At 36.6% G+C, this 57,671-nt stretch carries 55 protein-coding genes and 10 tRNA genes (1 of these 65 only partly in view); 13 read left to right on the top strand and 52 right to left on the bottom strand.

Annotation, left to right across the window (positions count from 1 at the left end; genetic code table 11):
* Positions 1–2 precede the first annotated feature (2 nt).
* A complete protein-coding gene (locus DRF59_RS09220) occupies positions 3–1,583 on the top strand; it encodes a GMC family oxidoreductase N-terminal domain-containing protein (RefSeq protein ID WP_115958966.1) in 1,581 nt (526 codons plus the stop codon).
* Here DRF59_RS09220 and DRF59_RS09215 read toward each other — a convergent pair whose 3' ends face one another.
* The 4 genes from DRF59_RS09215 to DRF59_RS09200 all read right to left on the bottom strand — a co-directional run bounded on the left by DRF59_RS09215 (position 1,584) and on the right by DRF59_RS09200 (position 5,717).
* On the bottom strand, positions 1,584–2,450 hold the full coding sequence (locus tag DRF59_RS09215; protein WP_115958964.1) for an AadS family aminoglycoside 6-adenylyltransferase: 867 nt from the start codon (positions 2,448–2,450) through the stop codon (positions 1,584–1,586).
* A gap of 1 nt (position 2,451) precedes the next feature.
* Positions 2,452–2,904 carry a hypothetical protein gene (locus DRF59_RS09210; RefSeq protein WP_241505513.1) on the bottom strand — a complete coding sequence of 151 codons (453 nt, stop codon included), beginning with the start codon at positions 2,902–2,904 and terminating at the stop codon, positions 2,452–2,454.
* Positions 2,905–2,914: 10 nt separating this feature from the next.
* Positions 2,915–4,420: a malate dehydrogenase (quinone) gene (gene mqo, locus DRF59_RS09205; RefSeq protein ID WP_115958962.1), complete on the bottom strand. Its 1,506-nt coding sequence runs from the start codon at positions 4,418–4,420 to the stop codon at positions 2,915–2,917.
* Positions 4,421–4,676: 256 nt separating this feature from the next.
* Positions 4,677–5,717: an NAD(P)H-dependent glycerol-3-phosphate dehydrogenase gene (locus DRF59_RS09200; protein ID WP_115959278.1), complete on the bottom strand. Its 1,041-nt coding sequence runs from the start codon at positions 5,715–5,717 to the stop codon at positions 4,677–4,679.
* 224 nt (positions 5,718–5,941) lie between these two features.
* Here DRF59_RS09200 and DRF59_RS09195 point away from each other — a divergent pair, with 224 nt between their 5' ends.
* Complete coding sequence (locus DRF59_RS09195; RefSeq protein WP_115958960.1) at positions 5,942–6,967, top strand: M23 family metallopeptidase; 1,026 nt, start codon at positions 5,942–5,944, stop codon at positions 6,965–6,967.
* A gap of 129 nt (positions 6,968–7,096) precedes the next feature.
* On the opposite strand, the gene DRF59_RS09190 is transcribed toward DRF59_RS09195, so the two are convergent.
* From DRF59_RS09190 to DRF59_RS09170, 5 genes are all read right to left on the bottom strand, one after another.
* Complete coding sequence (locus DRF59_RS09190) at positions 7,097–8,269, bottom strand: MBL fold metallo-hydrolase (protein ID WP_115958958.1); 1,173 nt, start codon at positions 8,267–8,269, stop codon at positions 7,097–7,099.
* A 17-nt stretch (positions 8,270–8,286) separates the two neighbouring features.
* On the bottom strand, positions 8,287–8,940 hold the full coding sequence (locus tag DRF59_RS09185) for an NAD(P)-dependent oxidoreductase (RefSeq protein WP_115958956.1): 654 nt from the start codon (positions 8,938–8,940) through the stop codon (positions 8,287–8,289).
* Between the two features lie 57 nt (positions 8,941–8,997).
* Positions 8,998–9,408 (bottom strand): Rrf2 family transcriptional regulator, encoded by a 411-nt coding sequence (locus DRF59_RS09180; protein WP_115958954.1) that lies wholly within the window; start codon positions 9,406–9,408, stop codon positions 8,998–9,000.
* A gap of 65 nt (positions 9,409–9,473) precedes the next feature.
* Positions 9,474–10,424: a hypothetical protein gene (locus DRF59_RS09175; protein WP_115958952.1), complete on the bottom strand. Its 951-nt coding sequence runs from the start codon at positions 10,422–10,424 to the stop codon at positions 9,474–9,476.
* A 138-nt stretch (positions 10,425–10,562) separates the two neighbouring features.
* Positions 10,563–10,997: an FKBP-type peptidyl-prolyl cis-trans isomerase gene (locus DRF59_RS09170; RefSeq protein ID WP_115958950.1), complete on the bottom strand. Its 435-nt coding sequence runs from the start codon at positions 10,995–10,997 to the stop codon at positions 10,563–10,565.
* 283 nt (positions 10,998–11,280) lie between these two features.
* Between DRF59_RS09170 and DRF59_RS09165 the strand changes: the two genes are divergently transcribed.
* Positions 11,281–12,300 carry a catalase family protein gene (locus DRF59_RS09165; protein ID WP_115958948.1) on the top strand — a complete coding sequence of 340 codons (1,020 nt, stop codon included), beginning with the start codon at positions 11,281–11,283 and terminating at the stop codon, positions 12,298–12,300.
* A 77-nt stretch (positions 12,301–12,377) separates the two neighbouring features.
* Here the strand turns inward: DRF59_RS09165 and DRF59_RS09160 are convergent, their stop codons facing one another.
* From DRF59_RS09160 to DRF59_RS09115, 10 genes are all read right to left on the bottom strand, one after another.
* Entirely contained in the window at positions 12,378–12,791 is a 414-nt protein-coding gene (locus DRF59_RS09160) for a nuclear transport factor 2 family protein (RefSeq protein ID WP_115958946.1), read from the bottom strand.
* 1 nt (position 12,792) lies between these two features.
* Entirely contained in the window at positions 12,793–13,320 is a 528-nt protein-coding gene (locus DRF59_RS09155; RefSeq protein WP_115958944.1) for a TetR/AcrR family transcriptional regulator, read from the bottom strand.
* A 181-nt stretch (positions 13,321–13,501) separates the two neighbouring features.
* Positions 13,502–14,542, bottom strand: a complete 1,041-nt coding sequence (locus DRF59_RS09150) for a TerC/Alx family metal homeostasis membrane protein (protein WP_115958942.1) — start codon at positions 14,540–14,542, stop codon at positions 13,502–13,504.
* A gap of 87 nt (positions 14,543–14,629) precedes the next feature.
* Positions 14,630–15,238 (bottom strand): TerD family protein, encoded by a 609-nt coding sequence (locus DRF59_RS09145; RefSeq protein WP_115958940.1) that lies wholly within the window; start codon positions 15,236–15,238, stop codon positions 14,630–14,632.
* Positions 15,239–15,339: 101 nt separating this feature from the next.
* Positions 15,340–16,287, bottom strand: coding sequence for a hypothetical protein (locus DRF59_RS09140; protein ID WP_115958938.1), 948 nt, complete (start codon positions 16,285–16,287; stop codon positions 15,340–15,342).
* Between the two features lie 17 nt (positions 16,288–16,304).
* The gene (locus DRF59_RS09135) at positions 16,305–17,474 is read right to left on the bottom strand and encodes a toxic anion resistance protein (RefSeq protein WP_185144911.1); all 1,170 of its coding nucleotides are present in this window, start codon (positions 17,472–17,474) and stop codon (positions 16,305–16,307) included.
* 2 nt (positions 17,475–17,476) lie between these two features.
* Positions 17,477–18,034 (bottom strand): TerD family protein, encoded by a 558-nt coding sequence (locus DRF59_RS09130; RefSeq protein WP_115958936.1) that lies wholly within the window; start codon positions 18,032–18,034, stop codon positions 17,477–17,479.
* A complete protein-coding gene (locus tag DRF59_RS09125; protein ID WP_115958934.1) occupies positions 18,024–18,848 on the bottom strand; it encodes a phosphoribosyltransferase family protein in 825 nt (274 codons plus the stop codon). Before DRF59_RS09125 ends, DRF59_RS09130 begins: the two co-directional genes overlap by 11 nt.
* Positions 18,849–18,855: 7 nt before the next feature.
* The gene (locus tag DRF59_RS09120) at positions 18,856–19,524 is read right to left on the bottom strand and encodes an HAD family hydrolase (protein ID WP_115958932.1); all 669 of its coding nucleotides are present in this window, start codon (positions 19,522–19,524) and stop codon (positions 18,856–18,858) included.
* A 263-nt stretch (positions 19,525–19,787) separates the two neighbouring features.
* Positions 19,788–21,326 carry a SulP family inorganic anion transporter gene (locus DRF59_RS09115; RefSeq protein WP_115958930.1) on the bottom strand — a complete coding sequence of 513 codons (1,539 nt, stop codon included), beginning with the start codon at positions 21,324–21,326 and terminating at the stop codon, positions 19,788–19,790.
* Between the two features lie 557 nt (positions 21,327–21,883).
* Between DRF59_RS09115 and DRF59_RS09110 the strand changes: the two genes are divergently transcribed.
* The 3 genes from DRF59_RS09110 (at position 21,884) to DRF59_RS09100 (ending at position 23,270) form a co-directional block, all read left to right on the top strand.
* Positions 21,884–22,312, top strand: a complete 429-nt coding sequence (locus DRF59_RS09110; protein ID WP_115958929.1) for a helix-turn-helix domain-containing protein — start codon at positions 21,884–21,886, stop codon at positions 22,310–22,312.
* Positions 22,313–22,323: 11 nt separating this feature from the next.
* Positions 22,324–22,662, top strand: coding sequence for a helix-turn-helix domain-containing protein (locus tag DRF59_RS09105; RefSeq protein ID WP_115958927.1), 339 nt, complete (start codon positions 22,324–22,326; stop codon positions 22,660–22,662).
* Between the two features lie 161 nt (positions 22,663–22,823).
* Positions 22,824–23,270 (top strand): VOC family protein, encoded by a 447-nt coding sequence (locus tag DRF59_RS09100; protein ID WP_115958925.1) that lies wholly within the window; start codon positions 22,824–22,826, stop codon positions 23,268–23,270.
* Between the two features lie 36 nt (positions 23,271–23,306).
* Here the strand turns inward: DRF59_RS09100 and DRF59_RS09095 are convergent, their stop codons facing one another.
* The 25 genes from DRF59_RS09095 to DRF59_RS08995 form a co-directional block, all read right to left on the bottom strand.
* The gene (locus DRF59_RS09095; RefSeq protein ID WP_115958923.1) at positions 23,307–24,653 is read right to left on the bottom strand and encodes an SWIM zinc finger family protein; all 1,347 of its coding nucleotides are present in this window, start codon (positions 24,651–24,653) and stop codon (positions 23,307–23,309) included.
* A 3-nt stretch (positions 24,654–24,656) separates the two neighbouring features.
* Entirely contained in the window at positions 24,657–27,353 is a 2,697-nt protein-coding gene (locus tag DRF59_RS09090) for a DUF6493 family protein (protein ID WP_115958921.1), read from the bottom strand.
* Positions 27,334–29,877: a DUF6493 family protein gene (locus DRF59_RS09085; RefSeq protein WP_115958919.1), complete on the bottom strand. Its 2,544-nt coding sequence runs from the start codon at positions 29,875–29,877 to the stop codon at positions 27,334–27,336. The genes DRF59_RS09090 and DRF59_RS09085 overlap by 20 nt, the downstream gene beginning before the upstream one ends.
* Before the next feature lie 225 nt (positions 29,878–30,102).
* The gene (locus tag DRF59_RS09080) at positions 30,103–30,657 is read right to left on the bottom strand and encodes a 3'-5' exonuclease (RefSeq protein WP_115958917.1); all 555 of its coding nucleotides are present in this window, start codon (positions 30,655–30,657) and stop codon (positions 30,103–30,105) included.
* Between the two features lie 102 nt (positions 30,658–30,759).
* A complete protein-coding gene (locus DRF59_RS09075) occupies positions 30,760–31,764 on the bottom strand; it encodes an RNA ligase, Rnl2 family (protein ID WP_115958915.1) in 1,005 nt (334 codons plus the stop codon).
* The gene (locus tag DRF59_RS09070; RefSeq protein WP_115958913.1) at positions 31,745–32,122 is read right to left on the bottom strand and encodes a cyclic-phosphate processing receiver domain-containing protein; all 378 of its coding nucleotides are present in this window, start codon (positions 32,120–32,122) and stop codon (positions 31,745–31,747) included. The genes DRF59_RS09075 and DRF59_RS09070 overlap by 20 nt, the downstream gene beginning before the upstream one ends.
* 38 nt (positions 32,123–32,160) lie before the next feature.
* Entirely contained in the window at positions 32,161–32,646 is a 486-nt protein-coding gene (locus tag DRF59_RS09065; protein ID WP_115958911.1) for a ribonuclease H-like YkuK family protein, read from the bottom strand.
* A gap of 262 nt (positions 32,647–32,908) precedes the next feature.
* Positions 32,909–33,015: transfer RNA gene (locus DRF59_RS20760), tRNA-Lys, on the bottom strand.
* 35 nt (positions 33,016–33,050) lie between these two features.
* Positions 33,051–33,137, bottom strand: a tRNA-Tyr gene (locus tag DRF59_RS09060).
* A 172-nt stretch (positions 33,138–33,309) separates the two neighbouring features.
* Positions 33,310–33,394 (bottom strand) — tRNA-Cys (locus tag DRF59_RS20755).
* Between the two features lie 217 nt (positions 33,395–33,611).
* Positions 33,612–33,683, bottom strand: a tRNA-Asn gene (locus DRF59_RS09055).
* A 4-nt stretch (positions 33,684–33,687) separates the two neighbouring features.
* A tRNA-Ile gene (locus tag DRF59_RS09050) sits at positions 33,688–33,762 on the bottom strand.
* A gap of 84 nt (positions 33,763–33,846) precedes the next feature.
* Positions 33,847–33,918, bottom strand: a tRNA-Pro gene (locus DRF59_RS20750).
* 62 nt (positions 33,919–33,980) lie between these two features.
* A tRNA-Arg gene (locus DRF59_RS09045) sits at positions 33,981–34,057 on the bottom strand.
* Between the two features lie 8 nt (positions 34,058–34,065).
* Positions 34,066–34,139 (bottom strand) — tRNA-Lys (locus tag DRF59_RS09040).
* A 9-nt stretch (positions 34,140–34,148) separates the two neighbouring features.
* Positions 34,149–34,221, bottom strand: a tRNA-His gene (locus DRF59_RS09035).
* Between the two features lie 56 nt (positions 34,222–34,277).
* Positions 34,278–34,403, bottom strand: coding sequence for a hypothetical protein (locus DRF59_RS21180; RefSeq protein ID WP_262510611.1), 126 nt, complete (start codon positions 34,401–34,403; stop codon positions 34,278–34,280).
* A 387-nt stretch (positions 34,404–34,790) separates the two neighbouring features.
* Complete coding sequence (locus tag DRF59_RS09030; RefSeq protein WP_115958909.1) at positions 34,791–34,919, bottom strand: penicillin-binding protein; 129 nt, start codon at positions 34,917–34,919, stop codon at positions 34,791–34,793.
* Between the two features lie 125 nt (positions 34,920–35,044).
* A complete protein-coding gene (locus tag DRF59_RS09025) occupies positions 35,045–36,070 on the bottom strand; it encodes a tetratricopeptide repeat protein (RefSeq protein ID WP_241505512.1) in 1,026 nt (341 codons plus the stop codon).
* Positions 36,057–37,757 (bottom strand): APC family permease, encoded by a 1,701-nt coding sequence (locus DRF59_RS09020; protein WP_115958907.1) that lies wholly within the window; start codon positions 37,755–37,757, stop codon positions 36,057–36,059. Before DRF59_RS09020 ends, DRF59_RS09025 begins: the two co-directional genes overlap by 14 nt.
* Positions 37,747–40,119, bottom strand: a complete 2,373-nt coding sequence (locus DRF59_RS09015; RefSeq protein ID WP_115958905.1) for a hypothetical protein — start codon at positions 40,117–40,119, stop codon at positions 37,747–37,749. The genes DRF59_RS09020 and DRF59_RS09015 overlap by 11 nt, the downstream gene beginning before the upstream one ends.
* A complete protein-coding gene (locus tag DRF59_RS09010; protein WP_115958903.1) occupies positions 40,110–40,853 on the bottom strand; it encodes a hypothetical protein in 744 nt (247 codons plus the stop codon). Before DRF59_RS09010 ends, DRF59_RS09015 begins: the two co-directional genes overlap by 10 nt.
* The gene (locus DRF59_RS09005; protein WP_115958902.1) at positions 40,826–41,959 is read right to left on the bottom strand and encodes an AAA family ATPase; all 1,134 of its coding nucleotides are present in this window, start codon (positions 41,957–41,959) and stop codon (positions 40,826–40,828) included. The genes DRF59_RS09010 and DRF59_RS09005 overlap by 28 nt, the downstream gene beginning before the upstream one ends.
* On the bottom strand, positions 41,956–42,606 hold the full coding sequence (locus DRF59_RS09000; RefSeq protein ID WP_241505511.1) for a hypothetical protein: 651 nt from the start codon (positions 42,604–42,606) through the stop codon (positions 41,956–41,958). Before DRF59_RS09000 ends, DRF59_RS09005 begins: the two co-directional genes overlap by 4 nt.
* Before the next feature lie 110 nt (positions 42,607–42,716).
* Entirely contained in the window at positions 42,717–43,106 is a 390-nt protein-coding gene (locus DRF59_RS08995; protein WP_115958900.1) for a VOC family protein, read from the bottom strand.
* A gap of 254 nt (positions 43,107–43,360) precedes the next feature.
* Here DRF59_RS08995 and deoD point away from each other — a divergent pair, with 254 nt between their 5' ends.
* Entirely contained in the window at positions 43,361–44,071 is a 711-nt protein-coding gene (deoD, locus tag DRF59_RS08990) for a purine-nucleoside phosphorylase (protein ID WP_115958898.1), read from the top strand.
* 110 nt (positions 44,072–44,181) lie between these two features.
* On the opposite strand, the gene DRF59_RS08985 is transcribed toward deoD, so the two are convergent.
* The 3 genes from DRF59_RS08985 to DRF59_RS08975 form a co-directional block, all read right to left on the bottom strand.
* On the bottom strand, positions 44,182–44,967 hold the full coding sequence (locus tag DRF59_RS08985; protein WP_115958896.1) for a TatD family hydrolase: 786 nt from the start codon (positions 44,965–44,967) through the stop codon (positions 44,182–44,184).
* 82 nt (positions 44,968–45,049) lie between these two features.
* Positions 45,050–45,700, bottom strand: coding sequence for a hypothetical protein (locus tag DRF59_RS08980; protein ID WP_115958894.1), 651 nt, complete (start codon positions 45,698–45,700; stop codon positions 45,050–45,052).
* A gap of 3 nt (positions 45,701–45,703) precedes the next feature.
* Complete coding sequence (locus DRF59_RS08975; RefSeq protein WP_115959270.1) at positions 45,704–46,417, bottom strand: DUF434 domain-containing protein; 714 nt, start codon at positions 46,415–46,417, stop codon at positions 45,704–45,706.
* A gap of 263 nt (positions 46,418–46,680) precedes the next feature.
* Here DRF59_RS08975 and DRF59_RS20995 point away from each other — a divergent pair, with 263 nt between their 5' ends.
* Positions 46,681–47,538 (top strand): DUF4822 domain-containing protein, encoded by an 858-nt coding sequence (locus DRF59_RS20995; protein WP_206606741.1) that lies wholly within the window; start codon positions 46,681–46,683, stop codon positions 47,536–47,538.
* A gap of 76 nt (positions 47,539–47,614) precedes the next feature.
* On the opposite strand, the gene DRF59_RS08965 is transcribed toward DRF59_RS20995, so the two are convergent.
* From DRF59_RS08965 to DRF59_RS08955, 3 genes are all read right to left on the bottom strand, one after another.
* Positions 47,615–48,661 (bottom strand): MBL fold metallo-hydrolase, encoded by a 1,047-nt coding sequence (locus DRF59_RS08965; RefSeq protein WP_115958892.1) that lies wholly within the window; start codon positions 48,659–48,661, stop codon positions 47,615–47,617.
* 10 nt (positions 48,662–48,671) lie between these two features.
* On the bottom strand, positions 48,672–50,252 hold the full coding sequence (locus DRF59_RS08960) for a Na+/H+ antiporter (protein ID WP_115958890.1): 1,581 nt from the start codon (positions 50,250–50,252) through the stop codon (positions 48,672–48,674).
* Between the two features lie 139 nt (positions 50,253–50,391).
* Positions 50,392–51,081 (bottom strand): hypothetical protein, encoded by a 690-nt coding sequence (locus tag DRF59_RS08955; protein WP_115958888.1) that lies wholly within the window; start codon positions 51,079–51,081, stop codon positions 50,392–50,394.
* A gap of 465 nt (positions 51,082–51,546) precedes the next feature.
* Here DRF59_RS08955 and DRF59_RS08950 point away from each other — a divergent pair, with 465 nt between their 5' ends.
* Positions 51,547–53,268, top strand: coding sequence for a helix-turn-helix domain-containing protein (locus tag DRF59_RS08950; protein ID WP_115958886.1), 1,722 nt, complete (start codon positions 51,547–51,549; stop codon positions 53,266–53,268).
* A gap of 131 nt (positions 53,269–53,399) precedes the next feature.
* Here DRF59_RS08950 and DRF59_RS08945 read toward each other — a convergent pair.
* A tRNA-Ile gene (locus tag DRF59_RS08945) sits at positions 53,400–53,473 on the bottom strand.
* Between the two features lie 62 nt (positions 53,474–53,535).
* The gene (gene mce, locus DRF59_RS08940) at positions 53,536–53,934 is read right to left on the bottom strand and encodes a methylmalonyl-CoA epimerase (RefSeq protein ID WP_115958884.1); all 399 of its coding nucleotides are present in this window, start codon (positions 53,932–53,934) and stop codon (positions 53,536–53,538) included.
* A 93-nt stretch (positions 53,935–54,027) separates the two neighbouring features.
* Between mce and rbfA the strand changes: the two genes are divergently transcribed.
* From rbfA to DRF59_RS08920, 4 genes are all read left to right on the top strand, one after another.
* Complete coding sequence (gene rbfA / locus DRF59_RS08935; RefSeq protein WP_115958882.1) at positions 54,028–54,387, top strand: 30S ribosome-binding factor RbfA; 360 nt, start codon at positions 54,028–54,030, stop codon at positions 54,385–54,387.
* Positions 54,388–54,390: 3 nt separating this feature from the next.
* The gene (locus DRF59_RS08930) at positions 54,391–55,596 is read left to right on the top strand and encodes an ABC transporter permease (RefSeq protein ID WP_115958880.1); all 1,206 of its coding nucleotides are present in this window, start codon (positions 54,391–54,393) and stop codon (positions 55,594–55,596) included.
* Positions 55,597–55,675: 79 nt separating this feature from the next.
* Positions 55,676–57,490: an endonuclease gene (locus DRF59_RS08925; protein WP_115958878.1), complete on the top strand. Its 1,815-nt coding sequence runs from the start codon at positions 55,676–55,678 to the stop codon at positions 57,488–57,490.
* Positions 57,491–57,551: 61 nt separating this feature from the next.
* A protein-coding gene (locus tag DRF59_RS08920) for a shikimate dehydrogenase family protein (RefSeq protein WP_115958877.1) crosses the window boundary here: on the top strand, positions 57,552–57,671 show its start. The gene runs 618 nt beyond the window's last position; 120 of the gene's 738 nt are visible here — the first part of the coding sequence; the start codon lies at positions 57,552–57,554; its stop codon lies off the right edge, out of view.

Raw genomic sequence — 57,671 nt, 5'->3', positions numbered from 1 at the left:
GCATGGACAGGAAAACATTTATTAAGACAAGTGCACTAGCTATTTCAGCAGTGTATTTTTTTCAGCCTGATTTCTTTATGGCGGCAGAAAAGAAAACTGCGTTTCCCGGGGAAGTGATTGACGCACCTGTTGTTATTATTGGCAGTGGATATGGCGGAGCTGTGTCAGCATTGCGTCTTTGTGAAGCAGGAAAAAAAGTGATTTTACTGGAAATGGGACTTAATTGGGAGAAAGCAGGAATTCCGTTTTCCAATCTTCTTAAACCCGGCAAAAGTTCTGCGTGGCTTAAGAAAAAAAGCATTGCTCCTTTTATGAATATTTTTTCTTTAACTCCTTTTACCGGAACTCTTGACCGACTGGATTTTGATCACATTAATATCTGGGTAGGAAGAGGTGTCGGCGGAGGATCACTTGTTAACGGAGGAATGGCGGTTACCCCGAAAGAAAGTTATTTTAAAGAAGTTTTTCCTGATCTTGATGCCGAAAAATTTTACAATTATTATTTTCCTCTGGTCCGCAAAGAATTAAAGGTAAATGTCATTGACGAACAATTTCTTAAAGAATGTCCTTATTATAAATTTACCCGTGTGGGAGAAGCTGAAGCACAAAATGCAGGTTTTAAAACCATGCGGGTTCCGAATGTTTATGATTTTAAATACATGGAAAGAGAATTCCGGAATGAAGTTCCCCGTTCAGCGCTCAATACTGAGGTCATTTACGGAAATAATTACGGTAAAAACAGCCTGGATAGGACATACCTGAAAAAAGCAATGGACACCGGAAATCTTGAGATTCTTGATCTTCACAGGGTTGACCATATAAAGCTTAATGATGATAAAGGCTATACATTAAATGTACAACAAACTGACACTTCGGGAAATAGAATCGCTGACAAAAGTTTCCGGTGCAAAAAGCTTATTCTTGCAGCAGGAACTATGGGAACCTTACAGCTGTTAATGCAGTCAAATGCCATTAATAATTTTCCTCTCAACGAACGAATCGGGAAAAATTGGGGAAACAACGGAAACTTTATGACCGGAAGAAACTGGGTCAGGCCTTTAACCGGGGGCACAGGTTCAAAACAATCAACAATTCCGGTAGGAGGAATTGATAACTGGGATGATGATGAGCATCCTTTTTTCACAGAAATTGCTCCATTACCTATGGGAATGGATGTTGCAACAGCTTTATATCTGCTGATTAACAGAGTTGATAAAAAAGGAGAAGTATCTTTTGACCACAATAGCCGGTCTCTGAAGGTAAACTGGGATGAAAGTAATACGGCAAATATGAAAGAAAATGCCAGGTTCTTTATTAGAAAAATGAATAAAGCAAATGGTGGTACCAGAAGCCACTTTCTGTTTCATAATGGTTTAGGAGCCGACATCTGTTATCATCCGCTCGGAGGCTGTGTATTGGGAGAAGCTACTAATGAATATGGTAAACTGAAAGGACACGATAATCTGTATGTTCTGGATGGATCATTAATTCCGGGAACAATTGGAGTAAACCCTTTTGTTACAATTACCGCTATTGCAGAATACTGCATGGAGAATCTGATCAGCCAGAATGAATTTACCTGATCAAGGCATTGATCTTACTTCAGAAAGATAATTCCGGATATCTTCCTCGAGCTTAAAAGGATAGGTAAAATCCAGTCTTTGAGCTACAGATGTCCCCAGTTTATGAACCAGATCTGCATAGGCAAACAAGGCAGACCAGTTTTCTTCAATATTACTCCCTGAAAATGTAGACTCCACTTCATTCCACATCCCTGCAGACAAATATTTTTTAAAAAGCCTTCCGTGCTTATTGGTCGTTATCATATTCCAGTCATGATTACCGGCAATATACCATTCAATCAGAGGAACCAGGTAATCTGTCCGCAATACATTTTCGGACATAAATTTAGCATAAAAAATATCTTCCCGTTTAAGGCATTTTGCCACATATGTCGTATCCCACCAGAAATCATTGATCAACTGCTGAAATTTTTGTTCTTCAGGAGGATGAATCATAACAGACTGATAAGTGGGAGGCTTCATATTTTCAGTCAGAGCGTCTTTATCAACCAACACCTGATATCCAAGATCCCAGTCTTCAGGAAGAACTTTTTCTTTCACATCTTCCAGGAACTCTGATACCTGATAAAGCTTAAAATCAACTTTTACATGATCTTTGTACAAAACCATTTTCATGGCATGTTTTCCTTCAAAGACCGTATCACTTTCCTCAATCATGGATATAGGATCTCCGAAAATACTGATCCAGCTATTGTTGACTTCGTAAGCTTTTCTGCTTTCTAAAACGAGTTCTACATCAAGATCACTGAAGTCATCTACCGGAGCATAGGGATTTACCAGTGAACTGGTTAATAAAACAGCCCGTATATCGGGATTGTTTTCAGCCCAGTCAATGATCTGGTTCAGTTTTTCCTCTCTTGCTCTCATACTAGTAGGATTCTGATATTTTCACACGGTAAACATCAGAAGAGTTTCTTTTGATAGCTTCTACAAAAAAACCACCTTCCTCAGGAATTACCTCTTTAAGATCGAAACTTTTACAATCTTTTGGCAGCCCCGAAAATACAAGGGTAAACCAAAAGTCCTGCATAAAAGGAACAGGGGTCCAATAGGGTGAAATTGAAATATTTTCAGCGTGAATAAGCTTGCTCCTGTGATCAGAATGGTTATCAAAAAGATAAGTTGAATGCCAGATTCTGATCAGATTCCCTAAAAACGGGGATGCAGGAAAACAGCAGTGGACAATAACCTGCTTCTCCTCTTCTATTTTAGTCTGAAGAGATTCCAGAAGTTCCTTTGCGATAACCGGTTTTACAATTATTTCTTCCACGCTTTTAATGATATTGAGAAGAAGCAATGAGTAATAAAATATATTACTCATTGCTTATATATTAATATTCTAATTCTAATTTTTCTTTTGTATAATTTCTGATCTCTTCAGTAAGTTCAGGGTGTTCTGCAAGCTTCTTACCGTAAGAAGGTACCATTTCCAGCAGTTTTTCTTTCCACTCTCCATGAAGTTTTTCAGGGAAGCATTTCTCAAGAACATTTAACATTGCATATACTGCTGTGGATGCTCCCGGCGAAGCTCCCAATAAAGAAGCAATGGTACCGCTTTTATTGACAACGACTTCTGTTCCAAATTCAAGCTTACCGCCTTCTTTCTCGTCTTTTTTAATGATCTGAACCCTTTGTCCTGCTACTTTTAATTCCCAGTCTTCTTCCTTCGCATCCTTAATAAATTCCCTTAGATGCTGCATTCTCTGAGACTTTGTCATTGCTACCTGCTGAATAAGGTACTTTGTAAGAGGGATGTTGTGCCACCAGGCTCCGAATAAAGATCTCAGGTTTTTAGTATTTACACTTTCCGGTAAATCAAGATAGCTTCCCTCTTTCAGGAATTTTGTTGAAAACCCGGCAAAAGGTCCGAAAAGCAGTGCTTTTTTACCGTCAATGATTCTAAGGTCAAGGTGAGGTACAGACATCGGCGGAGCATCTACTGTAGCCTGGGTATATACTTTTGCCTGATGTTTTTCGACCAGGTCCTGGTTATGACTTACAAGCCATTGTCCCGAAACAGGGAAGCCACCATATCCTTCACTTTCTTTGATATCGGAGCTATCCAGTAACGGAAGTGCATATCCTCCGGCCCCGATGAATACAAAATCAGCAGCTACCTGCTGTTTGTGATTATGGATTCTGTCTTTTACCTTCATTTCCCATTTTCCATTTTCTTTCGGGTCTATATCTTTTACTTCATGATACAGAAAAACCTCTACATTAGAGTCTTCAAGAAGATGTCTTCCCATCTTTCTTGTTAATGTTCCGAAGTTCACATCCGTTCCCATATCCATCTTCGTTGCTGCCATAACTTCAGACTTATTTCTCTTACTCATTACCAATGGAATCCATTCCCTTAGTTTATCATGATCGGTAGAAAACTCCATTCCTGAAAAAAGAGAGGATTCTGTCATTTTATCATGACGTTTCTTCAGATATTCAGCGTCTTTTTCACCGAATACCAGGCTCATATGCGGACAGGAATTAATAAAATCTTTCGGTTCCTGGATATATCCTTTTGTAACCAGATACGCCCAGAATTGTTTCGAGATCTCAAACTGCTCAGCAATACTTTCAGCTTTTGTAATATCAATGGTTCCGTCTGGCTTTTCAGGGGTGTAGTTTAGCTCACAAAAAGCGGAGTGCCCTGTTCCGGCATTGTTCCATGCTGCTGTACTTTCTTTGGCAAATCTCCCAAGTCTTTCAAAGATGGCAATTTCAAGATTTGGATCAAATTCATGCAGCAGCGTTGCTAAAGTGGCGCTCATGATTCCGCCACCTATCAGTACAACGTCGTATTTAGGTTTCGGTGTTCTGCTTGTAAGCGATTGTGACATAATTTTAAATTTTACTTCAAATTTCGGGAAAAGTTTTAAAAAGAAAAACGCGTTTTAGGATTTTAACACGTTATTTTTTATTGAAAAAACAGATATGAATTACACAATATATAATGATGGAAAGTATCAATTTATTTTGTTCATTTGATTTATCAAAACCATCATATCAGGTTAAAGAAAAATGGTATACCGGTCTTTAAAAAAAGACCGTCCGGCCTTTGTGGCCAGACGGAGCAATATATTGTACTTCTTATTTTTAATTCAATTTTGCAGTAAGCTTTTTAAATTGTTTTTCTGCATTCTTACCTTCATACAGAATCGCATATACAGTATCTATAATCGGCAGTTTAAGATTCTTCTGTTTTGCAGTTTTGTAAATAGAATCCGCAGCATAATATCCTTCTGCTACCATGTTCATTGACTGAATGGCTGATTTTACGGTATACCCTTTTCCGATAAGATTTCCTAAGTTCCTGTTTCTTGAGAAAAGGGAATAGGCCGTTACCAGAAGGTCCCCAAGATATGCACTTTCGTTTACATCTCTCGGTGCTTCATAGATAGCTTCCAGGAAAGTTTCCATTTCACGGATGGCATTTGATACAAAAACTGCTGTAAAGTTATCTCCGTACCCCAGCCCGCTTGCAATTCCCGCCCCGATCGCAAAAATATTTTTAAGAATGGCACTATACTCATTTCCTAATATATCTTTGCTGGAATGTACTTTGATAAAATCTGAACTGAAAATTTCCTCCAGCTTTTCAGAGGTTTCATCTTCGACAGCTGCAATTGTAAGATAAGAAAGTCTTTCCATCGCTACTTCTTCCGCATGACAAGGGCCGGCAATGACTGCCTGATTTCTGAAACCTATTTTAAATTCATCACGCAGATAGTGAGCAACTACATCATTCACTTTGGGAATAATCCCTTTAATTGCTGAAATAAAAATCTTATCCGAATAATCACAGGTCATTTTATCCAGGGTATCGGACAGGTAGATGGACGGTGTTGCCAGAACAACAATGTCACAGGCTGAGACCAGTTCATTAATATCGGTTGTCAGTTTTAAGCTCTTGAGGTTAAAATGAGCTGCTGTCAGATAAGTAGGATTATGCCCGCGTAATTCAATTGCTCCTTTTACAAATTCACTTCTTACGCACCAGTGTACAACTTTACAGTTTTCAACAAGCATTTTTACAATAGCGGTTGCAAAGCTTCCGCTTCCTACAACTCCTACAGAAATATCCTTTTTATTCTTTTTTGGATTCGAAGATTCTGAAATAATTTTCTTTTTAGCCATAATTGGAATGTGAAATGCAAAGATATTAAACATAGGCGTAACAAAGGCTTTGAAACCATGATAAAAGCCATTTTCTGAAAAAATTAACACTTCAACACAATTAAACAGGTAATTAACCGTTAAATACAGAAAATTCTGCATTTTAATTAAAAATAATCTCCAAAACTTATTTTTAATTAAATTTGCAACTTCAAACCGTTTTAATTTTACCAAGAGAAGAAATTATGAAGAAATTTCTAAACAGCAGGAAGAACGTAAACATTCTCCTAGGAGGACTTTTATTAGTAGTTTTTGCACAAGGAGTATTTATTGCCAAGTTATTCTCTGAAAGGGATGACAAAACTTATGAAGTAAACCTTGTAAAAATCAATACTGAAAAAGACAGTGTAGATTATTTGAAAATGAAAACAGATCTTAATCTTGTAGATCAGACTGTAGCCCAGCTTAACTCTTTCCTTAAATCCAAAGATATTTCAAACGAAAAGCTGATGGTCCTTAGCCAGGACAGTATTTCAAATTCTGTATATCTGGCAAAGCAGGCCAACCGGTACAGCCAGTATTTAATGGATCTGCAGAAAAAATTAATGCAGGTTCCTTTAGGGATGCCAACAGACGGATATATTTCTTCAAATTTTGGGATCAGGAAAAACCCAATTCCTTTTAAAACTGTTTTTGCTTCTGTAAAAACAAATGTCACTCCTGAATCCAAACCTGTTGCTGCTGCCCCAAAATCTGAGGTGAAAGCTGAACCTGTTGAAAAGATTATTGAAGTGACGGACAGTTATGGAATTAAAAGAGAAATCAAAGTCATGGTAACCCCTAAGGCTACACCCGAAGCTACTGTTTCAACACCGGCTGCAGTAAAATCTGTTGCTGCCAATACGACCGCTAAATCTTCTCCTGCAGAAAAAAACAACCCTCCTGCAGAAGCTGATCAAATGCAATTTCACAAAGGGCTGGACATTGCTGTTGCCTATGGTTCTGATGTAAGAGCTGCCGCAGCCGGGACCGTAATTTTCTCTGGACAGAAAGGGGGATATGGAAACTGTGTTATTGTTTCCCACGGAAATGGCTTAGCTACCCTTTATGGGCATTTATCACAATTGATTTCAAAAGTAAATGATAAAGTAAAAGTAGGTCAGGTGATCGCCAAATCAGGAAATTCAGGCCGTTCTACAGGACCACATCTTCATTATGAAGTACACAAAAACAATACACCGGTAAATCCGAAACTGTTTATGAATCTATAAAAGAAAGGCTATCGTAATGGATAGCCTTTTTAGTTTCAATCTTTTGAATCTAACCTATGGAGATCTGTCCAGATGGTCAATATTTCAAATATGCTTAAAAATCAACACAGATCTCCTATGGATAAATTTTTATTTTAAAACCTTTAGAGTTCCTTTCAGATGGGTAAAGGTTCCATCAGGACCTGCAATATTTGAGTACACTATATTTTTATTATAATCCTGGATATGAGTTACATTGAAACCTAAATGAGGTTCATGCCAGTATACCATGAAAACATTTTTAGCGACTTCCACCGCAGTATATTCTACTGTATCTGTACTGTTCTTTGAAGTGCCTGACATTCCGGTAAAAGTCATCGCCCTGTTATCTTTAAAGTCTAAAAGGAATTTAATGGCTCCAAAATCTACCTCTACTTTATGGCCGATCGCAGGATAAGGTGATTTTAAATCCCAATCCATTTCCCCAAGAAAAACTTTCGCTCCCATTTCCAGTTCATTTTTCCCTGGAAGATCAGGATATTTTTTAACCATAAAATCTACAATTGCAGGAGTAGTTTTACTTTCAGTTACTGCCTGTTTATAGTTTTCCAGGTAACTTTTCACAAAATCAAGGGATTTTGGTGATGTAGAAGGTTTTGCAAAATGAGAAGGAACCACCTGTTCCGGTTTCAGTGCTTTCATCGCCTCAATCTGTCCTATCCATTGATCAATTGCATGTACATTCTTAGTATCTGCCATCCAGAGATGTGAATCTACAGAAACTGAAATTCCACCTAGAATAGTTTTAATAGATGGAATCCAGAGAAAACTATGCGCAGGATCTTCTGGATTTTGTCGGATTTCAATTTTATTCCCCTCCAGATCAGGAATTGAAGCAGCTGCTTCTGGAACTATAATTTCTGACGGGGCATCTGATTTCAGCTGTGTTTTCCAGACTGAAAGTTTATCATCTTTTGAAGCAGATATCAGATAGGCTGTCTGGGCTGTTGATATAATTTTTGCATGAGGAAAGGCGTTTTTTATAACATCCAGTCCAAAATAAAAATCAGGATCACTATGGGAAATAAAAACGGTTTTCAGGTTCTTTCCTGTTGCCTTTATCTCTTTCACCAGCTGTTCTGCATATTGCTTCTGAAATTGAGCATCAACAAGCATAGCATCTTTATCACCATAAATAATGGTAGAAGTGATAGGGAAAATAGCATTGCTGCCCGGATTATACACTTTTACTTTGAGATTCCCGGCAAATATGCTGATAAATCCCAGCAGCGTCAATAATGACAATAATCTCTTTTGTATCATTTCTGTTCTTTTATATGTTAATAAGCTGCTGTAAAACGTTCACGAATATGGTTGTTCTGCTCCAGTTCATCTACTAAAACTACAGCTACATCCTCTACAGATAAACGGCTTCTTCCATTTTCATCAAATACCGGAGTTTCCAGAGAAGTTCTGTATTTACCAGTCCTTTCTCCTACATTTGCCTGATTCATTTCTACAGCCGGGCTAAAGAATGTCCAATCCAAAGTATTGTTTTCTTTGATTTTATTCAGATAATCCCTGGCAGCTGTTGCTCCAGGTTTGTAAGCATCGGGAAAATCCGGTGTATCCACAATCTGTATATGATCCGGTGTATAAAGACTTCCGGCACCTCCTACTACAATAAATCTTTTCACTCCAGCCTGCTCTACTGCTTTTTCAATATTTTCAGAACCGTTTAAGAAATCATTATAAAGATTGGGGTTTGCCCAACCTGCATTAAATGCACTTATAACAGCATCACTTCCCTTTAAGGCTTCTGATAATTCATTAACATTATTTACATCAATACTTTTTGCTGTTACATTTTCCTGTGTTTTTACCTTTGATGCGTCTCTTACTAATGCTTCAACAGCGTATCCTCTGTTTACTAATTCTGTTACTATATGGGCTCCAACAAATCCGGTTGCACCAATTACTGCTACTTTTTTCATAATATTTTATTTTAATTAAATTGTAATAATTTTTGTTACATTTATAGGTAAAAAATTTTACCTGAATTGATCTGCAAATTCTTGCAGGGATTTATCTCCTAAAAAATTAACCACTAACTGATCTGTTTCCTCAAACAAGGTATCTAAATGAATATTAATTTCTTTTCCAACACTGCAGGCCGGATTAGGATTCTGATTTTTCTTACCCAGTATTTCTGTATTCTTTACTGCCTTATAGATTTCAGAAATGGTGATCATGTCTGCATTTCTGGTAAGCTGGCTACCACCTTCTTTGCCTTGTCTGCTGGTAATCAGGCCTGCTTCCCTTAATACACTGATCTCCTTTCGGACAATCACCGGGTTCACATTAATACTACCGGCAATCCATTCAGAAGTAAGCCACTCCTGCGGACTCTTTGCCAATAATGTCATTATATGTACTGCCGTAGCAAATCTTGTATTATTCATTGTAATTACTCTGCAAAGATACACATTTTTTTAATTGTAACAAATTTTATTACATTTATTTTTTGTTACAGTATTAATTTATCAAGATCCAAAAGTAAATAATTAATATTCTGATTGATGGTACGTGTCGCCGACTGCATTTGATTGAGCATTGCAGCCCTGTTATGAAGATCATCTGCCCTGTAAAACCCTCCGTCACTGAAAATTACAGATTGATCGGCTGCATCTTTATTATCATCAAACTGATAATGCAGCCATCTTTCCTTCATATTACCGATAATGGAGCGTTCTTCACGATTAGAAAATTTTTTTTCAGTATACATATACCAGATAAACGGAGGAAAATTTGGAGACTCAAGCTTTTCTCTCCAGATATCTCTCAAAAGGTTACGCTGATGAATAAATTCTACTTTTTTACCTTTCGGATTAAGGGTTGCCAAACCGAATCCGGCCCCTAATACCCCACCACTGATGTCAATCGCATTGCTCCAGCCTTCATCCTTTACGATCCCCCCCGCTATTGAAGCAGCGGCACCTGCAATGATTGAGTATAAAATCAACTTGTTATTTCTGGAGGAATTAAGATTATCTACATAATTTCCAATCTGGGCCACTCTTTCTCCTTCACAATCAAATTCAGCAGCTACCGCATCAAGCTCTGTTAATGCAATAGTGATCTTACTGTTTATTTTAGTTTTTAGCTGCAGGACCTGAACCTGAGACGCCAATGAAGAATCCTTTTTGAGTTCAATAATTTTGTGTACCTCATCCAAATTGTCCAATGCATTTAAAATCAAAATACTCTGATCAGAAAATATATCTTTCAATTCTTTATTAGCCGTCAGAATAGAATCTGAATTATATGAAGGGAGCTTATCTGTGTAATTATATTTGAATGGTGCTTTGCAATAACTGTCTTTCAGGGTAAGGATGTTCTGTCTGAGAACCTGGTTCTTCCTGGAAACACAAGAAGTAAGCAAACCAAAAACAATAAAAAGGTAAACTATTTTTTTCATTCAAACTTGTTTTGTGTTTGAAAAATTGCAAAAACAGGTATTTAGATAGGGAATCCTGTTTCCATATAATTCATCTGTACGAATATAATAAAAAAATTTACCTGATTACAGGTAAATTTTCAGACTATTCATGCTGGATTATTTAATATCCAGTAATTCAACTTCAAAGACAAGAGTGCTGTTTGGCCCAATTTCTTTACTGATCTGTTGGTCTCCATATGCCAGGTGCGGAGGAATGATCAATCTCCATTTGCTGCCGACAGGCATTAGCTGAAGAGCTTCTGTCCAACCCGCAATCACTCTGTTTAAAGGGAATGATGCCGGAGTTCCTCTTTTTACAGAACTGTCAAACACTTTACCGGAAATGGTTGTCCCATGATAATGGCATTTTACAGTTGATTTCGGACCTGGTTTCGGACCGTCTCCTTCTGTAATAATTTCATATTGTAAACCACTGGGTAACTGTACAACACTTTCCCGCTTTCCATACTCTTCCATATATTCCTGGCCGTCTTTAAGATTCTTTTCTGCCAGTTCTTTTTTACGCTTAAATAACATATCTGCTACTCCCATAACTAATTTTTTACAAAGATAAGGCTTTTTTAAGGTTGGAAGTAGAGCGTATACGAGTGGAAGTCTAAAAATCAGGACACTTCCATATCAAGCAGATCTATTTATTTTTTTTATTTAATTATTATTAATCAATGGTTTAAAAAATAAATTCATTCTAAACTGTATGCTCAGTAACTTCATATTTCCAGCTGCCAGCTTCTGACTTACTTAAAATTCAAATAATAGTAACACTCCGTTAACGCAATTTTCGAAACTTGGCGTTATAATTGGATTTAAAAACTAAATGCCAAATCCACTAAAATATAATAAGAAGTTCGACGAACTTAATGAAGAGGAGAAGCAGCTGCTGGAAATCAATAAAAAATCGATTGCAGATTTTGTAGAACAATCTTCTTCTATAAGTGACGTAAATTATGCCACCAGAAATGCCCATGCGAAAGCATACGCAGTGGTAAAGGCTACATTTCTGATTGATCAGAATATTCCGGAAGCCCTGAAACATTTTTTTGATAAGGAAAAATTTGATCTTACTATCAGATTTTCCAATGCTCATCTCAAAATTAAAAATTCAAAAAGAGATATTCCTGCTTATGGTTTCGCAGTACAGATTAAAGATGAGAATGGCGGGCTTCTTGCCAACTATCCCCTGGTCAACTTCCCTTTATTTCCAATCAATTCAGTTTCCACATTCCTGAAATTGTTTACCGCTGTCAACCGCTCCTATATAACCAAATGGAATGGGCTGTATACTGCTGCAATACAGGTTTTTAAAACCATCCCTTCTGTCCTGAACACTTCATTTATAAAAAATGTTATGAAACTTTTCAGGAAAAGACACGACTTTATTCTTTCGTTTGATTATTATTCGATAGGTGCATACCGTCTTGGAGATCATATGATCAAGATAAAAATCAGCCCCAAATATATAGACCGGAATATAGGTAAGAAACAAAAAACAAAAGATGCCTTAAAAGATTATTTACAAAATAATGATTTTACAGCTGATGTTCTGATTCAGTTTTGCTATAACCTGAAAGACCAGCCCATCAATAAACTAAATGTAGAATGGAAAAACTCACCCTTCATTAAAGTCGGAGAAGTAAAAATTAATAAGGACTCGCTTCTTGATACCCGTAATTGCAACATTGAACTTCTGTCATTCAATCCGTTTGAAAGTAAAGTATTCTTTCAGCCTGTAGGAAAAATACAGAAATTACGGGATGAAGCCTATAAAGTTTCTGTTCAGACAAGAAGAAAAATTAATAAGCTGCTGCATGGTAAAGGCGTTGATAATAAAGCCTGATACAAGAGTGGAATAAATCATTTGTGAATACAGCATTATTGTATTATAAAAAAGACTGTTTTTTATAACAGTCTTTTTTATCTGAACTTACGTTCTTCTTCTTTTATAGCCAGATCATTGATACTTGCATACCTTTTTGCCATTAACCCGTTTTCATCAAATTCCCAGTTTTCATTTCCGTACGCCCGGAACCAATTTCCTTCTTTTGTCTGGTATTCGTATTCAAAACGGACAGCAATACGATTATCTGTATGTGCCCAATATTCTTTTTTCAGTTTGTAGTTACGTTCCCTAACCCATTTTTTCCGGAGAAATTCGACAATTTGTTCTCTTCCGTTGACAAATAAATCCCTGTTTCGCCATTCACTATCTGGTGTATAGGCTTTAGAGACCTTTACAGGGTCCTGACTGTTCCAGGCATCTTCTGCCATTTGGATTTTTTCCTTAGCCGTTTCAAGTGTAAACGGAGGAAGCGGATGTTTTTGTTCCATATTACGGTATTAAGTTGGTAATTATTTCTTTTGATTTTTCAATTAATTCATTGGATTTAAAAAGCTGACTTTCGATAATACTGCTTTCAAAAAGCATATAGATATGGTCAGAAAGGATATGGTCTTCCAGCAATTCCGAAAAATAATTTCTGAGATCTGTTTTGTGAGATTGGATGACACTAAGAATTTTAATGTTATCTGCAGGGATTTCCGACAAAATATTTAAAAAGCTACAACCTCTGAAATGTTCTTTTTTATTCATATAAATTAAAAAATCAAACGCACTGATTACTTTGGACTGTACTCCCTTAGCAGATGACGTAAAATGATGAAGCTCATTGAACCAGTACTGATGCCTTATATTTAAAAATTCCACGCAAAGATCTTCTTTTGATTTGAAATGCTGATAAAAACTGGCCTTTGCTACATGCGCATCAGAAATGATCTGATTGATACCTGTAGAATTATATCCCTGCTTTGCAAATAATTCAAATGTTGTTTCCACAATTCTCTCTCTCGGAGATCCCATATTTTTTATTTTTAATGAAACAAAAGTAATACAAAAAAATAAAACAGACAAACTTGTCTGTCTATATAAAGTATAGCCTGAATTCTTGCTCACGATTAGTAACAGATACTCTAAAAGGAATTCAACGCAAAAAAAGCCCCGAAATATAAATGTCAGGGCTTTTTTACTGTTTTATAAAACATTAATCTTCTATTTTTTCTTTTTCGGTTTTCTCTTTATCCGGAAACATCACAGATAAAAGAACAGAGATAACCAATACTCCTCCTACAATTCCTAAAGAAACCGGAGACGGAATATGTATCCATGGAGCTATAAGCATTTTAACTCCGATAAATGAAAGAATGATTGCAAGTCCATACGGAAGTTTGCTAAACATATGGATAAAGTTGGCCAGCAGAAAATATAATGATCTAAGTCCCAGGATTGCAAAAATATTTGATGTATAAAGGATAAACGGATCGTTTGAAATCGCGAAGATCGCCGGAATAGAATCTACGGCAAAAAGGACATCGGTAAATTCAATAACACCTACTACCACCAAAAGTGGAGTTGCCATCTTTATTCCGTTCTGAACCGTAAAAAATTTATCACCGTCATAATTATCGGATACTTTCCAGAAGCTCTTAATCAGTCTCGCTCCTGCCGTATTGCTGTAATCCTCATCATCTTCACCATCCCCTTCTCCCCAGGATTTAATTCCTGCATACACAAGGAATAAACCGAAAAGTGTCATTACAATATTGATCTTTACCGGTGTACCGAATATATTCATTTCAGGAAGATAGGTAATGTTAATCAATCCCACACCTGCGAAAATAAATATTGCCCTGAATATCAAGGCTCCGATGATCCCCCAGAAGAGGACTTTATGATGCAGATATTTCGGAACTTTAAAGAATCCGAAAACAAGAATAAATACAAATAAGTTGTCTACGGAAAGGGCTTTTTCAATCCAATAGGCTGCCTGATACTGGGTAAATTTCTCAATTGCCAGTGAATGGCTCTCGGGAGTTCCGTCTGTATTGAAAACCCAATATACTACTCCTGAAAAAACCATGGATAAAGATATCCAAACAATAGACCAGATCGTAGCCTCTTTGGATGACACTTCATGACTTTTCTTGTTAAATACTCCTAAATCCAGAAGCAGCATGATAACAACTGTTATCGCAAATCCCCACACCAGGCCAGGATGCAGTTCTAAAATACTTTGATGTTCCACTTGAGTTATATGTTATTATATGATAAAAGCAATAGATGTACAAGGTACAAATATTGCTGCTTTATTCATCTCTATATTGATAATTAATTATAGGTAATTCATCTGTACAGTCTGGATGGTCTGTTCAAGTTTTTTATCAGCAGTCGGATCCCCGATAGCATTGAACTTCCATTCTCCGTTTCTTTTATAAAATACCCCCATTACCATTGCTACATGTCCTTTAAATGAAGCATCATTTGCAATGTCATATTTAGCAAAAACTTCTCTTACATTGGTAGGTGTTCCTTCATAGATACGGATGGAAGCAAAAGGAATAGTTCCGAAATCCTGGCCTCTGTAACTGTTCAGTACCATTGCAACGTGGTCCACATTAGGTTCCAGCTGGCTGAAATCCACTGTGATAACTTCATTATCCAGTCCATCATCACCATTTACATCTCCTGTAAGGTCATCACCACTATGTCTTACTGACCCGTTTCTTGATTTCAGATTTCCGAAATAGATGACCTCAGTAACATTTTTGTTTGAATCATATAAAATACAGCTTCCGTCTAAATCCACCGCTTCCTTTTTAGTTCCGAAGAGACCTTTTTTTTCAATTGCTCCCCAGTTGATTCCTACACAAGCCTGGGTAAGCTCAGCTCCGTTTTCTTTTTTAAGGTTTATTCTTTGACCTTTTTGTAAGTTGATAGCCATTTTATAATATTTAATTGTTATTTATTTCCTGTAAAGAAGCCTAGCAAATAAATTATCTGATATTTAAGCTTTATTACTGTCTTTACTTTTCAAATTTCGTATTAGTTATTATTCAAATTCAAATTCAGCATCGCGCGCAGAATATTTGTTTCTTCATCAAAGTCAAATATTTTGCTCATGATATCAATATTCTCAAGATTTCTTAAATAATCTTTTAAAACTCCTTCTACTTCTGCCGGTAAACTTCGTTTTTTTTCGTTCATATTATTTTCAAGCAGCTCATTTTTCCTTTTCAGCTGATCAATGATTGAACGCTGATTTGATTGGTTTTCTGATATATCAAGCTGATCCAATTGTTTATCAAATAGATAAAGTTTTTTATCCTCTATACTAAAAATAAAGTAATCATCAGACTGAAAGATTTTAAAAAGTTCATATTCATGAATACCAAACAGATATCCACAGACAAAGCGTACTTTAAAACCCTGTATATTAAGCCTTCCCAATAATTTTCTCTCAATGGCATAATCCCGGTACTGATATGCCGGAAAAGAGCCAGGTTTCAGCAATGATTCATCTGCTCCTGTTCTGTAAAATTCCTGGGCATATTTTTTATGAAAGTAAAGTACATGATCCCAATCCGCAGTAAAAATTTCTTCTGTAAGATCTTTATACAATGTTTTCAGATGCCGGGAAAATATACCACTGTACATTTTCCTGTCTGTTTCGAAATTATCAATCTGCCTTTCTTCAAAGCCTGAAATATATTTTTTATTAATACCGATTTCATTAATAACAGCCAACATATCATTTTCCTTCTGCCTTTTAATTTTGGTAAGAAGTTCTATAAGGCTGTCAGTATACTGCAGGTGGAAAAGTTCCAGTTTACTGTAATCCAAAGCCGTATTTTCCTGGAACAGATTGTGAATAATATCTGTTTTGATGTAAATGGATATTATATCAATATGTTCAAAAAAATTAGCAAGAAGCTTTAGTCTTGTGAGCCTTCTTTTGCTTTGTGATAATATGGTTGCTGCATCATCCCCCACCTTGGTACCGGTATTAATTAACCTCTGACATTAGCTTTTAATTCATGTTCAAGTGTCTGAAGATCCTGGTCCAGTTTTCTTCTGTTATCGGCTCCCTGTTTCTGAATCTGTTTCACTTCATTTAATGTATTGATCAGCATTGAAGTGGTTTCCCTCAATGTTTCAATGGATACAATAGTCTGCTCATTGGCTCTGGCTACATTCACAGAGTTCTGTCCCAGACGCTCTGCATTCTTTCTCAAAATCTCTTCAGTGGTAGAAGAAACTTTTTGCTGAATCTCGATATTCTGCTGTTGTCTGTACATGGCAACGGCAAGTGAAAGCTGATTTTTCCATACCGGAAGTGTCGTGGTAAGGATTGTCTGTGCTTTTTCAGCAATCGAGACATTATTGTTCTGTACCAGTCTGATCTGCGGCAGAGACTGCATCATAATCACACGTACTACTTTCAGATCAGCCATTCTCCTGTCCAGCCTTGCAATGAAATCTCTTTTATCTGCAATCTGGTAATCCTGGTAATTCTGAGGATTGGCTTCCATCAAAGCAAGTTCACCGGCAGCTCTTTCCATCCTCAGATTTCCTGCAATCACAAGATCTTCAATCTGTTTAATGGAATTCACATTACTTTCAAAAATAGTTTGCAGAACTGCATTGTCTTTGGTAGAAGTAATGATACCTGCATTTACTTTATAAGAGATCTGCTCGATATTATTAATAATTTTATCATACTTGGCAAATAAATTTTCTACCTGTGTCATGATTTTCTTCATGAAAGGCAACTTGCTCAGAAAGCTTTTAACTTTATTTCCGTTCAGTTCTTCCACATCCACATAGTTCAGCTCTACCAAAAGATCATTGATAAGTGCACCTACTTCCCCTGAGTTGGATCTTCTTACATTTCCTAAAAAGCTGTCACTCTGGTTTGAAAGTGTTTTTTGAAGCTCGGCACCGAAATTCACAATAGATCCCGGATTGGCTTCATCAATAGAATTTGCCAGAACTTCATATTTCTGACGGTCTTCCGCCTGTAACTGGTTTAGATTTACATTCCCTTCCCGGTCTACAAGAACTGCCGGCGATGTATTCTGAACCGGCTGACCGGGTGGAACCATCGGAGCTGGCTCAAACGTTTTAAGAGGCTCTATTGACCCTAGTGGATCTGTTGGCTGATTTTCCTGATTATCCATGATTATTTCTGATAAATTGATACAAATTTCTCAAGGCCATCCCTCTGTCCTGCTCCTACAGCCTCGAATTTCCATTCTCCGTTTCTATTGTAGATTCTTCCGAATTCTACCGCAGTTTCGATAGAGAAATCTTCGTCCAGTTCATATTTTAAGATCTCTTCATTCGTATCTGTATTAAAAATTCTGATAAAAGAATTTCTTACCTGCCCAAAGTTCTGTTTCCTTGAATCTGCTTCATGAATGGTCACTACAACTGTGATTTCTTTAATAGCAGAATCAATTTTTGTCAGATCAATTTTGATCTGCTCATCATCACCCGCTCCTTCACCGGTAAGGTTATCTCCTGTATGAATCACTGATTTGTCCGGAGATTCAAGGTTATTATAAAAAATAAAGTGATTATCTGAAATTAATTTTTTATCCTCGCCCAGCAAAAACAATGACGCATCAAGGTCGAATGATGTTCCTGTAGAGGTATTATTGATATCCCATCCCAAACCTACAGTAAATTTAGGTGCGTTAATATTTTCTCTTTGTCCTTTTTGTAAGTTAATAGCCATAATATAATTCCGTTTGCGTTAAAGTATTGATGTTATTTTCGTATTCTTTTATTAAATGATAATTATTACTGATTGCCAGCTCCAGGAGCAGGTCCATCTGTTCTCTTTTTACTTTAGACGTAAGATAGTCAAAATTACTTGAATCCAACCCTAAAATATATTTTACAATCCTTGTATTGAACTCAAAATTTGGCTTTCTCATCACTTCTGCAATATGTTCTACATTGTTTACCGCATAGTAGTTGAAAAAGTTTTCAATCTTTGGATCAAGATCAAAATTCATCAGTTCTGCATAATATAGGAACATAAAATCTGCCTCTACATTATATTCATTCAGAATTCTGTTGACTGTATATTCATGACTTCCCGTAATTTTGATATCGTCTATAAAAATACAAAGTTTTCCTCTGAGAAAATCTTTATCTATATAATACGTATCATTGGCAATCAGATTTTTACGATCTTCAAAACTGAGATTACCATAATCTGTGATGTACGTATGATTTCGGTTGATCTTTGACAAAATGCTTGATTTTCTCCCTTTTTGAAACAGATAAAAATCAAGTTGTTTTTTAAAGAAAAAACACAGAAAATTTGAAGCTGTAGGAATAGCCATATAAGGGCTCGGCAGAACTACAATTTCAAGATCTGTTTTTAAAAGATCTTCATGTGAAGAAATGAATCCGTCGAATAATTCTTTAGCAAATTTTTCAGCATACGACTTATCGCCATATTTGAAATAGCTGTATTCTGCAGGTGAGAATGTAAACTCATCTGCTGAATGAATGTGGTGTAAGCTGTATCGTTTGTTCATATTTATATTAGTGTTTAAGTAAATGTGCGCTGAAACCAAAATTTTTCGCACCCTGATAATCTGCAACAGGATTATCTCCGATATGTAAAATATGATGCAGGGGAAGATTTTGATCTTTGATCTTATTCTTCACTTCCTGAAAGATAAGGGGGTTCGGTTTGGAACAGTTAATTTCATCAGAATAGATATGAAAGTCTATGTACTGATCCAGATTTTCGTGAATCAGAAATTTCCTCATCGTTTTTCCTTTAATAAAACCGGTATTACTCAGAATATTGATCGTTTTACCCTTATTTTTAATACGATCAAAAAATTCATGAATATTTTCGAAAATAATAACGGGTTTATATTCCAGGAAAAGTTCTTCACTTTCTATATAAAATTCATTCAGCTGATCTTTGGTAATAAGGCTTATCTCCATACCCAAAGAACTCAAAATCATCAGATAAATCTCAAAAGTATCGATATTTCCTCCGGTCACTTCGTTAATCGTGTTGCAAAGGTCATCATAATATTTTATAGTTCTTTCAACTTCTTCCACTGGCCTGTTTACCTCAAAAAACGAGGAAAACAGCTCAACTCTTTTTTTCTTAAATTCAGGATGAGATTTGATTAAAGTGAGCCACAGGTCAAAGGAAAAATGACAGTGGTTGTGAATGTCGATATCTGTTTTCAAGATGTTTTTAGTTAAAAGTTTTATTAGCTTTTCTGAAAAAGATTAAATTCTTTTGATCATCAATTAGTGTTTAATTTATCTATTCATCCCAAAGATAGAATTTTTATCAGAAATGTATGTCTTTAGTTCCCTGTTTTAAGATATTTTATGATTTACAGACGGAAATGAATAAAACAAGGACCATAAAAAATTACAGTCCTTTTTTATCCTCGGTTATGTTATTGTGAATAATCTTCTGTTAATTCAGTAGAATTTAACCTTTATTATTTTTCCGGCATTACCTTATACGTCGGGTCATCCTGAATATTCACTTCTATTATAGCTTCTGCATTCTTTAACATTCTCCGGCAATCTTCACTAAGATGACGAAGATATAAAGTCTTATGTTGCTGCTTATATCGTTTTGATAATTTATCCAGGGCATCAATAGCACTCATATCTACGATTCTGCTTTCTTTGAAATCCACAACAATCTCATCCGGATCGTTCATGGGGTCAAATTTATCAGTAAATGTGCTTACGGAACCAAAAAATAGCGGTCCATATATTTCATAATGTTTTACTCCATTTTCAGCCGTATACTTTTTTGCCCTGATTCTTTTAGCATTATCCCAGGCAAATACCAGCGCAGAAATAATCACTCCTACCAGCACAGCCAAAGCAAGATTATGCAGAATTACAGTAATCAGGGCTACAGTGACTCCTACAAAGATATCGGACTTCGGCATTTTATTCACGATCCTGATAGACACCCACTGAAATGTACTGATGGCAACCATCATCATTACCCCTACCAATGCAGCCATCGGAATTTTTTCAATGACAGGAGCTCCAAACAAAATGATCAGCAGAATCATAACTGAAGCAATAATTCCTGATAAACGGGCTCTTGATCCTGCATTAAGATTAACCAATGTCTGAGCAACCATTGCACAGCCTCCCATTCCACCAAAAAATCCATTGGTTATATTTGCCAGCCCCTGTGCCACAGATTCTTTATTGGCACTTCCTTTTGAATTGGTGATCTCATCTACCATAGACAATGTTAAAAGAGATTCAATCAATCCTACCCCTGCCATTATCAAAGCGTATGGAAAAATGATTTGTAAGGTTTCCAGGGAAAAAGGGATCTGAGGAATATGGAAAGTGGGTAAATTCCCGCTGATATGTGCAATATCTGCGACTGTTTTAGTCGGAATATTAAACCCAAGAACAACGGTGAATATAACAATAATTGCTGCCAAAGAGGCCGGTACAGCTTTTGTTATTTTTGGAAAAAAGTAAACCACGGCAATTGTTAATGCTGTTAACCCTGACATGATATACAGAGGGATTCCCTGAAGCCAGCCTATTGTACCATTACTATCTGTAATTTTAAACTGTTCAATCTGAGCCATAAAAATAATAATCGCAAGACCGTTCAGGAAACCGTACATAACGGGTTGTGGGATAAGCCTGACAAATTTCCCCAGTTTAAATATTCCTACCAGCATCTGAAATATTCCCGCAAGTGCTACCGTAGCAAAAAGATATTCCGTTCCATGGGATTTTATCAGCGCAATCAGGACAACAATGGTAGCTCCCGCTCCTCCTGAAACCATTCCGGGGCGTCCTCCGAGAACTGCAGTCACCAGTCCCATCATAAAAGCAGCATACAGTCCTGTAAGCGGTGAAAGTCCTGCCAGAATGGCAAATGAAAGAGATTCCGGAATCATGGTCATGGCCACAGTAAAGCCTGCCAGCAATTCATTTTTATAATTTATTGGCTTCGAAAAGTCAAATAAGTTGATTCTGTTTATCATTGATTTGCAAAGGTATGACTTGTTTACTGGTATACAAAAGTTTTCTTTCTAAGTCCAACCTATTTATTAATAATTTATACATCCGTTTATATAATATGTTAATTTTATTTAAAATTTGCCCATATAGAAACTTTTTTATAATTCTTCACTTCCTTGCTTCTAATTTTTGTTTAAATTTGAAAGCAATTAAGCAGATCAGTTTATAGCGGATTCAGCAAATCTGCTTATAAAATACAGGCTGTTAATATACCTCAGCCTGATGCTTAAAATAAAAAATTGCATGAAAAAACTTTAATAGGTTATATAGTATTACACAAATGGTAGAAAAAAGAGGTTTGAAAGAGAAGAGGGTGAATAAACTATCGACAATACGGAATAATCCTGGATAAATTAAAGTGGCAAATACACATTCTTAAAATTATCAATTATTTTGTCTATTGCGGGAGCATTACTGCTTCTGTTTCCTGTTACCTTTCAAGCTCATCCAATATTGCATAATAAATAATATACAACCTACTTTTTTCTGCATGAGTTTAACAAAGATAATATTCAAGAAAATGTTATATAAAGAAATCCATATTGGGAATTTTATTAAGGAGAAGGTAGATGAAAGTGAAATAACAATCGAAAGGATATGTAAATTTCTGGGGAAAGATGAGGAATCTGTTCAAAGAATGTATGACAGCAAATCAATAGATGTCGAGATCCTGTTACGATGGAGTAAGCTGCTGGAATATGATTTTTTCAGACTTTATAGCTCACACCTGATACTATATGCACCACCTGCAGCAGTAAATAAAAGCTCTCAGCGTTCAGAAAAAATTCCTTATTTCAGAAAAAACATTTACACCCAGGAGATTAAAGAGTTTATTATGAAAAGGGTTCTTTCCGGAGAAATGACACAAAGCGAAGTCATTAAAGAATATTCTATTCCGAAAAGCACACTTCACCGATGGCTTCAGAAAAGTGATACTACAAACGGATAATCCATATAGATATGCGCCCAAATTACAAAAGAATATATCATGATATGCTCAGGCTGGAATATCCGGAGAAGCTGCAGGACCCCAAAGTCAGGGAACTTCTTGAGAAATTAAATACATCCGAAGATGTACTTAAATTCAATGAAAAATTATTCAAGCAATCCAAAGAGAATCAAAAACTTAGAACCTACGATAAAAAAACAATGCTTAAGCTTCTTCAGTATCAGAAGAAACATGGTTATTCGACCAGCTATATGTCCAGGAAATATAAGATAAGCAGAACTACCCTTGCAAAATGGAAAGTAATGTTTGAAGAAGAACTTGATGATACAATAAAAAATGCCGGAAAATAATGACCGGCATTTTTAAAAAGGTAATAATAAGGAAAAACCTGGGCTACGTCACTGCTCCGGAATTATAAAAAACTTCTATTATTCATTTTAAATAAAGAAATCACTAATAATCCGGTTCCTGATATTCGTTATTTAGATTTGTACTGCTAAAAAATTAAACTATGATTAAAGGATTATATGAAACCCATATTGAGGTAAGCGATCTTGAAAATGCAGTCAGCTTTTATACAGAAGTGTTAGGATTAAAGTTCGCTCACAGAGATGAAACAAGACAAATTGTTTTTTTATGGATTGGAGAAGGAAAGGAGTTTATGCTGGGATTGTGGGAACAGAAAGAAAATCTTCAGCCCAGACATTTTGCATTTACAAGCAGCAAAGAAGACATATTGAATTATTCAGTTAAATTCCTTGAAGAAAGAGCGCTGAAACCTTATAATTTTCTGAAAGACGGAACCGTTCAGCCAATGGTATTTGCATGGATGCCTGCTCTGGCCATTTATTTTAATGACCCCGATGGCAATCAGCTTGAATTTATTGCAGTTCTTGAAGGAGAAGGGAAACCGGAACTGGGTGTACTTTCCTATGAAGAATGGATGAAACATATATAACCCAATAGAACGGACAGCTCATCAGGCTGTCCGTTTTTATTCATTATTTATCAATTTCTTCACTGCCAGAACATGCTTACAAGGTCCTCTTTCTCCCTGGTATTTACTGAACCATTCGCAGGTACAACGTTCTTTTTCTTCTTCCAGGATTACAGTATGATGTACTCCTGTTCCCTCCACTCTGGCTTCAGTTCTTTTTGAATTGGTATTTAAAATTTCGACTTTCCCATCTTCAATCAATTTTTCAGCATTTTTCATCCGGGGGTTCAGCTTTAATATCCGGCTTAATTTAAAAGGAAGTCTCCGGTAAAAGAAACTGTGGTCATCAAGATCATATCCTAACATCCCCATTGCTGCTAATCGTCCGGTAAGATTGGTCATTTTATTCAGACTGATATTATCTTCCAATGCCAGAGCTGTTGCATTAAAAGACTGATTGGCATAGGCATATTTATCCAGTACATCAATCCACTCATCTGAGATTTCGGTAACCAAACTGTCCAGCAGCGCTCCTTCTCCCGAAAATCCCCGCCAGCTCTCTTTTGACAAGGAGAAACTAAATCTGATATTTCCCATATACAGCTGCCATGTTGTCGACTGCATATTAGAATGAGCAAAAACCTGCATATAATCTATATAAGGGAGAAGAGGTTCAAGTAAACGAAGCCTGTGGATTCCTCCTACACAGACAGCTTCTGCAGATTTTACTGGAGAAAACATAGGCTTATTCCCTCTCACGATCAGATAATAGTCAGATTTTATTACTCCTTTAGGCATTCCTCTGAACAATTGCTGTGTCTGAATTTTATTAAATACATGTAATTGTTCTGATTCAGACAGATAGATCTGCACTGTCCCGAGACCTTTGATCCACTTCACGGGCAAAGGGACCTTTCTTTCCACTACTTTTGTTTCTTCTTTATATACCCCTACTTCCTTTTCACCTACAGACAGCATTATATTTTCATTAGGACGAATACTTCCCAATGCGGTAATCATAGGCTGGTTAAAATCAACATTGGTAGTTCCGTTTTCTAAAAATTCTCCATCAAGCCCGTCAGGTAAAACATCTATCCGTGCATACACACCGGCACAGTGTGAAAAGCCTTCAAAACGCAATCTTTCATTTCCGGCAGTAACAACAGGATCTTTAAGCAGTGCCATCTGGAATGGTGAGAGGTTAAAGCTTGATTTTACAATGTTAGACAGCGTAATCAGACAGCGTGCCAGTATAAATGGCTGTCCAACATTTCCCCAGAAATAACATGGGGCATCAGTATTCTTCTGTATTTCGCTATATTTTGCGAGAAACAGTTCTTCCAGATTTCCTTTCTTTCCCAAAGATGACGATCTGGAATAGTTGTAAATAAGCGTATCTTCCATAATTTATTTTTTAAGAAGAAGATTGCAGATTTTTTTCAGACTTGAGTTTTCTTTCCAGTTGTTTAATTTTTCTTTTACATTCTCATTGGCTTCCGACTGGTTTAAAGCCAACACCTCATGATAAACTTCCAGCAGTTTTTTCAGATTTGTTACCGCCTGATCCATCTGAAGCAATATGGCACAAATTAGTTCTTCTAATGCTTTATTATGGTTTTTGCTGACATTAAGCATGTGGTGCTGTATAAGATCTGTAAATCTTTTAACAGGTGCCCATTCAAGTTTTTCATGTAAGCCGATTACCTTTCCTAACCTTGCATTATCTATCATATGATGGGAAACATGTTCCAACCATATTTCAGCGGCTATGCCCCTTATTGTTTTGTCTCCATCCAGAAAAATAGTACCCAGAAACAAATATCCCATTTCCTCCAAAGGCTTTTTGATCGTATAAAGTGCTTTGGCAGTATTCAGAACCATATTTCTTTCGTACACTTCTGCAAGTCCGGAATAGAACAGACATATTTTAGCTACCCTTGCCAATACATTTGCCGGCATATTAGGAAAACTCCACATAAAAGCATGAATGTCTGAATGATCTTTTTGTTCTGCAATAAAATATTCAAGAAACAGCTGATCTTTTCTTTTGGTAAAATGGTATTTAGGGATGGTAATACTTAACTCAGCCGGATAGTATGAGTTCTTTTTGCTGTCAATTGTTTTCCATTCGTATACACCGGAGAAAAACTCTTTGGGAATAGTTCCGTAACCAAAATCTTTAAATTCGTTAAAAGTGATCTCCGGCGAACGTGTAGTACCTGCTGTCATCCACCATTCCGGATGTTCAAATCTTCCTTTTGGCAGGCTATTTTTATCTAAGAAAAATAATAAAAGAGCTTTATATTCATCCTTTAATTTTTTTTCAGCCAATGCCAAAGCTTCTGATGTATTATCCAAAGCACATCGTTGTAATGCCAGCTGTAGATCCAGAGAGTCAGGACTTACATTTTGATTCTGATAGATTTCAAATCTTTCAACTAAAATAACAGGATCAATCCAACAAGGCGTGTGGGTTATTGTTGATAATAAAGGTATTTTATCTCCGGCCTGCATTTTCCGGTATGCCTCTACTGCAATTTCTTTGAAAGCTTTCATAGCAGTTCCTCCCACTCCAATTCCATGTAAAGGTCCGAGTTTTTTATGGTAGTTGGCGTAAGCCTCCCGTGTTGCTTCTTCATCACTGGTTTTTTGATATATTTTTTCCAGATTTTTTAACTGCTCAGGATATCTTACCAGCAAGCGCAGCCCATAATTAATTATCAGATTACAAAGTATTACATTAAAATAAGGGACTTCCCACTTTGAAAGGGTCTTACATGCTTTCTGGAATACCGGCTCAATTAATTTTACAGATTCTGCATCTGCTTTATCCGCAAAACGGATAAACCCGGACAGCGCAATATCATAGTAATAGGTTCCCGGATTTTCTATCGCTAACGGAAGAAGAAACATCAGATCTTCAAAGTTCTGAGGTTCATCAACTTTATTTTCTTCCATAACCAACATTGGTTTTTCAGCAGTAATATCATCGAGTTCCTGTGGATTGTCATCAATATATTTCGCCAATACAGAACGTACATTGATCAGTATATTATCTGAATAATGTGAAAGCGCTTCTTTAATATGATCAGAAACAGGAATGTATTTAAGGATAATTTTGGCCGCCTTAGACTGTATTCCGTCATCTTTACTAACGAATGCAGTACATAAACTTATCCCCAGCATTTCCGGATTCATTACCCTCTTCTGAAAAATCTTCTCTGTTAAGGTAAGGCTGGAAACCACTACCGTTTTAACTTCTGAACTCAATAAATTAGGAAGATAGTGTGAAAACTCATCTGCTTTAAATGTCGGATACCGGATTATTTTCTTCAGATGTAACAATATTGTATTCACAGCTTTTGATTGTACAGAAGCCAGCCCTGCAAGCAATTCATCCTGCAGTGCGGTCAGTTCTTCATCTGTAGGTTTGAAAGCAGTAAATGCATCCATGAACCAACCTGTTACATTTTTATTAAAATTCCTGTTGGAGGCCAGCAAACATTCTTTCAGAAATCTCCTCCTGTCTATTTTTTGTTCTGCCACCAGCTTTTGAACGGTAGGAAACCACTCTTTATAAAAAGGTAATGATTTGGAAGGATACTCACATAAATACCAGAAATGAGTTTTCAATGTTTCGGGATACTGATCAAGATCTGCCGGATAATTAGACAGATGATGCCCTAACAGTTCTGGTTTAGGCTGTACATATCCCTTTTCTGACCAGCCCAGAATATCCTTATAATTAAATGCGGTAAATTCAGCCTCTACAGATTCATTAATAAAATCCGAAAACCATTCAGGACATCCCCATTCCAGGATCTGTTCCGTGTGCTCTCTGTTCCTGAAAAGCTTCCAGTAATTTTTCCCGAAATTTTTTTGATCCATGCAGACAAATGATGCAATATCTATTATACTGTGCTGGTCTTCAGAACCGGCAGTATGGTACGAATTCTTGGTCATGACGATCTTATTGATCTCCCGGTCCATTTTTTTAATGGTTGGGATCAATGCTTTTTTTTGTTCTGCACTAAGCTGCTTTAAAAAAGGAATAATCTCATGTACTTTACCCTCATTAAGGATCTCATATAGTCTTTCTTTCATGGGTTTTAATTTGATGAATAATTTTTTTCAGGTTATTTTCTTTTTCCCATTCATTGAGTTGATCAGCTATAGCCTCATCCATCTCAGAGTGATTGAGATTCAATAGTTCATAATAAAGTTCCAGTATTTTTTTTAAGTTAAAAACAGGTTTTCCTATTCCTGTAAGTATAGTGGTCAGCATTTTCTCAAAACCCTGATTATGCGTGGCAGTCAGATTGATATACCCAGATAATCCGTCTGTCAGCCTTTTAACAGAGGACATCTGGAAACTGATATTCTCCCCCAATAGTTTTCCCAGTAACCGGATATTAAAATCATCTGACAGCATTCTGTTAATCAGAACTTCAAAAGCTATATCAGAAAAAGCTCTGTCTTTATTCAGTAACCCTGCTGTCAGAAATAAATAATGCACAGGCTGAAAAGGCAGGTTAAGCTTCATCCATGCATTAAGAAATGCTATATTTCCTTTAATATCGTACTGATAGACCTGATTAGATAAAGTCTCATTATATTTTTTGGCAAAAACAGATCCTGAAAAATAGGGCGCTGAATATAAAATATAATTGAGATCATCCTGATATATATCGTGGTAAGAATTAAACAGATAATCCAGAAACGCAGCATTTTCCGGGAGTTCCTTTTGATTCTCAATCATGATCAATAACTGAGGGATTTCTTCTGTATTATTCCATTTGTAAATTTTTCTGCTTCCGGGCTTCCATTCAAAATTACCATCCAGATATGTATGGTCATAATGATCTCTGAAGTAATTCTGATCAAAAAGAGGTTTAAGGAAACTTCTATATTGAACATCAAGCTGTTTTTCCGCATATTGCTCTGCGTCCGCAAGGTTATCTTTTTTTACTCTGAGCAGGGCTGCCTGAAGATCAAAAAGAACAGGCTGCTCTTTCTCATCCTGATATGCTCTTAACTTATCAATCAGCCTATCCGCCGAAATCCAGCATGGAGTCTGATCGGGCACTGAAAGCAAAGGCAGGTTTTTTCCTTGCTTCAGCTTATCAAAAACTGCCAGCAAAAGCTTTTGGTAGGCTTTAAAAATAAATGGAGTACGCTTTTCCCCCCAATTTTCCAGTCTAGGAAACTCGAGTCTTGCCTGAAGCAGGACAGATGATGGAGTCTTTTGTTTTAATAAGCCGTAATTAATAAAAAAAGTTGCTAGCAAATGCTTTAAACCTCCTGTTCCCTTCAACTTAAAAGCAGCTTTAAAAGCAGGTTCAAGCTGATCAAAATGCTCTTCTTCAAGTTCATTATTCAGGCGCATCAATGCATCTAAAAACTGGTCTGCAGAGTGGGTCTCATAACTGTTGAATACCTGAGAAGCCAAAAATATAAAGTCTTCTACAGTTGCCACTGAAGCAATGGGTTCCGGTATATGCCATGATAAGGCTTCATATCCGAATTCTTCATGATTCCGGACTTCTTCTGTTAAAAATCTGTCTAATAGTGAATGAGCATCAGCAAGAAGACTGCTTTTATAAGACTGTAGCTCTTTCGTTATTCCGGATGACTGAGGATCACCATACTTGCCAATAATTTTTGCTCCCTTTGTCTGTATTGTTTTGTCTTTATTTAAGAAGACCGGCATCAGAAGTATACAGACTTCTTCACTATATTGCTTGTTGCTTTTTATTATTTTTTCCAGAATCAACAACAGCCCGTTTAAAACATTCTTGGCAGAAAGCGTTAACAGAGGCTCTACAGCATGCAGAAAGAGCTCAGTTTTAAACTCTTTCTCTTCAACAACCTGGTTCAGGACTTTCAGGATCCCGGGAAATAACGAATGCTGTACTGACTGAAAGACAAGAAACAGCTCCTCCTGTAGCGCCAGTATTTCATTTTCTTTTGGTTCAAGGCAGGAAAATAAGTCAAGAAACCAGGTATTCTGTTCTTTTGAAAAATTAAAGCTGATGGCTCTGATACTTGATTTTAAAACCCTGAAACGGTCTATCCTATTTTCCTGAACAAGTTTTTTTATAATTTTTTTCCAGCTTCTTTCCTCATCATATTGAACCATAATGTTTGATTCATGTTCAAATAAAAGCCAGATATGTGAATGTAAGGTAACGGGATATTTGGAAATAATTTCATCAAAAGAACCCTTTGAAATCAGTGATGATGAAAGCAATAAAGCACGCATCCCTTCATTTAATGTAAAATAACCTTTCTGCTCCCATTCCAATACCTTTAAGTAGTTAATTTCTTCAAGGAATGAGTGACTCTCTGAAATCCATTCAGGAACGTAAAATTCAAACAGTTCGTCAATGAGAGGTACCGGCCAAGAATAGTATCCGGGGCTTACTTTTTCATATTCATTTTTTGTTTTACAGCACACTAAAGCAGCCAACACAGAAATACTATTGTGCCCCCATTCTTTATTGATGTGTTTCTTTAAAAGTACGGCAATTTCTTTTTTGTCTTTCGGTGTCAGCTTTTTCAGAAAAGAAATAATTTCCTTGATTTTATAGTTTAAATAAATAGCTTTAAACTCTTCCTCAATAAGCATAAATTCATTATTGACAGCTAAAATATAAAAAAATGACCTACAGCCGTCAAATTATCCCTTAAAAGTGAATTTTTTAACAAAATTTTAAGTAATCAGGCCTGCTATGTAACAGAGAATCTGATCTTCCCAATCGATAAACATCTGAAACGTTTTATTTATTCCCATCAGATTCTTAGCACCAGAATAGAAAAAGCCGTACACAGTACAGCTCTTTCTATTTTGATGCTATTTTTGGTTTTTCAGACACCAATATAAAATCCTGGCAATGTTTCTCGCATCATCTACCCCTCTGTGATGAGTTCCTTCCAGAACAAGCCCCAGCTCACCCAAAGCCCTGTTCATCCCTACACTCTTCCTTATACCAGGGTGAATTTGTCCGAATAGCGTTTTTACATTAATGTGATCATCACTCATAGGATAATCTATATAAAATCTTTCTGCCTGATTCCTGAGCATACTCAGGTCATAATTTCCGTAGCTCGCCCAGGCCAGTTCTTCAGAATCATATTCTGCTTTTAAAATATCAAATGTGTCTTCAAGCGCTATCCCTTCGTTATCAAGTATATTTTGTGTAAGTGTAGTAAGTTCCGTACAGAACGGGCTTACCTTTGACAGCCGGGGTTTTATCAAAATCCCTTCATTTTTAGAGATCTTACCGGTTCCGGTGTTCAAAATACAAACACCAATCTCAATGATCTCACTTTCCTGACCTCTTGGCGGACGGCCTTCCCAGCACGTTGCTTCCAGATCTACTATTAATATATCTTCTGTTGTTTTCATTTGCTTAATTTTTTATTTATCCATGTTACTGATAGAAAGAAAGGTGTACTCTCCTTGCTCCTCGTAAAGATCATACTCAACTTATTTAAAGCTTATAGTAATCTATACCATAAGCTTTTCTTTTATACAATCAATAACTATAGAGTTCAGTTTTTTGTTAATTCTTTTTTGCTCTCCTTTTTCAATGGCAGCGAAAGCTGCCGGAAAATCTTTCTCAAAATCCTCCAGAATATCCCGCACAAAAAAGCCGATGACTTTCCCCATCATTTCAGGTTCAAATTTGCCTATCTTGCTCGTCACGTTATTCAGACGGTTTGCAGTTACATAGGTTTGAATTTCTTCCCATATTTTTTGAGCTGTTTCACTGAAGGGAATATGTTCCCGAACTGATTTCTCCTGTTTTTTAACCATTTTAGATTTTTCGGCCCATTTTTCATTCTTATTTTTCAGAATAACCCTTGCTCCATTTCCAAAATATCTGGTCTTTAAAGGCTTAATGATGGTTCCTTCACACATATTGTTCAGCAAAGGCAGTCCCAGCCAATCCGGAATTTTAGAATTGAAAGTATTCGGAAATCTTAAGGCCTCTTCCAGGCTTCCCTGAAACAAAGTCTTTGCGTAGAAAAAACCGGCTTCATCAAAGATGTTGTTGATGATATCCGTATCCAGATAGGTAATTCCGTTCAGCTTAATATCAAACGCATAAAATTCGTTATAAGGTGCATATTCAATACCTTTCTGCACTTTTACTGCACCTGTTACAGGTTCTACATCTTTATGCTTATAGCCCCCGCCGAACAACTCACCATAGATTACTACTGTTTCTACCTTAGGATACATTGCTTTCACTTTCCGGAATACATGTATCACATTCTTTCTGTAATGTTCTAAAATCTGATGTGCATTGAAAAATTTCTCATCTTTCCCGATAAAAGCAGTTCTCTTTCCGATCTTGATTTCTTTTCCGTCGGTAAAAAAAGAGAAATTAACTCCATGAACTTTTTCCTGTACAATGAAAACCTCATCTCCAAAACCCTGCAGTATGATCTGATCGATCACCTGGGTCCGGTAAGTATTTTCTATAGAATTATATGTTTTGAAAATCATTTTTAAAGTTTTTTAAAAGTCTTTCAATATTTTCCTTTCCTACGGGGTTCAGGGAATGACAATAAAAATCCGGTAAGTTCAAATCTTTATCCATACAATATTCTATCAGCCATTTGCCACAGTCATATCCTGTTTTTTCAACAAATTCCGAAGAGTTCAAATAGTGTCCATCTGCAAGATCATGATCAAAAGAGATCATTTCCGGAAGTCCCTTTTCCAAAATCCAGCTTACAAACTGTTCGTAATTCCTGACAATATCCCAATCTTTCCTCAGGAAAATATCCTGGCTGGTATAATGATACACTTCAGCCGGATATCTTATATCATCCAGAAACAGTAATCTTTTTGTGACTTTCATACTTGGTAAATATTTAATGTACTGATAGACCTTCCTTTTTACACCATCATATCCGCACAGTTGGAACTTGCAAAAGCAAATGGCTTTGCCTTGAACACATATCCCATTCCCAGAATATATCCCATTGCATCTTTCAAAGCAACATTGGATTTGAAATCCGGGTCGGTATTAATATCTGCGTGCACCTCCATTTCCACACCATAAGCTTCTAATACAGAGCAGATAGCGTATGCAATCTCAACAGATTTATTGACCTCATTCAGCATGCGTTCCTTGATACTGATGCTCTGTATCTCTCTTTCTTTTCTAATAAAGGTAAACGCTCCTTTTCCCTCACGAATGACTACTACCGCAGTAGCATAATTGATCGCATCTCCATATACATGAGAGTCTGATCCCACACATACTTTCAGACGGTGTCCGTTTGCCTGTTCGCGGATGATGGCTTCCTCTATCAGATGGGTGATAGGACTCTGGAAAATTTTCCCATTCATATTCTGCCATATTTGTTGTTGCGTTTCCATTTTTTCTACATATTTAATTCATAAACAATTTTTAATAATTTAAATAATCGACCAGCAATCATTTTTCCTGATTTTAAATTTTCAGGTTGGGAGAAAGCCTGTCTATATAAATTATGCCTGTTAATATTTGTAATGATCTCCTGCTCTTGACAGACTTTTCCCTTTCCTGATTTTGTGAATATTAACCGGCCATTTCTTTTTCAAATTTGAACTTTCATGGTATTATTGATCAATTTCAGATCCGGCCGGTTCATTCACGTCAAGTACTCCATAAGGGAATCGAACCCTTATTTCCTGCACAAAAGGCAGACGTCCTGAACGGAGTATTAAACCCACTGACCAGGAATCGAACCTGAACAACAAGAGTACATTTCCTGCATGCTGCCATTACATTACCAGTGGTTTGGTGGAAGTAGCAGGATTCGAACCTACTCAGCAATGAAGCAACAGATTTACAGTCTGCCCCGACTCTCCAACTTCGGCATACTTCCTGATTTTCATGAGCAATTACCCATGAATAATAAGTAATTCTCTTTTTCCCTTTTAAAAAGAAAAGGTCTGTCTGAATTGACTAAAAGATCTTCTGCGCTTGACAGCCCTTTCTTTGTATAATAAAGGATATTTCATAAGAGTATACACTCATATACACCTAACCTCTATTTTTGGAGATGGTTATGGGATTCAAACCCATTCAGCTTATGCAACGGTTTTGCAGACCGTCCCGACTCTTCCACTTCGGCGAACCATCAGATTTAAAATAAAGTCAGTCTTATGGGTTTTATAAGAACTTCTGCGCTGACCAACTTTATTTTTACCTAAAATTTATAAATGATATCTCCAATTAATTTTTAACTGTTCAGACTTTATATAAAGAAAAGTCTGTCTGTATTTCCGTGTTTGGCGTAAAGATCTTCTGCTCCTGACAAACTTTTCTTTTCTCTGAAACAATTAACATTAGTTATCTGCGATTTTGGAAAGACTCGAACTTTCAACTGCCGGTTTAACAGACCGGTGCTCTGCCATTGAGCTACAAAATCATTGTAATTCCGGAAGGACTCGAACCTTCAACCTTCGGTGTATCAGACCGATACTCTAAACCACTTGAGCTACGAAATCATTGGTATTCCATAAGGGTATCGAGCCCTTGTCGTTCGGTAGAAAGCCGAATGCACTTACCACTATGCTAATTGGAACAAATTGTCTGGAAAGCAAGATTCGAACTTGCGACCTCCCGCGTCCAAGACGGGTAAACAACCACCGTTATCTTTCCAGCTTTGGGGTTCACTTCTGTTTCTTTCCGGGAGACAGCCGGATGGAAAAATTTCCATGAACCCTGGTGATTCCGAGAGGATTCGAACCTCTAACCCTGGGTTTAGAAAACCCATGCTCTCTCCAGTTGAGCTACGGAACCGTTTTTTGTAATCCCAGAAAGATTTGAACTTTCAACCCCCGGTTTAAAAGACCGGTGCTCTAACCAATTGAGCTATGAGATTTTATACTTTGGGTGTCTCCGGGGATCGAACCCTGTTCTCCGGTTCCACAGACCGGCGCTTTACCAAATAAGCTAAAGAAACCATAAAAAAAGCGCCTCTTTTCGGGAGGCGCTTCATATATTTTAACGTAAGAGATCATTAGCTGACCCACGTATATAAGCACCTTTTATCCACAATTCCACTTTCAAGAATACATGCAACACCTGTCGGCTCCTGTCCGAATAATCTTGAATATTGATTGAATATTTTATGTAATTGTTTCATTTTATTTTTTGTTTGTTTCTAAATTATTTTTAACTGAATCCTGAAAACTGTTGCTTTCAATTTTCGGTTGCAAAGTAAATATGAATTTTTGAAATCCACAAATAAATTTTCAAGTTAAATCATTGTAATTCAGTTAATTACATTCAATTTTTAGTATAAAGAATTCCTGTCCGCAATTTTTTGCGGATATCTAAAATACCTAAATGACTGTCTCTCATCGGGTTGCTTATCACTCTATTTTATCGTATTAAAGTTTCATTGTTTATTAAAAATTTTTCACGTTTATGGTTATTTTTTTTAATTCTAAATAATTTTCTGCTCTAAAAATAAAAAACGCCTCAGGAAACCCGAGGCGTTTATGCAGTATTTGATTATTTTTTTACAAGTTTACAGTAAATAATTTCCAAAGTCAGCACATTTTACCTCGTTCCATATCACCGGATTGTATCCGAATAAGCCTTTTGTATATAGGCTTTCGCATATTTCTGCATTGATATGTGCTCTTTGTATTCTCATAATTTCCGGCGCAAAGATAAAATCTTTTTTATAATAATTTGTAATTTTTCACGAAACGGAGTAATAAAAACATGTCACTAATCTTTTTTTGCACCGACTTTACAGATCATGTTATGAATTACTTTTTAATTCCTGAACATCTTGTTTCTTCCGGTTTTAAATCTCGATATATCTTTGAGAATTACCTCATCAGCCGGATTAAAATGTTTTAATTCATTCACAATCTCTGAACGTGTATTTACTTTTTCAGCAATGATTTCATAGGCAATATTCCTGGTTATGGCCTGGAGTTTCACATCTTTCCTGAATTCATGTTTCATTACATCCAGATAGATCATTTTTTTATATCCCGGCGTTTTCTTATACAGATCCTCAATTTCCATTTCCAGTTTCCGCACATCAGAAATATTGGCAAAATAATTATTCAGACAGTTGAACGGATCTTTATCCTCATTCCAGCCTTTCAGTAATATTTGTTGGGCTTCCTCTGTTTTCTCCATTTTTTTACGGTAAATCAGAGAAGCTTTTACCATCTGGCTATTGGCCGTATAGTCATCTACAACCATCTGATAGTAAATATGTGCGTTCTTAAGATCATTGATTTCCCTATAAAGATCTCCTACTTTCTCTTTCTGCTCCATTTCTTTGTAAAGATCAATAGCTTTTTTATATTGTTTTGCTTTTTCATAGCAGACCGCTGCATCAGATTTGTTTTTAAGTTTTTTAAGATACACAGCAGCAGCTTCATTATAGAATCCTCCGTCTGCCAGTATTTTTGCGCCTCTGTAATTATCCTGCAAAAGATTCATATAGACCTGTGCTGCTTTTTTATATTCTTTTTCTGCAATATATTTACGGGCCAGTTCTTCATATTTATCCCGGATCTTGTCAAACAGTGAAGCTTCAATATAAAAGTTTCCTCCACCTGCCCCTCTTCCTTTGGAATATTTCTGATTTTGTTCCTTATCTTTTAAAGAGGTAATCACCATAAGAATAATAAAAGCTACAATCAAAAATATAGCTAATGTTCCTACGACACTCCAGAAGCTTTCATGGAACAGCTGAGCCACAATTCCGATGATCTTAAACATGGCAAGCAGTACAAATGCCGCCATAAATTTATCTATGAATTTCTGTTTATTCATCATCATCTTCAGTCTTTAAAATTGTTTTATCCTCTCTGAAAAGTCTGTAGAGAAGCAGCATCACACAAATAATAAGAGCCCAGACAAACCAGTTATAGCCAAACATTTTTACTAAAGGATAAAACAGGTATACCAGCATAGCAACAAGTATTGCTATTAAAAGAAATTTTATCCAGCCCGGAACATTGTCTCCTCCCAGGTTTAACGTCTTTCTTTTAAATATAAAGGAATAAAGTCCTACAGCCCCGATCATAAAAAGGACCAGATACAAAATATCCAGGACCGGAGCCTTTTCTTTTGGTGCAGATCCTCCTGTTTCAATACCTTTTACTTTCGATTTATCAACCGATGCTGAAGATGGATCTGTAAAATCAACCGTGCCGTAAAGACGGCCTAAAGAATCAGCCATTAAAGCCTGTCTCTTCTTTAAGAGGTATTTGACAACATCTCCATTCACCGGCTTTCCTCTGGTATATTGTTTCAGAGAGTCTGAAATTTTTCTTTTCAGCTTTTCAGTATTTCCTTCAACATGTTTTTTGATTTTCCTGGTATAAATCATTTTTAGAGAATCCCTGCTTTGCTGTTCTTTATTCCCTAACTTTTCAATATCATGCCCTATTTCACTTACATTTCTTCCGCCTGCTTTCCTGTAATCTTCTTTTTCCTTCTCATTTTTGGCTTCCATCATTCCTGCCGTAAGCAGTTCGCCGGATAAACTTTTCCTTTTATGATAATACATTGAATCAATCTTCTGATCAATTTCTGATATCCCTGATTGAAATGCAATCATATCGGAAGGAGCCTTTACAGCGTCTGTTACTATTGTTCCGGAGGAATTTGTTATTTCCTGCTTCTCAGATTTATCCGGGGTCAATGGTAGCGCAAATCTTAAAATAACTGCAATCACCAGAACAATCCAGAATATTCTGCGCGAATTTTTGGTTCCCGTACTCCCTGGTTTTCCATCAGAGTTCCCTCCCAATAAGTTCTCAAGCCAGGTAAATTTACCAAAACCATCCCCTCTGGAAGTCCCCAGAATATCCAGGGGAACTCCCAGTTCTATCGCTCTTTCAGGATATTTTTCAATATATTTTAAATACTTTTCAATCTCTTTTTTGTTTCCCGCCATTACTTTTTTCAGATCAAACGGCAGATTATTCATCCATTCCTCTTCTGTTTTTGCCGGCTGTAGCGCTTCCAATACTTTCTCATCATCCATTTCTACCGTATAACTTTCTATTTTCTGAGGAATTTTAACTCCGTTCAGTGGTTTTACGACGGCTTCTCCTGTTGTTTCCACGTCATGGAGTAATGCAAGCCAATCAACTTCTTCAGAAAGTTTTACCAAACCAAACTCCGGATGCATGATCAGAAAATGTACTTCAAGCTGTTCCCAATCTTCAGGATTGATCTTCGGATAAAAAGTAGTATATTCAGGAATGAACAGCCTGTCATCTACACACTGAAAGTAAGCATTTCTGCCAATTTCCTGAGGAACGGCATCATCAAAAACAAGAAGGCATCCATATAACACATTGGGTTTTTCAGCAGGAACAGCATAAAATCTTGCCTGGCCTACATAGATGTTAAGCTTCTCCATTTCCTGCAGCCAGACCAGAGGAGAATCTCCTTTGATCAGAACTCCTTTTTTAGGATAATTGTTTTTTGGGAAAGGTTTAATTCTAAGCTCCATAATCCAAAATCTGTTCAATAAATGCTTTTAAAAATCTGGCATACATCTCTTCCATCGTTTTCACTTTCAGTAATGAATGTTCCGGAAGATAATATTCTGAACCTCCGAACTCTGTATACGTAGCAAGGGATAGAAATCCGTATGCCGTGGAAGGGATGAAAAACTCTTCAATACTTTTATTACTGCTTCTGAAGGTCAGCATTCCACGAGCATCAGTAATAATTTCACTACCATCAGGAAAAGTAAACTTATTTTTATTCTGTTCTGCAAAAATTTTAATATCGAACCTGTTCTTGTAAAGGTTAAGTGAGTTTTCATACAAACCGCTTAGCTCATTACCTGATATGACCAGCTTATCATTTTTATTGATTCCGATTTTATTAAAATTACTGATAATTTTTAAACCGCTGCGATTCAGTTTATTAACTTCCGCAACAACTTTTACATTGTTTTTTTCTATCTCTTGATCTTTATCTGAAACAACTTCAAGAGAAATGTTTCCATCAACATTTATCTTATAATGAGTGGGAATCTCCGGCTGGTATAAATAAAAATTCTTACCGAAATAAATCAATTCGTATGACTCCGGAATATTAAAGCCTGTAAGATTCTGTTCAGAATATTCCTTGGTATTGATATTCAATTTTGAGATTAATTTTCTGTCAGGCTGGTATTGACAGAGAATAAAATGCTGTTGTTTATTTTTTGTCAAGGCAAACTGCCCCCTGGGCTTTACAGAAATATTTTCAAACAAAACCTCACAGCCGTGATAGGTTTTATAGTAATCGTAAGAATGCCTGTCATAATAATTATCAGAAAGATACGTTTTCAGCAGCTGTTTTTTTGAACTCAGAATAAAAAATTCACCCTCATATAAAAACCGTGCTATCTGATTAGCCGGAGTGGGGAATAAAACCGGGTAATTTTGCGGAAGATGTGTTTTCTTTCCGTTACTTTGTTCTCCCGCTTTTTTTCTTTGTGGCGGGTTTGCCCATAACTCCTGAAGTGGCAGCTTTATTTTCTGAATATGTTTTCTTGCCCCTTTATCATGTTTGTAAATGTTAATCTCGCCATCTGAAGTGGTTGTGACTAAAAATTTAAGCCTGTCTCTGTTCTGATGAACAACTTTCTGAACCTTTTCATCAACCATATTCTCCTGATGGGTAATGAAGAAGACTTCAATATCTTTTTCAGACTGCTTTTCACTGAAGAATTTACCCAGTGCTTCTGAGACTTCAAGAACCGGGCTTACCTGATTAAGGTTTTCAACCACATTTTCTACCGTATTTAAGGAAACCGGGATTCCCGCCTTACCTAATGCAATAACCTTACATTCAGAATGGGCTTTCGGATGTTTAATAACTGCAATAGCGGAAGCAAAAGCCAGTACTTTTGGAGTTCCCCAGTTTCTGAGGGAAGTATCGATCAGAATAACCCTTTCAAAAATATTTTCTTCAGGTGGTATTTCTCTCTGAATGTAAAGGGTTTCATTATTGGCTATACGATTCATAAATACTTCATCCTCATTGGCAAATTCAGAGAGAAGCATCCTGTTAAAGTCTCCTTTATTGGTTATATCAGAAATCCCGCCAACAGGCTGTTCTCCGGGTGAGAGATGGCGCATTGGGATTTTCAGTCCGCTCCATATTCTTTTAATGAGACTGCCTACCTGAAATGTTTTGGGCTCTTCCAACAATTCCCTGATAAAATCCTTACCTGAATCTGCACCGTTCTGCCCTGCCTCATCATCCAGCTCAGGCTCTTCAATAAGTCCTTTCATCGCATCAATGATGGACTGAACTTCAGGAAATTTTTCATTGAGTTCCATCGCGTTCAGATCCCTGTTCAGTACGGATGGCCCTGCATGTTGCTTTTCTGCACTGGCAGCAAGCTCTTGAGGTCTTTTATAATAGAAATTCAGATTAAGCTCTGCATTGACAGGTGATATTCTGTTATGAACATCTTTAAAAAGGGTTTGTAAAAGTATAACCCTGTTTTGCCCTTGCTTATAAGCTTTAGGAAGTGATTTAATTTTTTCCAGGAACTCAATTGCTTCGTCTGCGTTGAATTCAAAGTTTCCCATACTATAAAATTCCGCAGTCCTTTTCAAAGGTCCAGCAAAGTCTGTATATCCATCCTGCATTGCATATATAGCCATAAGCAACGCCCCGAACGGAGGCCATCCCTGTGGCTGGAGCTCTTTAAGAATTTCTATAATATAAGGTCTGTAAGCAATCGCCCCTACTCCCGGAACTGAAATAAGGTTATAATCATGATAACCGGAATCCCCCGGAACATCTTCATCTGTTTTCCATTCCCAGAAATAATTTTCATAGGATTGGAAATAGGTTTTTAATTCCATTCTCTTGATTTTTCAGTAAGGCGGAATGAACTTAAGGACAACTGTCGCAGATCCGTATTTTTTATGGTAAGGTAGCTCCCGCGTTCATCCCATAATAACCATCTATCCAAGTCCTTATTATATTTCTTCTGCAGGAATATGCTTAGATTTTTAAATTCAAAGTCAAAACCCGCAGGCAGAAGGTGACCATCTTTTAGCCAGTATGCTTTCCCCGGGAGGCTTAGTAAAGGACTCCCTATAAACAGTGCTTTATCTCCTATAACAGCCCATTTTATTTTTTCAAGTTTAAATTTTGGAAGTACGGCAATCCCTTCTTTAATTTCTGATAAGTTACTCAGTAAAGCAATTCCCTTCTGTTCTTCGGTACTTTCTTTCAAGCTGATATGAACTTTGTCTTCAATACCAAAGTAGTTTTGGTTGGAAGCCGGAAAAGTAAGCCGTAGTGCTTTGTGTATCGGGGTCCAGAGTAATGCCGTTCTCATCTTCTTACTGGGAACCAGAGCCCCTTTCCGGAACAGCAGCCCGTTGCGCTGTTCATACACCAAAAGGTCAGGCAGCTGATGCAGCTCTGAAGCGGATATCTGCTCTTCCGTAAAGCCTTTAAGCCATATGGTTTCATCATCCCCCGCCAGCTGAATATTTTTCCAGTCCCTGATTGATCCCAGAAAATCTTCACCGTTACGGGGCAATTCCGCCCAGAATTCTTTTATATGGTTTGAAGAATCTTCTGCCATAAGCTTTCTATTTCCTGTTGAATGTATTGTTTCTGTTCAGGATTTCTGATCCATTCACAACGGGTCTGTAAATATCTCAGTTTATCTTTAATCACATTCTGCTCTTCAAAGCTCAACATTCCGTCATTCCATTTTTCTACAAGGATCTTCACATCTTTCATAACCTCTTCGGGATTGGGGGTTTTGTTCTGCATAGCCTGCGGATGTGAATCCGGATGATCATCTTTCTCTATTGTTCTGTTGATAATTCCTTCCAGAATTTCAATCTGTTCTTCAGTATCCCAAATGTGTTTCAATACCCAAAGATCGGAAAGAACAGCTTCATTTCTTCCGCAGATCAGCGCACTTGCGGCAATCAGGTTCTGGAGTTTTACTGCTCGCCGGTCCGAAATAGCAATTCCTGTATTCCTAAGGCTCATAATAGTATTCAGATACACTTCATAAATTGGCCTAAGGTCTACTTTTCTGCATAAGTTCTGCAGTGCTTTAATTTCATCGGTATAAATTTCCGGAATTTCTGTTTCTTCTTCATTTTCCAGTTTCCTTCCGGCCAGAAGTACCTGCTGTAATAATTCCGGGTTTACATAATCTACATTGATCCTTATCAGAAAACGGTCAAACAATGCATTTAATGCTTCATCTTCCGGAAGGACATTACTTGCACCCACAAACATCAGGGCAGGAAGATACTTTGTTTCTTTTCCTCTTTTGAATATTTTTTCATTCAGGGCTGTCAGAAGCGAATTCAAAATCGCAGAATTGGCATTAAAAATTTCATCTAGGAATATCATGGAAGCTTCAGGCATCATTCCTTCTGTATTGGTCAGGAGTTCTCCTTCTTTCAGCTTCCTGATATCAAAGGGGCCAAAGATTTCATTGGGTTCTGTAAAACGGGTTAATAAATATTCAAAGTTTTTACCGTCTTTTACAGTTTTTGATAACGTTCTTACAATTGCCGATTTTGCCGTTCCCGGAGGACCATACAAAAAAGCATTCTCCCTCGCCAGAAGACATATTCCCAGCAGGTCTACCACATCATTTTTCCCGACAAACGTATCTTTTACGTATGAGAGTACTTTATTGAGTTTACTGATATTCTGAATCATTGGTTTTCTTCAGTTATTATGTTTAATTCTCTCCAGAATACGTCTTTGTGTATTCCGAATTCTGCATTTAGCAATTTATTAATATATGGAATTTCTGCCAGCTTATAGTCTCTCTTTTCTACAACTCTTTCCAGATACAACTTCCGGTAGGTTTTGTTTTTCAGTTCCTCTTCCCAATTTACATGACTCAGATCAAGGTCATAACCAATCCCGGAATAATGGAATGTTTTTAAAATGTCTTCCACAAGTGTAATCAGAGGATCTTCCGGATCAACAGTATTCAAAGCCATTATAATCTGAGGTAAAAATCTCAGTGACAGATCAGCGGACAATATGGAAGAAACATCTCTTATTCCCCTGAATCCGGACACAAGAGTTTTCAAATCCTTTGCAGTATTTTCCCTGATCAGATAGAGCTGTGCACTATAATAGAGTACTTTCCCAGCCCATACTGCAGCCTGTTTATTACAGCTCAGCTGTCCGGACAGGAATTCCAGCCTTTCTTTTTCAAATTCTGCTTCGAAATAATGCTCCGCTTCCGATTCTTCTGTTGGGGAAATTTCCTTTACAGCAGAGAAAAGAGTTATGCATTCATTCTTTCTGAGCAAAAATAAAGTATCTAAAAATGGTGACTTTGTTTCCATCATCTAACAAAAATAAAACTATTTCGCTGAGAATAAAACTTTTATCTCAGGATTGATTTACATACAGTATGCTTCTTTAAAAAAATGATGATATTATATTTCCCGTATTTCTTTCAGGCAACTATTTCAATAATATTATTTTCAGGATCCAGGATAACACTTTCATAGTATCCGTCACCTGTTATACGGGGTTCACCGGCAATGGTATAGCCGTCTTTCCTCAACACTTCAGTGAGTTCATCCACTTTTCTTTTACTTTCTACCGAAAATGCCAGATGTATGATTCCGAACTGCTGGGCTTCATAAGAATTTGTATTTTCCCTGATATCTGGCCTGGTCATAATTTCCAGCCGGCAGCCATTATCAAAGCTTAAAAAGTAAGATTCAAAATTTTTGACAGGGTTATGATACTTTTCATTGGAAACAGCACCGAAATATTTCTGGTAGAATTTTCTGATGGCTTCAAGATCCTTTACCCAAACTGCTATATGTTCTATTTTCATATTTATTTTTTACTATTGACAAAAGTAGCAGGATGAACATTGAAATGTTTGCTCCATATTATTCTATTCTTATCCTGTATTTGCACTGTTTTATTTTCAGCTCAGAGGTATGGTATTTCAAGTACAACAGATAAACAATGATTAAAACATTAGCTGATAATATCTTAAAGATTACATTTCCAACAAATCCGTTCCACCCTCACAATAAGAGAGACAAACTAAAAGTATTATCTTTGTACATTCAAAATAAAATTATGAGTATTCACATCAGTGCAAACAAAGGAGAAATTGCTAAAGTAGTATTGCAGCCGGGGGATCCGCTTCGTGCACAGTATATTGCTGAAAATTATTTGGAAAATGCAAAACTGGTAAGCAAAACCAGGGGAATTTTTTATTATACAGGTCTTTATAAAGGTAAAGAAATTACTGTAGGAGCCAGTGGTATGGGTTTCCCCAGTATCGGGATCTACTCTTTTGAGCTGTTTACCGAATATGAAGTAGATACAATTATCAGAATCGGAACTTGTGGTGCCTATACGACGGATCTTAAACTTTTTGATATTTTAAATATTGAAAATGCTGCCAGCGAGAGCACTTATGCTAAGTATGCATGGGGAATCGAAAATGAAATTATTTCTCATCAGGGAAATATTTTCAATACCATTAATGAAACGTCTAAGGAATTATCATTGAATGCTAAAGCCATTAATGTACACAGCAGTGATATTTTCTACAGAAAAGATCCGGAAACACCTGCTATAGCGACAAAATATAACTGCCCGGCAGTAGAAATGGAGGCTTTCGGATTGTTTGCAAATGCCCAGCATTTAGGTAAAAATGCAGCTACAATCCTTACTGTAACGGATATTATTCCAACTCATGAAAAAATTTCTGCTGATGAAAGAGAAAAAGCTTTAAACCCAATGATGGAGCTGGCTCTGGAATCTGCAATAAAAAGTTTATAAGAACGAATATGTAAATTTGTAAAGAGAAGAAGATAAGCTATCTGTAATATGAGCTTTTTCTGTTTACATTTATTACCCAAAAAGAGCTTTACTGATCAGTAGAGCTCTTTTTATAACCTGAAAAACTTCCTGGCAGTTTCTGTGGTTTCATCAGCTACTTCAGACAGGCTTAATCTTTTCAGACAGGCAATCGTTTGTGCCACGTAAGGCAAAAATGCAGGTTCATTCCTCCGGTTCCGGACTCCGGGTATATTTTTGGGAAGCATAAATGGTGCATCTGTTTCAATCATTATTCTGTCAAGCGGAACATATCTGATCACCTCCTCCAGATGTCTGAATCTCCTTTCGTCGCTGATTGCTCCGGTAAATCCTAAATAAAATCCTTTATCAAGGTATATTTTAGCTTCTTCCAATGTGCCTGTAAAGCAGTGGACTACAGCTTCAGGTAATTCCTGCAGGTATTCATCTGTAAGTTCATTAAATCTTTTAAATGCCGATCTTTCATGAAGAAAAAGAGGTTTCTGTATTTCTATAGCTAATTCAAGCTGGGCTTTATAGCATTTCTCCTGAGCAGACCTGGGAGAAAAATCACGGTCAAAATCCAATCCGCATTCTCCAACAGAGATCACATGATTCTGTTTCAGTAATTTTCTAAGCTCATTGATACTCTCGTGATGAAATGATTTTGCATCATGGGGATGAATTCCTGCGGTTGAAAATAAAATCCCCGGATATTCTTTTACTATTTCAGCAGATTCTTTACTTCCACGAACGCTTGTGCCTGTAAGAACCATCTGTTCTACTCCATGATTAAGGGCACGGTTGATAATTTCGTCATGTTCTTTATAGAACTGTTTATTGGTGAGATTGATACCAATATCAATGTACATGTTCATTTGTTAATTTGTTAATTTTTTATTTGAATCAGAGGCAAAATTATCCCTATACTACGCATCCTTTTTACGCAGTACAATGTTTCTATTCATTAATAAACTTTTCCAGGAAACCTATCAGCCTTGTTCCTCCATGATTCCACCGGATCCCATGCCCTCTTTCTTCCCTTATTTCAAAAACAAGCCCATGCTTATAATGAAAAAACACGTTCCACCACGTTTGATTCTCCAGGATATAACAGATCTTCTCCATAACTTTTGCCTGCTTCTGCTGGTTGTTTCCTTTCACCTCACCCCAAAAGTAATCGTCCATTCTGCCGTTATGTTTTTCCCACGCACGTTGCGCAATACTTATTTCATTGTTAAAAGGCTCCCTGCAAGCCTGTATCAGGACATTTCTAAAAGGAGGGACCGCATTTTCATCGCGTATACTTGCTGAGGTCAGCCTTTGTCCTAAAACAATAAGCCAGTCTTCAATTGAAATTTCCTCTATTCTTCCTGCCTTAGCTTCATCATGTTCCCTGCTTTCCAGTATATTGATAAATCTGTCAAAAATTTCCTGACGATTGACCTTTATTTCATCCATAAAATAAGGTAAATCCCATTCAAGGGTGTCTGTTTTGTATTTTTGGATATTCTTTTCGAGATTCATCACATGTTCTTCTGCTAAAATACCCTGATATTTTGCTTTCCAGGAAGCAGAAATAAAGGGAATAAGATTTTTAAACATATCCATTTTTTATGATAGTCTTATCTGGTTTGAGAAAAGCTGTTCTTCCCTGATCAGATATCCGACAAGATTAAACCAACAGCTACAGTGGTCCAAAATCCAGGCATCAGAAGAAATAACAACCTCTGAACAGCCTGCGAGAAACTTATCCGGATTAAATTGTAGTTCCACTTCCCAATTGAGATTATTTTCTAAAGCAAATTCATGGATAAGCTGTTTTATTCTCCCACTGTTGGATACGGGCTGGTCAAAAATCCACACCAGCTTCTGAACTTTATTTTTCACAAAAAAGGCTTTTATCAATGCAACGGCCTCCATGGTCTGCTTTACTTTTTTATAAGATCCGTGAATTCCTGAAAGGTCCCGAAAGCAACCGTCAAGTCCTTCAAAAATATAAGCTCCTGACAGCAAGCTTTCCAATAGAATCAATACATTAAAGCCATCAAGATAAATTGTCCGGTTTTTTAATGCCCCGATCTCAGTTTGTTTTAAATTCCTGTTGCGGATCTGATGATCAGATGCTGAGGCTCCTCTTATCGCCTGTATCTGACGAGTCTTAAGTCTGTATCTGTTTCCGACAAGTTCAGAGGCTGCCTTTTCTGCATATTCTCTTGTCAGCAGATACTGCATGTCCTGAACCGCAAGTTTAAGTTTGCCGGTCTGTTTTTCCGAACCAAATAATGCATCATCTCCTGTATTTTTTCCACGGTTTCTGTTATTCATGTCCAAAAATAATTTTTTTGGGGCAGTTATTTTACAGAAAATTGTTTTAATCCGTCTATTCCCATACTTTTTTAAACTCTGTAAATATGAAAGGTTTATGATCATGGAACAAGGCTTGTTCAACCCTTGAAGTTTCAAAAGGTTAATATGATTTTATTTAAACCATCCGTTACATGTTATATTTTCTACAAAAAAAAGGATATTTTATACAAAAGTTCTGATATTAATTAGGGATATGTTTGCAGAAATTTAATAAGATCATTATGACAACACTGAAAAAATTATGTTATCTGCTTACAGCAATATTTTTATCTGCATCTTTCGTTTCATGCTCCGATAATGACAGTGAAATTGTAACAGAGCAGCAAACCCCTTCTGAGGTTCTGGCTTCTACTCCATGGGAAACTACAGGAGCAAAAGACAAAAATGGAAATAATGTGGCATTAACGGATGCCAGCCTAGCCGGATATGTAGGTTTCGCTTATTTTAGAGCCAACAGTAAATTTGCAATTTATGGTTTGGATGATGTATTGAGATCAAGAGGAACATGGTCTGTGGATGAACAGGGTAAGAAAAGGACAATCACAGCTTTAAATCCTGACGGATCTGCCATCTTTACCCGTGATGTGGATATCCTTGTTCTCAATAAAAATGAATTTACTTACAGAATTCATCCAAGCGCTGCAGACCCTTCGCTTTTTTATGATATTATCCATACCCGGACTTCTCATGCAGAACCGGCCAATGGCCAGCTTATATTAGCTTCCACCCCATGGGAGACTACGGGAGCAAAGGATAAAGACGGGAATAGTATAGCTTTAACAGATGCCAGTGTTGCAGGATATGTAGGCTATTCTTATTTCAAAGCCAACGGAACATTTACCATTTACAGCCTGAACAATGTTCTAAGATCACAGGGAAAATGGTCTGTTTCTGCTGACGGTAAGAAAAGGACACTGATCGGTTTGGACGCCAATGGTGCCGTTATTTTCACCAGAGTTGTAGATATTCTTACTTTGAATGAAACTACTTTCACTTACAGAATTACTCCTGATGCGGCCAATCCAACTGTTTTTTACGATATTATCCATACTCAGGTTGCCCATAATGAACCTCAGTAGTAGTATTTAATCATAGGCAAAGTCTGTCCGGTCCGGGCAGACTTTACTTTATCCGTTATATCGTATCAGAAAGGGATTAAATATATTCTTTCCACCATTTTTTCCAGATGGTTTGTTCCAGCTTATCCAGGTTTACTTTTTCACCTATAACAGGTAGTGTGATTGGCTGATGACTTTCTTCAGCATATTGTGAAACCAGTTCCAACGGCTCATACCAGCTGTGCTGTGCCAGTTTAAATTTTGAGTGATGAACAGGAATAAAGTTTTTAGCTTTCAACTCCTTTACTTCTTTTATTATTTCTTCAGGCAGGCTATGAATGTAGGGCCATTTTGCATTGTATTGGCCACATTCCATCACGGCCAAATCAAAAGGTCCGTATTTTTCTCCTACTTCTGTAAAATGGTTTCCATAACCACTGTCTCCTCCTAAATACAGATTCTTTGAGGGAGTTTTTAAAACAAAAGAGGTCCAGAGTGAGATATTCCGGTTGAGTAACCGTCCGGAAAAATGCCTTGCCGGCGTCAGGGTAATGGTAAATCCTTCTGCCAGATCTATACTTTCCCACCAGTTCTTTTCAATAATTTTTTCTGGTGACCACCCCCAATATTCAAAATGCTGGCCGGTTCCCAAACCGCAAATAACCACTCCTACCTTATTTTTTAAGGCCTGAACCGTTTTATAATCCAGATGATCCCAATGATCATGGGAAATAAGCAGATAATCTATATCAGGCATATGTTCCGGTTTATAATAATCTGCCCCCTGAAATGCTTTTACAGATCCTGGCATGGGAGATGCATTTCCACTAAAAACAGGATCTATCAGAAATCGCCTGCCGTCAGTTTGTATGAAATAAGAGCTATGCCCGAACCATACCATAACATTCTCATCCGGCCGGAGATTCTTCAGATCTGTTGCCACAAACGGAAGTGCGGTCCGGGGAAATGCATTTTCTATTTTGCACAGGCTTCCCAAAAGTGCTTTGGTCATACTTTCACCCTCCAGTAAGGCCGGTGTGATCAAAATATTCTGAAACTTTCCGTCTCTATAGTTCGAAAGTGTGCTGAAGTATTCTTTTCTTTTTTCATCGGGAAACTGCCCGAGTTGTTTTACTAAATTCATCTTTATTTTTTTACATCCTAAGTCTTTCTTCTTCCAGATCCAGCCTTGTCAGGTAATGTCTTATATATTCTTCATCAATATTCGGATTCCGCCTGTTTTCCTCCCGAAGCCAGATCCTTTGTTGTTCAAGGGTTTCAAAGTAAATTTCTTTGGCTTCGTCAGAAAGTTTATGGACAGAGTCTTCTTTATCTTCCTGTTCCCAGCGGTCCATCAATTTATTGAAATATTCATTTTCATTTCTTCTTTCCTTATAGTTCTCATCAAGGTATCTGAAAGCTATACGCCGCATTTCTTTCCGTAAAAAATGTTCCGTTTCCTCTTCAGACAGATATCCGCCATTGGAATCTGATAAATTGAGTTTTTTAATCAATACAGGTAGAGTCAGCCCCTGAAGAATTAAAGTTACCAGGATCACCACAAATGTGATAAAGAGAATCAGATCACGATGCGGAAAGGGTTGTCCGTTTCCCATCATAACCGGAATTGATAAAGCTGCGGCTAAAGATACTACACCCCGCATCCCTGTCCATCCCATCAATACGGGAGCTTTCATTCCCGGATTCCGGTCAGCTACATTGATGAAATTCCGCATAATTAATGTGGTGAATACGGCACCCAGAGAAGCCAAAAACCGTACAATAATCAATACTGCTGTAACCAGCAGTCCATAATTTACAGCTTCGGACAAGCTTATTCCTTCTTTTTTCAAGCCCACCATAATTTCAGGAAGGTCCAGCCCTATCAGTAAAAAAACGATCCCGTTAATCAGGAATACAAAGCTTTCCCACACATTTGATCCTCTTAACCTGGATTCAGAGGTTCTGAAGATCTTATGTCTTCTGACAGACAGGAATAACCCGCCGCTTACCACAGCCAACACCCCTGAAGCATGTACTTCTTCTGCTGCAATATACATAACATAGGGAGCCACCAAACTTAGTATAGCATCCATATTGACATCCGTTGGAAATATTTTTTCAATTTTCAGGAAAATGAATGCCAGTATAACTCCGATTCCAAGTCCACCAAATACCATCCAACCAAAGCTTATCACAGCATCCTGCCAGATAAACTGTCCTGTAGCAACAGCTACCATTGCAAACCTGAAGATGATCAGGGAAGAAGCATCATTAAACAAACTTTCTCCCTCCAGAACTGTGGATAAATTTTTAGGAACCTTTACAAATTTCAAAATGGCACCAGCACTTACAGCATCAGGCGGAGACACTATTCCACCCAATACAAATCCTAATGCCAGTGAAAACCCCGGAATGTAAGAATTGGCAACAAAAGCGACCGAAATAGCGGTAAGAAAAACCACAATGAATGCAAAACTGGTAATAATACGCCTCAGCTTCCATATTTCTTTCCATGAAACGGCAAAGGCAGCTTCATATAAAAGAGGAGGCAGAAAAATAATAAATATAAGTTCAGGATCTATTTTTATAACCGGTAAACCCGGGATAAAACTAATCAACAGACCTGCAATGACCAGTATAATAGGATAGGCCACCTTCAGGCAATTAGCCAGCATAATTGCACCAATAATCACCAGGACTAAACCCAGGTAATAAATAAAATTTTCCACCATTGCTTTTCAATTAACTTTAAACCAAATTATAGAATTTTTAAGAAATATAATAGTGATAATTTAATTTTTTGGATCCGAAAATAGAAGTCGTATCTTTTATATGCTCTGAATGTACTGTCAAATCAGACACATGAACTCTTCACAACTTATTAATGATGAGCATCATCACTACACTTATCAACAAAATAATCCCTATTATAATGGCACTCTGAGTAACATGCTTCATATACCTTTTCCTATCAAAGGTAAATGTTTCGGGATGAATGCAGAATTCGTCAAAGACAAACGGATCTATTTTCAAATCAGGCCTGAAATACGCCACGCCCTGAATGAACCTTCTCCGTAAGACTTTCAGGTTTCCCACATAATAACGATATCCCGCATCCACTCCTTCAAAATCAACCTTCACTAAAGATCCATTGTCATTTACCGTCAATACATATCTTTTATTTCTGGCGCTCAGTATTATATCATAATCTCCTGGAAAATCATACTTCTCTAAATTAGTATACAGAATCTGATCTATAGTTCCATCGATTCTTTCATAATGAATTCCCTTATCATCAACCACAATCCGACTGACTACCCTGTTCATTACTTTTTTCCGATAGTTGTAAAAACGATAAAGCCCAACTGCAAGAGCCGGATAGTATAGTATTGCCACGACAGCAAACAGTAATGGTTTTTTACATATAACAACAGGTAATATTAATACGGCTAGAAACACCGTCAACAATAGAAGTCCTCCGAAAATTCTGGTAAGCCACGTCATCATCCACCATGGCTTAGAAAACAAAGGTAAAAATTCTTTTCTTACATCCTCTTGCATCTGTACAAGGTACGAAAAACAAATTATAAAATATAAAAAGAACTCCAGTACAGCGCTGCAGTTCTCCTGATACAAAATTGAAAATAAGATATGGCTACTAAAACTATATGATTCTATAGAATGGATTATAAAAATTGATACAGTAAACCAGCATCTGCTAACTGTTACAATTCTTCTGCAAAACAACATAATATACAGGATAAAGCTGTTAACCCAATTTTAATTATTGTTTATTTTTTTTAATATAAATTTTACTGTCTTACAGAGAATCCTTGCTAAAGATTAGCTCTCTATGAGTGACAGAATTAAATAAAGTTTTGCTAATATTAAGTTTTTCCAAATATTTATTTTATTTACAATTTCGGTCATTTGAAATCATTTAAATTTTCACAAACCTTTGATAAAAATGGGTTCTTTTTAGTATATAAACAATATTTTTGCACTTAGAAAAGAATTTAATACACAATGAAAATCATATTTTTTCTGTTACTTATTGGGTATAATTTTTCATATGCACAGACAGCTGCTTCGGCTGAAAGTTTAAAAGAATATACTTACGAAGAATTACAAGAAAAATTCTATGATTATAATTATGCCGGCAGGTCTGATAAATCAAAACAAATTGCACAATATTATTTGGCCAAAGCAAAAAAAGAAAAGAATAATTCCCAAATAGCAGAAGGCTACGCATTTATGTATGTTAATGAAAATAAAGAAAATGCATTAAAATACATTGATAGTATGAGTATTATAGCAAAAAAGCTAAATGAAAATATATATCCCACCCGAATTTATCTTTTAAGGGCTAATGTATTTTTAAAGTTTAACAATCAAAAAGAAGCACTAGATAATTATATATTAGGGCTAAAATATGCAAAACAGAAAAATAATAAAAGACAAATTGCTCTGGCAGAAACCAATATTGCCTATTTAAACAATTTCATTGGAAAACACGCTGAAGCAGCCACAGTATTAAGATCTTATATGAATAATGCTGACTATCTCAATGCTAATGAAATAGAAAAAATAAGAGTAAATCTTGCAGATACTTATATTGAGATTAATAAATTAGATTCAGCCACCCTATTGATTAATAAAGGATTAGAAGTTTTTAAAAACAAAGACCCCTACAGATATCATCAATACTTGACTTTAGCAGGATTTAACAACCTGAAACTCAAAAAATATCATAATGCCATTGGCAATTTATTGGAATCTAAAAAATATTTCCTGACCACTGACGATGAAAGAAATAAAAATTATACGCTTTTTTATTTAGGACAATCTTATGACAAAGTACAATTAAAAGATAAAGCCGTTCAATGTTTTGTAGAAATAGACTCACTTCTGCAGAAAAATGATTATGTTTTTCCTGAACTCCGGATTGTATATACCTATCTAATAAATTATTACAAAGAGAAAAACAATAAAGAAACACAACTTTTCTATATTGAAAGATTTTTAAAGATTGATCAGCTGCTGGATGCACAATTCAGATATGTTTCCCGGGAGCTTCCCAGACAATATGATACTCCAAAGTTATTAAAAGAGAAAGATTCTATTATTAATGAACTGGAAAACAAAAAAATATTTTTTATTCTGTCTCTTTGTACTTTATTACTAATACTTTCATTACTTATATTCCTATACCACAAATCTAAAAAAGCTGAAAAACGTTATCAGAAAATTGCTCAGGATTTAATTCTGTCTGTAAATGACAGTACTGTAAAAAACGAAACTAAACCTGAAAAGGAAATGATTCCTGATCATATCCATGACCAGGCAGTTATTAATCACAAACCCATAAAAACAATTTCTGAGGACCTTACTCAAGCTATTTTAAAAGGCCTTAGGAATTTTGAAGCTAAAGAACAATTTTTAAATAAGGGAGTTACATTAGGAAGTCTGGCAAAAAAGATAAGAACAAATACCAGATACTTATCCGAAATCATTAATACCCATAAAGGGAAAAATTTTGCTGCGTACCTGAATGATCTCCGTATTGATTATGCTATTAACAGACTGGCACATGATAAAAAATTCCGATCTTACAAAGTTCCTTCAATCGCTGAAGAACTCGGTTATAATAATGAGCAAGCCTTTACATTAGCTTTTAAAAAACGTACTGGAACTCCGCTTTCTATATATTTAAAAGAAATTGAAAAGTTAGCTGACACAGAAAATTAGAAAATTATGTCCTCTACTAAAGCATATGAATAAATAGCTTTAATTGATCCAGAGAAAAGAGAAATATAAAACCTTGATTTTAAGGCATAAAAAAGCCCAGCAAACTTAACATTTTGCTAGGCTTTTAATAGTGGTCCCACCTGGGCTCGAACCAGGGACCACCTGATTATGAGTCAGGTGCTCTAACCAACTGAGCTATAGGACCTCAAAACTTGGTTAAATTTTGTGTTTGCAAAAATAGTAAAATTTATTTCACTACAAAATTTTTTATTGCTTTTCTTGGCAAAGTTCTACCAGCACACCGTTTGTGGACTTTGGATGAAGGAAGACAACTAATTTGTTATCAGCACCTTCTTTCGGTTCTTCAGAAATAAATTGAAACCCTTCTTTTTTTAATCTTTTTATTTCCTCTATGATATTTTCTACTCCAAATGCCAGATGATGGATCCCTTCTCCCTTTTTTTCAATGAATTTTGAGATCGGACTTTCCGGATTACTGGCTTCTAACAATTCGATTTTACTTTCACCGGTTTCATAGAAGGAAGTAACAACCCCTTCCCGCTCTACAGTTTCTTTCTTATAAGATTCTTTACCCAGTAATCTGGCAAAAAGTTCATCGGAAATTCCCAGAGACTTTACAGCAATACCAATATGTTCTAGCTTCATAAATACTAATAAATATAATTAAATCGTAAATTTGATACTGTAACTGAATTTCAAAGTATCAATTCAAACAAAAGTACTAAATTTGCAGAAATTATGGAAAGTAACAGACAAAGAAAAGTAGCACAGATCATTCAGGAAGACTTCGCAGAGCTTTTCCGGAAGCAGGCTGCAGACAGCAAACAGGGCATATTGGTATCCGTTTCAGATGTAAAAGTAACTGCAGACTTGGGAATTGCTAAAATTTATCTAAGTATTTTCCCTCAGGAATTCCGTACGGCAATCATGAAGGAAATTGAGGAGAACAAAGCACAGTACAGAAATTTCATCGGTCAGAAAATGGCTAAACAGGTACGTGTGATCCCACAACTCAACTTTTACCTGGACACTTCCCTTGATGATGTTGAAAAGCTGGAAAGAGAATTAAGAGGTGAAGGCGACAATCCTGTTTTATAGATCTTGAAGAATATTGCATTTTATATAGCATCCCGATACCTTTTGGCAAAAAAAGGAAGCACTGCCGTTACGTTTATTACGTGGCTGGCCGTAGGTGCTATGACTGTTGCTGTAACTGCAATGTTCGTCATTATCTCTGTATTTTCGGGGCTTGAGGACCTGAATAAAGACCTTATTTCCAACCTCCATGCTGATTTAACCCTGAAAAGTACTTCGGGGAAGACTATTAAAAACCTGGATCAGGTAAGTGCTGTTTTAGGAAGTCATAAAGAAATCAGCAGTTTTTCACGAATCATCGAAGAAAAAGTATACATCAGCTTTAACGGAAAAGGAGATATTGCTTATTTAAGAGGAGTTGACTCTGCTTATATCAAGGTTAATCCGATCAATAAAGATGTATTTTACGGAAGTTATCCCAGCTTTAAATACTCTAATGAAGTATTAATGGAAAACAGTCTGGACAACAGGCTTTCCATTCCTGTAGATTCTTCAAACCATTACGCAACGGTTTTTATGCCAAAACCGGGAACCGGAATTATTAATAAGGAAGAAGACATCTATAATAAGAAAGATATTTTGGTGACCGGAGTTTTCCCTGGTAAAGACCAGCTGGACAATTATATTATTTCTCCTATTGAGCTCACTGAAGAACTCCTTTCCCTTCCTAAAAAATCCGCATATCAGATTGTTATTAAGCTGAAAAATCCGGAAAACGCAGATGCTGTAAAACAAAACCTGCTTTCTGCGATCGGAAAAAACATTGAAATTAAAACCAAAGAAGAAGAAAATGCTGCTTTCTGGAAGATGATCAATACAGAAAAAATGTTCATTTATCTGATCTTTGCCCTGGTGATTTTCATTACCACTTTTAATCTTGCGGGTGCTATCATTATTTTACAGCTTGATAAAAAAGAACAGGCTAAATCACTCATTTCTCTGGGCTTCCCTTTAAGCCATCTGAGAAGAACTTATTTTTACACCGGAATGCTTATCGTCATTTCAGGGGTAATTACAGGGCTTATTTTTGGAACAGCGCTGTGCTACTTCCAATTATATACTGAATTTTTCAGAGCCAACGAGGTTTTACCATTCCCTGTGAAAATTGTAGGAAAGAATTATATTATCGTAGCCCTTACTGCTTCTGTATTTGGTATCGCCATTTCCTGGTTTTTCTCCAAAATCAGCAAAGAGTATATTACTAAAAGTTAATACAATAAGCTCATCTATTTACTCGCGAAAATCCTTTGAGGTTTCATTTTTTTGTACCTTTACGCCCCAATTTTAAAAAATGAAACGAATTTTATCTTTTTGCCTGGTAAGCCTGTTTTCTATCAATGCTATTGCCCAGGCCCCTGCCAACTATTATGATGGTACAGCAGGTTTAACCGGATATGCTTTAAAAACAAAACTCCATCAGATCATCAAAGTTTCTTCAGATCTGGGATATAGCGCATTATGGGTTACCTACGCAACCTCAGATGTTGACCATTACTATGAAAATAACGGAACGCTGCTTGATATGTATTCTGAAAAGCCTGCAGGACCTGATACTTATGAATACATAATCGGTTCACCTGCTTCCGGCGGAAATCAGTGCGGAAGCCAGAATCAGAATAATGAAGGATTTTGCTACAACAGAGAACACTCCTTACCTAAAACTTATTTCGGAGGACAAAATGCAACACCGATGGCAAATGATGCTCATTTTGTAATTCCTACAGATTACTACGTAAACAGTAAAAGAGGAAGTTATCCTTATGGTGAAACAGCTTCTCCCACAATATCTTTTACTAATGGAAGTAAAATAGGACCTTGCAGCTATCCCGGATATAGTGGAGTTGTTTTTGAGCCTATTGATGAATTTAAAGGAGACATTGCAAGAATGCAGCTATATTTTGTGACCAGATATGAAGATAAACTTGCTTCTTTCAGCCAGTTTCAAAATGCTTCAAGCCCTTTAGACGGGACAGTTAACAGAGGTTTACAGCAATGGTACCTGAACCTTATGTTGGAATGGGCTTCCCAGGACCCCGTTTCCCAAAGAGAAATAGACAGAAACAACGCTGTCTATGCAAGACAGGGAAACAGGAATCCATATATTGACCACCCGGAATATGTAAATATGGTGTGGGCAAATTCTGGTTCAGACACTGAGGCTCCAAGTATACCTGCTAACCTGACTTCCAACAATCCTACTGACAGTACAATATCATTAAACTGGACGGCCTCTACCGACAACGTTGGAGTAGCAGGATATGATGTGTATGCAAACGGCGTACTTAAGGCAACGGTATCCGGAACTTCTACAACGGTTACAGGATTAACACCACTTACAACATATAATTTCTATGTCATTGCCAAAGACACTTCAGGAAACTCCTCTGCGCAAAGTAATATTGCAACAGGAACCACTCTTGCTGCTCCTGTTGGAGGAAGCTGTGGTAACGAAGATTTTGAAAATATTCCAACAGCATCGGGAACAGGATACACAACCCAGACATGGACTCACAATAATATAACATGGACAGCCACAGATGCAAGGACTGACCAGACCATCACAAACAAAGCAATTACAGTCAGAAATGGCAGCTTGACAAGTTCAACCATTTCAGGCGGAATTAAAAGCTTGACTTTAACTACCCAACTGAAATTTGGAGGAAGTCCGGGCTATTTCAATGTTCTTATAAATAATGTGAACGTAGGAACAATTCCTTATAGTGCAACTGCGACTGCCACGACTATTGATAACATTAATGTCAGTGGAAATATCATTATTCAGCTTACCAATTCATCTACATCCAACAGAGTAGCTCTGGATGACCTGAGCTGGGAGTGCTTCTCCACATTGGCAACTACTGAAACAAAAAAAGATAAAGCAGACTTCACAATCTACCCTAATCCGGTAAAGCATAACGAACTGTTTGTAAAAGGAGAAAACCTCAATAAAATTTCAAAAGCTGAGATTTATGATTTATCCGGGAAACTGATTGATACCGTATCCCATCCTTTTAAAGATTCAAATAAAATCAATCTTAAAGGGCTGGTAAAAGGAAACTATATCCTGAAAGCTGACAATTATTCTGCTAAATTCATTATAGAATAATTTAAAAAATATTTAAACCTAAAGACCGGATTTGTCCGGTCTTTTTTTTATTTTTGATCACATGGATTCCAATAAAAAATTAGGGTTGATAGGACGAAATATTTCCTATTCTTTTTCTAAAAAATTTTTCGAAAACAAGTTTCAGAAACTTATGCTTAAGGATTTCTCTTATGATATTTTT

It is taken from the genome of Chryseobacterium flavum, assembly GCF_003385595.1.
In the GTDB taxonomy this organism is placed as follows: Bacteria; Bacteroidota; Bacteroidia; order Flavobacteriales; family Weeksellaceae; genus Chryseobacterium; species Chryseobacterium flavum.
This window is presented reverse-complemented; position numbering and strand designations above follow the sequence as displayed.

Bases quoted from the DNA above. Each gene is read 5' to 3' on its own strand.
- DRF59_RS09085 (WP_115958919.1), bottom strand. From the start codon at position 29,877: ATGCTTATTGAGGAAGAGTTTAAAGCTATTTATTTAAACTATAAAATC.
- DRF59_RS09195 (WP_115958960.1), top strand. From the start codon at position 5,942: ATGAAGAAATTTCTAAACAGCAGGAAGAACGTAAACATTCTCCTAGGA.
- DRF59_RS09015 (WP_115958905.1), bottom strand. From the start codon at position 40,119: ATGGAATTAAAAACCTATTTCCAATCCTATGAAAATTATTTCTGGGAA.
- DRF59_RS08965 (WP_115958892.1), bottom strand. From the start codon at position 48,661: ATGAATTTAGTAAAACAACTCGGGCAGTTTCCCGATGAAAAAAGAAAA.
- DRF59_RS09220 (WP_115958966.1), top strand. From the start codon at position 3: ATGGACAGGAAAACATTTATTAAGACAAGTGCACTAGCTATTTCAGCA.
- DRF59_RS09190 (WP_115958958.1), bottom strand. From the start codon at position 8,269: ATGATACAAAAGAGATTATTGTCATTATTGACGCTGCTGGGATTTATC.
- DRF59_RS09200 (WP_115959278.1), bottom strand. From the start codon at position 5,717: ATGGCTAAAAAGAAAATTATTTCAGAATCTTCGAATCCAAAAAAGAAT.
- DRF59_RS08925 (WP_115958878.1), top strand. From the start codon at position 55,676: ATGAAACGAATTTTATCTTTTTGCCTGGTAAGCCTGTTTTCTATCAAT.
- DRF59_RS08985 (WP_115958896.1), bottom strand. From the start codon at position 44,967: ATGAACATGTACATTGATATTGGTATCAATCTCACCAATAAACAGTTC.
- DRF59_RS09180 (WP_115958954.1), bottom strand. From the start codon at position 9,408: ATGAATAATACAAGATTTGCTACGGCAGTACATATAATGACATTATTG.
- deoD (WP_115958898.1), top strand. From the start codon at position 43,361: ATGAGTATTCACATCAGTGCAAACAAAGGAGAAATTGCTAAAGTAGTA.
- DRF59_RS09170 (WP_115958950.1), bottom strand. From the start codon at position 10,997: ATGGGAGTAGCAGATATGTTATTTAAGCGTAAAAAAGAACTGGCAGAA.
- DRF59_RS09165 (WP_115958948.1), top strand. From the start codon at position 11,281: ATGCCAAATCCACTAAAATATAATAAGAAGTTCGACGAACTTAATGAA.
- DRF59_RS09075 (WP_115958915.1), bottom strand. From the start codon at position 31,764: ATGATTTTCAAAACATATAATTCTATAGAAAATACTTACCGGACCCAG.
- DRF59_RS09160 (WP_115958946.1), bottom strand. From the start codon at position 12,791: ATGGAACAAAAACATCCGCTTCCTCCGTTTACACTTGAAACGGCTAAG.
- DRF59_RS08955 (WP_115958888.1), bottom strand. From the start codon at position 51,081: ATGCAAGAGGATGTAAGAAAAGAATTTTTACCTTTGTTTTCTAAGCCA.
- DRF59_RS08950 (WP_115958886.1), top strand. From the start codon at position 51,547: ATGAAAATCATATTTTTTCTGTTACTTATTGGGTATAATTTTTCATAT.
- DRF59_RS09105 (WP_115958927.1), top strand. From the start codon at position 22,324: ATGCGCCCAAATTACAAAAGAATATATCATGATATGCTCAGGCTGGAA.
- DRF59_RS09080 (WP_115958917.1), bottom strand. From the start codon at position 30,657: ATGAAAACAACAGAAGATATATTAATAGTAGATCTGGAAGCAACGTGC.
- DRF59_RS08980 (WP_115958894.1), bottom strand. From the start codon at position 45,700: ATGGATATGTTTAAAAATCTTATTCCCTTTATTTCTGCTTCCTGGAAA.
- DRF59_RS08960 (WP_115958890.1), bottom strand. From the start codon at position 50,252: ATGGTGGAAAATTTTATTTATTACCTGGGTTTAGTCCTGGTGATTATT.
- DRF59_RS09005 (WP_115958902.1), bottom strand. From the start codon at position 41,959: ATGATTCAGAATATCAGTAAACTCAATAAAGTACTCTCATACGTAAAA.
- DRF59_RS20995 (WP_206606741.1), top strand. From the start codon at position 46,681: ATGACAACACTGAAAAAATTATGTTATCTGCTTACAGCAATATTTTTA.
- DRF59_RS09090 (WP_115958921.1), bottom strand. From the start codon at position 27,353: ATGAAAGAAAGACTATATGAGATCCTTAATGAGGGTAAAGTACATGAG.
- rbfA (WP_115958882.1), top strand. From the start codon at position 54,028: ATGGAAAGTAACAGACAAAGAAAAGTAGCACAGATCATTCAGGAAGAC.
- DRF59_RS09155 (WP_115958944.1), bottom strand. From the start codon at position 13,320: ATGGGATCTCCGAGAGAGAGAATTGTGGAAACAACATTTGAATTATTT.
- DRF59_RS09010 (WP_115958903.1), bottom strand. From the start codon at position 40,853: ATGGCAGAAGATTCTTCAAACCATATAAAAGAATTCTGGGCGGAATTG.
- DRF59_RS09210 (WP_241505513.1), bottom strand. From the start codon at position 2,904: ATGAGTAATATATTTTATTACTCATTGCTTCTTCTCAATATCATTAAA.
- DRF59_RS21180 (WP_262510611.1), bottom strand. From the start codon at position 34,403: ATGAAACAATTACATAAAATATTCAATCAATATTCAAGATTATTCGGA.
- DRF59_RS09065 (WP_115958911.1), bottom strand. From the start codon at position 32,646: ATGGAAACGCAACAACAAATATGGCAGAATATGAATGGGAAAATTTTC.
- DRF59_RS09100 (WP_115958925.1), top strand. From the start codon at position 22,824: ATGATTAAAGGATTATATGAAACCCATATTGAGGTAAGCGATCTTGAA.
- DRF59_RS09025 (WP_241505512.1), bottom strand. From the start codon at position 36,070: ATGATGATGAATAAACAGAAATTCATAGATAAATTTATGGCGGCATTT.
- DRF59_RS09175 (WP_115958952.1), bottom strand. From the start codon at position 10,424: ATGAAAAAAATAGTTTACCTTTTTATTGTTTTTGGTTTGCTTACTTCT.
- DRF59_RS09110 (WP_115958929.1), top strand. From the start codon at position 21,884: ATGTTATATAAAGAAATCCATATTGGGAATTTTATTAAGGAGAAGGTA.
- DRF59_RS09020 (WP_115958907.1), bottom strand. From the start codon at position 37,757: ATGGAGCTTAGAATTAAACCTTTCCCAAAAAACAATTATCCTAAAAAA.
- DRF59_RS09130 (WP_115958936.1), bottom strand. From the start codon at position 18,034: ATGGCTATTAACTTACAAAAAGGACAAAGAGAAAATATTAACGCACCT.
- DRF59_RS08995 (WP_115958900.1), bottom strand. From the start codon at position 43,106: ATGAAAATAGAACATATAGCAGTTTGGGTAAAGGATCTTGAAGCCATC.
- DRF59_RS09135 (WP_185144911.1), bottom strand. From the start codon at position 17,474: ATGGATAATCAGGAAAATCAGCCAACAGATCCACTAGGGTCAATAGAG.
- mqo (WP_115958962.1), bottom strand. From the start codon at position 4,420: ATGTCACAATCGCTTACAAGCAGAACACCGAAACCTAAATACGACGTT.
- mce (WP_115958884.1), bottom strand. From the start codon at position 53,934: ATGAAGCTAGAACATATTGGTATTGCTGTAAAGTCTCTGGGAATTTCC.
- DRF59_RS09115 (WP_115958930.1), bottom strand. From the start codon at position 21,326: ATGATAAACAGAATCAACTTATTTGACTTTTCGAAGCCAATAAATTAT.
- DRF59_RS09095 (WP_115958923.1), bottom strand. From the start codon at position 24,653: ATGGAAGATACGCTTATTTACAACTATTCCAGATCGTCATCTTTGGGA.
- DRF59_RS09125 (WP_115958934.1), bottom strand. From the start codon at position 18,848: ATGAACAAACGATACAGCTTACACCACATTCATTCAGCAGATGAGTTT.
- DRF59_RS09185 (WP_115958956.1), bottom strand. From the start codon at position 8,940: ATGAAAAAAGTAGCAGTAATTGGTGCAACCGGATTTGTTGGAGCCCAT.
- DRF59_RS09145 (WP_115958940.1), bottom strand. From the start codon at position 15,238: ATGGCTATCAACTTACAAAAAGGTCAAAGAATAAACCTTAAAAAAGAA.
- DRF59_RS09215 (WP_115958964.1), bottom strand. From the start codon at position 2,450: ATGAGAGCAAGAGAGGAAAAACTGAACCAGATCATTGACTGGGCTGAA.
- DRF59_RS09000 (WP_241505511.1), bottom strand. From the start codon at position 42,606: ATGATGGAAACAAAGTCACCATTTTTAGATACTTTATTTTTGCTCAGA.
- DRF59_RS08975 (WP_115959270.1), bottom strand. From the start codon at position 46,417: ATGAATAACAGAAACCGTGGAAAAAATACAGGAGATGATGCATTATTT.
- DRF59_RS09070 (WP_115958913.1), bottom strand. From the start codon at position 32,122: ATGAAAGTCACAAAAAGATTACTGTTTCTGGATGATATAAGATATCCG.
- DRF59_RS09030 (WP_115958909.1), bottom strand. From the start codon at position 34,919: ATGAGAATACAAAGAGCACATATCAATGCAGAAATATGCGAAAGCCTA.